This is a genomic window from Saccharothrix tamanrassetensis, assembly GCF_014203665.1.
Taxonomy (GTDB): domain Bacteria; phylum Actinomycetota; class Actinomycetes; order Mycobacteriales; family Pseudonocardiaceae; genus Actinosynnema; species Actinosynnema tamanrassetense.
This window is the reverse complement of the sequence record NZ_JACHJN010000014.1, coordinates 1-55,957: the sequence shown is the minus strand read 5'-3', so window position 1 is coordinate 55,957 and position 55,957 is coordinate 1. Positions and strand designations below refer to the sequence as shown.

At 72.0% G+C, this 55,957-nt stretch carries 55 protein-coding genes and 1 pseudogene (1 of these 56 cut by a window edge); 33 read left to right on the top strand and 23 right to left on the bottom strand.

Annotated elements, in window-relative coordinates:
* Together FHS29_RS33130 and FHS29_RS33125 are read left to right on the top strand one after the other, a co-directional pair.
* Positions 1-233 carry the 3' portion of an NAD-dependent protein deacetylase gene (locus FHS29_RS33130; protein WP_184698000.1) on the top strand. 706 nt of this gene lie to the left of the window's left edge, so the window shows 233 of its 939 coding nt (coding positions 707-939); its start codon lies beyond the left edge, outside the window; the stop codon is at positions 231-233.
* A 207-nt stretch (positions 234-440) separates the two neighbouring features.
* On the top strand, positions 441-617 hold the full coding sequence (locus tag FHS29_RS33125) for a hypothetical protein (RefSeq protein ID WP_184697997.1): 177 nt from the start codon (positions 441-443) through the stop codon (positions 615-617).
* 1 nt (position 618) lies between these two features.
* Here FHS29_RS33125 and FHS29_RS33120 read toward each other — a convergent pair whose 3' ends face one another.
* Positions 619-1,200, bottom strand: a complete 582-nt coding sequence (locus FHS29_RS33120) for a TetR/AcrR family transcriptional regulator (protein ID WP_312865207.1) — start codon at positions 1,198-1,200, stop codon at positions 619-621.
* 94 nt (positions 1,201-1,294) lie between these two features.
* On the opposite strand from FHS29_RS33120, the gene FHS29_RS33115 reads away from it, so the two are divergent.
* Positions 1,295-2,269: a glycoside hydrolase family 113 protein gene (locus tag FHS29_RS33115; protein ID WP_184697991.1), complete on the top strand. Its 975-nt coding sequence runs from the start codon at positions 1,295-1,297 to the stop codon at positions 2,267-2,269.
* Here FHS29_RS33115 and FHS29_RS33110 read toward each other — a convergent pair.
* On the bottom strand, positions 2,241-2,630 hold the full coding sequence (locus FHS29_RS33110) for a MerR family transcriptional regulator (protein WP_184697988.1): 390 nt from the start codon (positions 2,628-2,630) through the stop codon (positions 2,241-2,243). The two genes, FHS29_RS33115 and FHS29_RS33110, sit on opposite strands and share 29 nt — an antisense overlap.
* 65 nt (positions 2,631-2,695) lie before the next feature.
* Here FHS29_RS33110 and FHS29_RS33105 point away from each other — a divergent pair, with 65 nt between their 5' ends.
* On the top strand, positions 2,696-3,874 hold the full coding sequence (locus tag FHS29_RS33105; protein ID WP_184697983.1) for an MFS transporter: 1,179 nt from the start codon (positions 2,696-2,698) through the stop codon (positions 3,872-3,874).
* Positions 3,875-3,916: 42 nt separating this feature from the next.
* Here the strand turns inward: FHS29_RS33105 and FHS29_RS33100 are convergent, their stop codons facing one another.
* A complete protein-coding gene (locus tag FHS29_RS33100) occupies positions 3,917-5,131 on the bottom strand; it encodes a M23 family metallopeptidase (RefSeq protein WP_221457058.1) in 1,215 nt (404 codons plus the stop codon).
* Positions 5,132-5,361: 230 nt separating this feature from the next.
* Between FHS29_RS33100 and FHS29_RS33095 the strand changes: the two genes are divergently transcribed.
* Positions 5,362-6,303 carry a hypothetical protein gene (locus FHS29_RS33095; RefSeq protein WP_184697980.1) on the top strand — a complete coding sequence of 314 codons (942 nt, stop codon included), beginning with the start codon at positions 5,362-5,364 and terminating at the stop codon, positions 6,301-6,303.
* Here FHS29_RS33095 and FHS29_RS33090 read toward each other — a convergent pair.
* Complete coding sequence (locus tag FHS29_RS33090) at positions 6,300-7,526, bottom strand: RNA polymerase sigma factor (RefSeq protein ID WP_184697977.1); 1,227 nt, start codon at positions 7,524-7,526, stop codon at positions 6,300-6,302. The genes FHS29_RS33095 and FHS29_RS33090 overlap by 4 nt on opposite strands.
* 4 nt (positions 7,527-7,530) lie before the next feature.
* Positions 7,531-7,851, bottom strand: coding sequence for a YciI family protein (locus tag FHS29_RS33085; RefSeq protein WP_184697974.1), 321 nt, complete (start codon positions 7,849-7,851; stop codon positions 7,531-7,533).
* A 210-nt stretch (positions 7,852-8,061) separates the two neighbouring features.
* On the opposite strand from FHS29_RS33085, the gene FHS29_RS33080 reads away from it, so the two are divergent.
* From FHS29_RS33080 to FHS29_RS33065, 4 genes are all read left to right on the top strand, one after another.
* On the top strand, positions 8,062-8,835 hold the full coding sequence (locus tag FHS29_RS33080) for a MerR family transcriptional regulator (RefSeq protein WP_184697971.1): 774 nt from the start codon (positions 8,062-8,064) through the stop codon (positions 8,833-8,835).
* Between the two features lie 93 nt (positions 8,836-8,928).
* Complete coding sequence (locus FHS29_RS33075; RefSeq protein ID WP_184697968.1) at positions 8,929-10,095, top strand: alpha/beta hydrolase family protein; 1,167 nt, start codon at positions 8,929-8,931, stop codon at positions 10,093-10,095.
* A gap of 207 nt (positions 10,096-10,302) precedes the next feature.
* On the top strand, positions 10,303-11,598 hold the full coding sequence (locus tag FHS29_RS33070; RefSeq protein WP_184697965.1) for an alpha/beta hydrolase: 1,296 nt from the start codon (positions 10,303-10,305) through the stop codon (positions 11,596-11,598).
* Positions 11,595-14,033 carry an MprF family protein gene (locus tag FHS29_RS33065; RefSeq protein ID WP_184697962.1) on the top strand — a complete coding sequence of 813 codons (2,439 nt, stop codon included), beginning with the start codon at positions 11,595-11,597 and terminating at the stop codon, positions 14,031-14,033. The genes FHS29_RS33070 and FHS29_RS33065 overlap by 4 nt, the downstream gene beginning before the upstream one ends.
* A 7-nt stretch (positions 14,034-14,040) precedes the next feature.
* Here FHS29_RS33065 and FHS29_RS33060 read toward each other — a convergent pair whose 3' ends face one another.
* Entirely contained in the window at positions 14,041-14,739 is a 699-nt protein-coding gene (locus FHS29_RS33060) for a TetR/AcrR family transcriptional regulator (protein ID WP_184697959.1), read from the bottom strand.
* 93 nt (positions 14,740-14,832) lie between these two features.
* Here FHS29_RS33060 and FHS29_RS33055 point away from each other — a divergent pair, with 93 nt between their 5' ends.
* Positions 14,833-15,840 (top strand): aldo/keto reductase, encoded by a 1,008-nt coding sequence (locus FHS29_RS33055; protein WP_184697957.1) that lies wholly within the window; start codon positions 14,833-14,835, stop codon positions 15,838-15,840.
* A gap of 517 nt (positions 15,841-16,357) precedes the next feature.
* Here FHS29_RS33055 and FHS29_RS33050 read toward each other — a convergent pair.
* The 6 genes from FHS29_RS33050 to FHS29_RS33025 all read right to left on the bottom strand — a co-directional run bounded on the left by FHS29_RS33050 (position 16,358) and on the right by FHS29_RS33025 (position 22,163).
* Positions 16,358-17,176: an IclR family transcriptional regulator gene (locus tag FHS29_RS33050; RefSeq protein ID WP_184697954.1), complete on the bottom strand. Its 819-nt coding sequence runs from the start codon at positions 17,174-17,176 to the stop codon at positions 16,358-16,360.
* Between the two features lie 97 nt (positions 17,177-17,273).
* Entirely contained in the window at positions 17,274-18,449 is a 1,176-nt protein-coding gene (locus tag FHS29_RS33045) for a thiolase family protein (protein WP_184697952.1), read from the bottom strand.
* The gene (locus FHS29_RS33040; RefSeq protein WP_184697950.1) at positions 18,446-19,198 is read right to left on the bottom strand and encodes a CoA-transferase subunit beta; all 753 of its coding nucleotides are present in this window, start codon (positions 19,196-19,198) and stop codon (positions 18,446-18,448) included. The genes FHS29_RS33045 and FHS29_RS33040 overlap by 4 nt, the downstream gene beginning before the upstream one ends.
* Positions 19,195-20,007, bottom strand: a complete 813-nt coding sequence (locus FHS29_RS33035) for a CoA transferase subunit A (RefSeq protein ID WP_184697948.1) — start codon at positions 20,005-20,007, stop codon at positions 19,195-19,197. Before FHS29_RS33035 ends, FHS29_RS33040 begins: the two co-directional genes overlap by 4 nt.
* Positions 20,008-20,364: 357 nt before the next feature.
* Positions 20,365-20,691: a helix-turn-helix domain-containing protein gene (locus FHS29_RS33030; protein ID WP_184697945.1), complete on the bottom strand. Its 327-nt coding sequence runs from the start codon at positions 20,689-20,691 to the stop codon at positions 20,365-20,367.
* A gap of 179 nt (positions 20,692-20,870) precedes the next feature.
* Entirely contained in the window at positions 20,871-22,163 is a 1,293-nt protein-coding gene (locus FHS29_RS33025; protein ID WP_184697942.1) for a cysteine desulfurase-like protein, read from the bottom strand.
* Between the two features lie 225 nt (positions 22,164-22,388).
* On the opposite strand from FHS29_RS33025, the gene FHS29_RS33020 reads away from it, so the two are divergent.
* The 4 genes from FHS29_RS33020 (at position 22,389) to FHS29_RS33005 (ending at position 26,282) form a co-directional block, all read left to right on the top strand.
* A complete protein-coding gene (locus tag FHS29_RS33020; protein ID WP_184697939.1) occupies positions 22,389-22,670 on the top strand; it encodes a metal-sensitive transcriptional regulator in 282 nt (93 codons plus the stop codon).
* A 23-nt stretch (positions 22,671-22,693) separates the two neighbouring features.
* On the top strand, positions 22,694-22,900 hold the full coding sequence (locus FHS29_RS33015) for a heavy-metal-associated domain-containing protein (RefSeq protein ID WP_184697937.1): 207 nt from the start codon (positions 22,694-22,696) through the stop codon (positions 22,898-22,900).
* Positions 22,901-23,116: 216 nt separating this feature from the next.
* Positions 23,117-24,019: a DUF8832 domain-containing protein gene (locus FHS29_RS33010; protein ID WP_184697934.1), complete on the top strand. Its 903-nt coding sequence runs from the start codon at positions 23,117-23,119 to the stop codon at positions 24,017-24,019.
* The gene (locus FHS29_RS33005; RefSeq protein ID WP_184697931.1) at positions 24,009-26,282 is read left to right on the top strand and encodes a heavy metal translocating P-type ATPase; all 2,274 of its coding nucleotides are present in this window, start codon (positions 24,009-24,011) and stop codon (positions 26,280-26,282) included. The genes FHS29_RS33010 and FHS29_RS33005 overlap by 11 nt, the downstream gene beginning before the upstream one ends.
* A gap of 106 nt (positions 26,283-26,388) precedes the next feature.
* On the opposite strand, the gene FHS29_RS33000 is transcribed toward FHS29_RS33005, so the two are convergent.
* Positions 26,389-27,246, bottom strand: coding sequence for an alpha/beta fold hydrolase (locus FHS29_RS33000; protein ID WP_184697927.1), 858 nt, complete (start codon positions 27,244-27,246; stop codon positions 26,389-26,391).
* 113 nt (positions 27,247-27,359) lie between these two features.
* On the opposite strand from FHS29_RS33000, the gene FHS29_RS32995 reads away from it, so the two are divergent.
* The 3 genes from FHS29_RS32995 (at position 27,360) to FHS29_RS32985 (ending at position 29,730) form a co-directional block, all read left to right on the top strand.
* A complete protein-coding gene (locus tag FHS29_RS32995; RefSeq protein WP_184697924.1) occupies positions 27,360-27,923 on the top strand; it encodes a CGNR zinc finger domain-containing protein in 564 nt (187 codons plus the stop codon).
* A gap of 130 nt (positions 27,924-28,053) precedes the next feature.
* A complete protein-coding gene (locus FHS29_RS32990) occupies positions 28,054-28,302 on the top strand; it encodes a heavy-metal-associated domain-containing protein (RefSeq protein ID WP_246441121.1) in 249 nt (82 codons plus the stop codon).
* Between the two features lie 48 nt (positions 28,303-28,350).
* Positions 28,351-29,730, top strand: coding sequence for an MFS transporter (locus tag FHS29_RS32985; RefSeq protein WP_184697921.1), 1,380 nt, complete (start codon positions 28,351-28,353; stop codon positions 29,728-29,730).
* Between the two features lie 50 nt (positions 29,731-29,780).
* On the opposite strand, the gene FHS29_RS32980 is transcribed toward FHS29_RS32985, so the two are convergent.
* Complete coding sequence (locus FHS29_RS32980) at positions 29,781-30,719, bottom strand: GlxA family transcriptional regulator (RefSeq protein WP_184697918.1); 939 nt, start codon at positions 30,717-30,719, stop codon at positions 29,781-29,783.
* A gap of 159 nt (positions 30,720-30,878) precedes the next feature.
* Between FHS29_RS32980 and FHS29_RS32975 the strand changes: the two genes are divergently transcribed.
* Complete coding sequence (locus FHS29_RS32975) at positions 30,879-31,370, top strand: hypothetical protein (protein ID WP_184697915.1); 492 nt, start codon at positions 30,879-30,881, stop codon at positions 31,368-31,370.
* 65 nt (positions 31,371-31,435) lie between these two features.
* Here FHS29_RS32975 and FHS29_RS32970 read toward each other — a convergent pair whose 3' ends face one another.
* Positions 31,436-32,299 (bottom strand): alpha/beta fold hydrolase, encoded by an 864-nt coding sequence (locus FHS29_RS32970; protein ID WP_184697912.1) that lies wholly within the window; start codon positions 32,297-32,299, stop codon positions 31,436-31,438.
* A gap of 106 nt (positions 32,300-32,405) precedes the next feature.
* Here FHS29_RS32970 and FHS29_RS32965 point away from each other — a divergent pair, with 106 nt between their 5' ends.
* The gene (locus tag FHS29_RS32965) at positions 32,406-35,603 is read left to right on the top strand and encodes an ATP-binding protein (RefSeq protein WP_312865206.1); all 3,198 of its coding nucleotides are present in this window, start codon (positions 32,406-32,408) and stop codon (positions 35,601-35,603) included.
* On the opposite strand, the gene FHS29_RS32960 is transcribed toward FHS29_RS32965, so the two are convergent.
* A complete protein-coding gene (locus FHS29_RS32960) occupies positions 35,588-35,890 on the bottom strand; it encodes a DUF1540 domain-containing protein (protein WP_184697909.1) in 303 nt (100 codons plus the stop codon). The genes FHS29_RS32965 and FHS29_RS32960 overlap by 16 nt on opposite strands.
* A 294-nt stretch (positions 35,891-36,184) precedes the next feature.
* Between FHS29_RS32960 and FHS29_RS37330 the strand changes: the two genes are divergently transcribed.
* The 3 genes from FHS29_RS37330 to FHS29_RS32945 all read left to right on the top strand — a co-directional run bounded on the left by FHS29_RS37330 (position 36,185) and on the right by FHS29_RS32945 (position 41,233).
* Positions 36,185-38,077, top strand: a complete 1,893-nt coding sequence (locus FHS29_RS37330) for a serine/threonine-protein kinase (RefSeq protein ID WP_312865205.1) — start codon at positions 36,185-36,187, stop codon at positions 38,075-38,077.
* Between the two features lie 148 nt (positions 38,078-38,225).
* A complete protein-coding gene (gene pcaB / locus FHS29_RS32950; protein ID WP_184697906.1) occupies positions 38,226-39,587 on the top strand; it encodes a 3-carboxy-cis,cis-muconate cycloisomerase in 1,362 nt (453 codons plus the stop codon).
* A gap of 311 nt (positions 39,588-39,898) precedes the next feature.
* The gene (locus FHS29_RS32945) at positions 39,899-41,233 is read left to right on the top strand and encodes a DUF2252 domain-containing protein (RefSeq protein WP_184697904.1); all 1,335 of its coding nucleotides are present in this window, start codon (positions 39,899-39,901) and stop codon (positions 41,231-41,233) included.
* Here FHS29_RS32945 and FHS29_RS32940 read toward each other — a convergent pair.
* Positions 41,187-42,398 carry an MFS transporter gene (locus FHS29_RS32940; RefSeq protein ID WP_184697901.1) on the bottom strand — a complete coding sequence of 404 codons (1,212 nt, stop codon included), beginning with the start codon at positions 42,396-42,398 and terminating at the stop codon, positions 41,187-41,189. The genes FHS29_RS32945 and FHS29_RS32940 overlap by 47 nt on opposite strands.
* 128 nt (positions 42,399-42,526) lie before the next feature.
* On the opposite strand from FHS29_RS32940, the gene FHS29_RS37325 reads away from it, so the two are divergent.
* The 3 genes from FHS29_RS37325 to FHS29_RS32925 all read left to right on the top strand — a co-directional run bounded on the left by FHS29_RS37325 (position 42,527) and on the right by FHS29_RS32925 (position 44,351).
* Entirely contained in the window at positions 42,527-42,859 is a 333-nt protein-coding gene (locus FHS29_RS37325; protein ID WP_246441120.1) for a hypothetical protein, read from the top strand.
* Positions 42,856-43,083 (top strand): thioredoxin family protein, encoded by a 228-nt coding sequence (locus FHS29_RS37320; protein WP_184698336.1) that lies wholly within the window; start codon positions 42,856-42,858, stop codon positions 43,081-43,083. The genes FHS29_RS37325 and FHS29_RS37320 overlap by 4 nt, the downstream gene beginning before the upstream one ends.
* Positions 43,084-43,247: 164 nt before the next feature.
* Positions 43,248-44,351 (top strand): hypothetical protein, encoded by a 1,104-nt coding sequence (locus tag FHS29_RS32925; RefSeq protein WP_184697899.1) that lies wholly within the window; start codon positions 43,248-43,250, stop codon positions 44,349-44,351.
* 50 nt (positions 44,352-44,401) lie between these two features.
* On the opposite strand, the gene FHS29_RS32920 is transcribed toward FHS29_RS32925, so the two are convergent.
* The 4 genes from FHS29_RS32920 to FHS29_RS32905 all read right to left on the bottom strand — a co-directional run bounded on the left by FHS29_RS32920 (position 44,402) and on the right by FHS29_RS32905 (position 47,945).
* Complete coding sequence (locus FHS29_RS32920; protein WP_184697896.1) at positions 44,402-45,946, bottom strand: vanadium-dependent haloperoxidase; 1,545 nt, start codon at positions 45,944-45,946, stop codon at positions 44,402-44,404.
* A 270-nt stretch (positions 45,947-46,216) separates the two neighbouring features.
* On the bottom strand, positions 46,217-46,798 hold the full coding sequence (locus FHS29_RS32915; protein WP_184697893.1) for a helix-turn-helix domain-containing protein: 582 nt from the start codon (positions 46,796-46,798) through the stop codon (positions 46,217-46,219).
* A gap of 233 nt (positions 46,799-47,031) precedes the next feature.
* Complete coding sequence (locus FHS29_RS32910) at positions 47,032-47,244, bottom strand: hypothetical protein (RefSeq protein WP_184697890.1); 213 nt, start codon at positions 47,242-47,244, stop codon at positions 47,032-47,034.
* On the bottom strand, positions 47,241-47,945 hold the full coding sequence (locus FHS29_RS32905; RefSeq protein WP_184697887.1) for an AfsR/SARP family transcriptional regulator: 705 nt from the start codon (positions 47,943-47,945) through the stop codon (positions 47,241-47,243). Before FHS29_RS32905 ends, FHS29_RS32910 begins: the two co-directional genes overlap by 4 nt.
* A 187-nt stretch (positions 47,946-48,132) precedes the next feature.
* Here FHS29_RS32905 and FHS29_RS32900 point away from each other — a divergent pair, with 187 nt between their 5' ends.
* The 5 genes and pseudogenes from FHS29_RS32900 to FHS29_RS32880 all read left to right on the top strand — a co-directional run bounded on the left by FHS29_RS32900 (position 48,133) and on the right by FHS29_RS32880 (position 51,809).
* A complete protein-coding gene (locus FHS29_RS32900; RefSeq protein ID WP_184697885.1) occupies positions 48,133-48,996 on the top strand; it encodes a manganese catalase in 864 nt (287 codons plus the stop codon).
* 67 nt (positions 48,997-49,063) lie between these two features.
* The gene (locus FHS29_RS32895) at positions 49,064-50,302 is read left to right on the top strand and encodes an Nramp family divalent metal transporter (RefSeq protein WP_184697882.1); all 1,239 of its coding nucleotides are present in this window, start codon (positions 49,064-49,066) and stop codon (positions 50,300-50,302) included.
* A 148-nt stretch (positions 50,303-50,450) separates the two neighbouring features.
* Positions 50,451-50,837: a DUF4383 domain-containing protein gene (locus FHS29_RS32890; RefSeq protein WP_376774497.1), complete on the top strand. Its 387-nt coding sequence runs from the start codon at positions 50,451-50,453 to the stop codon at positions 50,835-50,837.
* 233 nt (positions 50,838-51,070) lie between these two features.
* Positions 51,071-51,157, top strand: a pseudogene (locus FHS29_RS32885) (ABC transporter ATP-binding protein); the annotation flags it as partial.
* Between the two features lie 181 nt (positions 51,158-51,338).
* The gene (locus FHS29_RS32880) at positions 51,339-51,809 is read left to right on the top strand and encodes a hypothetical protein (protein ID WP_184697876.1); all 471 of its coding nucleotides are present in this window, start codon (positions 51,339-51,341) and stop codon (positions 51,807-51,809) included.
* 4 nt (positions 51,810-51,813) lie between these two features.
* Here FHS29_RS32880 and FHS29_RS37920 read toward each other — a convergent pair whose 3' ends face one another.
* Entirely contained in the window at positions 51,814-52,266 is a 453-nt protein-coding gene (locus FHS29_RS37920; protein WP_184697873.1) for a PaaI family thioesterase, read from the bottom strand.
* Between the two features lie 39 nt (positions 52,267-52,305).
* The gene (locus FHS29_RS32870; RefSeq protein WP_184697870.1) at positions 52,306-53,700 is read right to left on the bottom strand and encodes an alpha/beta fold hydrolase; all 1,395 of its coding nucleotides are present in this window, start codon (positions 53,698-53,700) and stop codon (positions 52,306-52,308) included.
* A 136-nt stretch (positions 53,701-53,836) separates the two neighbouring features.
* Here FHS29_RS32870 and FHS29_RS32865 point away from each other — a divergent pair, with 136 nt between their 5' ends.
* The 3 genes from FHS29_RS32865 to surE are packed head-to-tail and all read left to right on the top strand — an operon-like array spanning position 53,837 to position 55,767.
* A complete protein-coding gene (locus FHS29_RS32865) occupies positions 53,837-54,058 on the top strand; it encodes a DUF6343 family protein (RefSeq protein WP_184697867.1) in 222 nt (73 codons plus the stop codon).
* Between the two features lie 48 nt (positions 54,059-54,106).
* Positions 54,107-55,033: a PfkB family carbohydrate kinase gene (locus FHS29_RS32860; RefSeq protein WP_184697864.1), complete on the top strand. Its 927-nt coding sequence runs from the start codon at positions 54,107-54,109 to the stop codon at positions 55,031-55,033.
* Positions 55,030-55,767, top strand: a complete 738-nt coding sequence (surE, locus tag FHS29_RS32855) for a 5'/3'-nucleotidase SurE (RefSeq protein ID WP_184697861.1) — start codon at positions 55,030-55,032, stop codon at positions 55,765-55,767. The genes FHS29_RS32860 and surE overlap by 4 nt, the downstream gene beginning before the upstream one ends.
* The last annotated feature ends 190 nt before the right edge of the window (positions 55,768-55,957 follow it).

The following is a 55,957-nucleotide window of genomic DNA, read 5'->3' as shown; positions in this document are numbered from 1 at the left end:
CGCTGACCGTGATGTCGGGCCTGCGGTTCGTCCGGCACGCGGCGAAGGCGGGCAAGCCGGTGGTGATCGTGAACCAGGGCGAGACCAGGGGCGATGCGCACGCGACGGCACGCGTCGAACTGCCGTTGGGACAGGCGCTCACCGACGTGTGCGGGATCCTGCGAGCCACTTTCCGTGACGGGGCGGGGTTTCGGCCGAGGTCACCGGAACCGTCGGCGAACGCCGGGACGTGATCGCGGCAGTTGCTCCACAGTGGACTCGTGCGTCGGTCTGGTGGCGCTTCGGGACATCACCGGCCGCACGACTCCGGACGTGGGTTGCCGTAGTGAGTTCACCCTGATGTCGCAGCATGTGTTTGCGGTGTAACGGGTATTTAACCGGCACACCGTCAACGGCCCCGTCCTCCCCGGCAGGGCCCCTTCTCCCGCAAGGAGGTCGTGATGGCACATGTCCGGAACTTGATCGACATCCGCAGCGGCGACGAATTCGACCAGCCCGTCCCGTTCGGTCTGGTGTACCCGATGCGCACCGCGGACGGCGACGCGCCGCCCAGCCAGCGCGGCCGCACCTGGGAGCACCTCGCCGCGTCCGGTCGCGAACTGGTACCGCAGCGGTAGTTCACCGTCCGCGCACCAGCGGCAGGTAGACCTCGTCGACGATCTCGACCAGCACGCGGTCGGGCACGTTCGGCCTGCCACTGGTGAGGAACTCGTTGCGCAGCAACGCGACGGCGACCGTGGCCACCCGCGGGTGCAGCGCCTCCGGCCGCGCTTCACCCCGCGCCACGGCCCGTCCCAGCACGGTCAGCCACATCGCACTGCCCGCATCGCCCGCCTCGTCCCGGATCTGCGCCAGCAGGTCCGGGACGCCGATGCCGCCCATCAGCTCGCGCAGGATCGCGCCGTGCGGTGACGCCCAGTACCGGTTGGCGCGCCGCAGCAGTTCCAGGACGTCGGCGCGCAGCTCCCCGGTGTCGGGCAGCGCCGTTTCGCGGCCCACCACGTGCTTGTACGCGGCGATGCCCAGCGCGGCCCGGTTGGGCCAGCGGCGGTAGATGGCGTTCTTGTTGGTGCCGGCCCGCTTCGCCACCCGGTCCATGGTCAGGCCCGCGTACCCGGACTCGGTGAGTTCCGCGACGGCTGCGTCCAGGATCGCGCCCTCCAGCGCGGCGCCGCGCCGACGGGTCTCGGACATCTCCACCTCCTGGTACCGGCCGTACCCTAACAGTCGCGCACTGGACCGTGCTAACTTCGCCGTTAGGGTACTCCAAGTACCGTAAACGGAGGGTTTGGACATGCGCGGCAAGGGCATCAACTACGACACCGGCTACATCAACGAGTTCGGGGTGACCACCCACGAGCCGTGGGATCCGGGAACCGTGGCACGCGATCTGCGGGTGATCCGCGACGAACTGCACTGCACGGCGGTCCGGGTGACCGGAGGAGACCCGGACCGGCTGGAGACCGCCGCACGGCTCGCCGCGGACCTCGGTCTGGAGGTGTGGTTCTCGCCGTTCACGGGCGAGCTGACCACCACGGAACTGTTGGCGTTCCTCGCCGATTGCGCGGAACGTGCCGAAGGGCTGCGGCTCGCCGGGGCGGACGTCGTGCTGGTCACCGGGGCCGAGCTGAGCCTGTTCACGGTCGGCTTCCTGCCGGGCCGCAACGGCTTCGAGCGAACCGCCGTGCTGCTCGACACGCCACGCGAGCGGCTGGGGGCGTTGCTGGCGCAGGTTCCCGCGCGGATCAACGACTTCCTGGCCGACGCGGTGGAGGTGGTGCGCGAGCGGTTCGGCGGCAAGATCGCGTACGCGTCCGTTCCGTTCGAGGGCGTGGACTGGACGCCGTTCGACTTCGTGGCGGTGGACGCCTATCGGGCGGCCGAGATCGCCGACCGCTACCCGGCGATGGTCCGTGGCCTCGTGGCGTCGGGGAAACCGGTCGCGATCACGGAGTTCGGCGCGGCCACGTACCGGGGCGCGGCGGACCGGGGCGCGCGCAGCGCGATGATGGTCGAGTACGAGAACGGCCACCCGACCCGGCTGGACGGCGAGTACGTGCGGGACGAGCAGGAGCAGGCCGGATACCTGCGTGAGCTGCTGGACATCTTCGAAGCCGAGGGTGTGGACACGGCGTTCGCCTTCACGTACGCCAACTTCCACCTGCGCGACCAGTTCGACGTCGCGAGCTACGGCCTGGTGAAGGTCTCCGGTGGCGGGACGCGGGAGCGCAAGGCGGCGTTCACGGTGCTGGCGGAGCACTACCGGTGAGGTTGTACTCCTTGACGGCGGCCAGGTACTCGGAGATCGCGTCCCGGTTGCGGGTGAGGAAGCGGACCCGTTCGGTCATCCGGTCGCGCTCCTCCTCCAGGGTGGCGATCATCTCCGGGGTCGCGTCGGGGAAGTAGATGACCCTGGGCTTGTCCAGGCACGGCAGGATCTGCTTGATGAGCCGGGTGGGCAGACCGGCGTCGAGCAGGCCCCGGATCTGCAACACCCGGTCCACCAGGTTCCCGGCGTAGTCGCGGTAACCGTTGGCGCAGCGGGTGGAGACGATCAGGCCGCGCTCCTCGTAGTAGCGCAGCAGCCGGCGGGACGTGTCCGTCCGCGCGGAGAGCTCTCCGATCCGCATGTGCGCCACCTCACGGCCGTCGGGTTGGACCTTCACACCTGTGTGAGGGTTCGAGCATACTTCGCATGGCTTCGCGTACCGATATCCCGCCCGCGCCGACCCGACTGCCGTTGGGCGCGCTGCTCGCGCTCACCACGGCCGCGTTCATCACCGTCCTGACCGAGGCGCTGCCGGCCGGCGTGCTGCCCGCGATGAGCGCCGGTCTCGGCGTGAGCGAGTCGGCGACCGGCCAGTTGGTGACGGTGTACGCCGTCGGCACGGCGGTCTCCGCCATCCCGCTGGTCGCGGCCACCGCCGCGTGGCGGCGCAAACACCTGCTGCTGGTCGGGGTGGCGGGCTTCGCCGCGGCGAACACCGTCACCGCGATCTCGGCGGACTACCCGCTCACCCTGGTGGCGCGATTCGTCGCGGGTGTGGCGGCGGGCGTGGTGTGGGCGCTGCTCGCCGGCTACGCCCGCCGCCTCGCCCCGGCGCACCTGGCGGGCAAGGCGATCGCGATCGTGATGGCGGGTATCCCGGCCGCGCTGTCGTTGGGCATCCCGGCCGGGACGTTCCTCGGCGGTGCTCTCGGGTGGCGGCTCACGTTCTGGGTGATGACCGGGGTCGCCGTGGTGCTCGTCGGCTGGATCGTCGCGGCGGTCCCGGACCAGCCCGGTCAGCGGGCGGGCCGTCCGCGACTCCTGGCGGTGCTCAAGGTGCCCGGTGTGGCGGCCGTGCTGTTCGTGACGCTGGTGTTCGTGCTGGCGCACACCGTCCTCTACACCTACATCGCCGCTTTCCTGGCCGGGATCGGGATGGGCGGGTCGGTGGACCTGGTGCTGCTCGTGTTCGGCGTCGCGTCGATGCTCGGGATCTGGGTCGTCGGCGCGCTGATCGACCGGCGGCTGCGGGCGCTCATGGTGGCGACCGCGGTGCTGGTGGCGCTCGCGGCCGGTGCGTTGGCGGTGTCGACCGACAGCCACCTACTGGTCTACGCGGCCGTGGCGGTGTGGGGGCTGGGGTGGGGTGGCGTGCCGACGCTGCTCCAGACCGCCGTCGCCCACGCGGGCGGCGAGGCGGCCGACACCGCCCAAGCCATGCTGGTCACGTTGTGGAACGCGGCGATGGCGGGCGGTGGGATGGTCGGCGGTGTGCTGCTGGACGCGGTGGGTTCGACATCGTTCCCGTGGACGGTCCTGGTGTTGCTGGTGCCGGTGTTGATCGTGGTCCCGATGGCCCGCGGGTTCCGGCCGGCGGTGCGTTGAACGCGGGTGGGACCGGTGTGCTGCCGGTCCCACCCACGCGCTCTAGCAGGCCACCGCGACCGGTTCGTTGGAGCCGGTGTCCACGAAACCGTCGCTGATCCACTTGCCGTCCTGGAGCCGGTTCCACAGGTCGGTCCGGCCCCACACGCCCTCCACCGCCTCACCGCGCGCGGTGCACGCGATCGACACCACCGCGCCGTCGGCGACCGTGCCCACGGAGTCGTAGCTCAGGCCGGGGCCGGAACGGAGGTTCACGGTGCTGTTCGGACCGGCGTCCACCGTGCCGGTGGGCAGCGTGGTGCCGCCACCGCCGTAGTTGGTGACCCGGCCGCCGACGTTCACGCGCGCCGAACCGCGCTGCGCGTAACCGCCGTACGCCTGCGAGCCCTCGTAGAACGTCCAGCCACCGATGGTCATGCCGTTGACACTGATGTGGGCGTTGCCGCGCAGCAACGAGAAGTGCACGTGCGCGCCGGTGCTGGAACCACCGCACGGCAGCTCGTTGCCGATGTGCCCGAGGTACGTGCCGGTGCGCACGGCACTGCCGTCGGCCAGCGTCGTCAGGTCGTACATGTGGTAGTACGTGGTGCTGTAACCGTTGTCGTGCACCACCTTCACCAGCGCACTACGACCCACGATGCAGCTCTTGTAGACGCGGCCGTTCCCGGCGGACAGCACGCGCCCGTCGCCGCCGTTGAAGTCGATCGAGCTGAACGGCCGGGCGTTGCCGCTGTTGCCGTGCGGCCCGCCGCCCATCCACCACGCCACGCCCTGCGGCCACGGCAGGCCGAGCCCGGTGTCCGCGAGCGCTCCGGCGCGGTTGTCATGGTGGCTCGCGAACGTCCGCTTCTCGCCCTCGCTGAGAACGGCGGTCGGAGCCTGGGCGGCGAGTTCGGCGAACCCGGCCGTGCCGTCGAGCTCGACCCGCCAGGCGAGCCGGTCGCGACGGGCCAGGAACAGCGCCATCAGCGGCGCGCCGTGCTCCTGGCCGTAGACCATCGGCACGGTCGTGCTGCCGAACACCCACGACCCGGCGGTCCGGGTCGGCTCGAACAGCGGCTCGCGCAGGGACTGCGTGCCCCACTGCCGCTTCAGCGCCTCGCCGTGCTGCTGGAGCACGGTGGCGCGGACGGCGGCGGCGAGATCGGCTTCGGTGGGTCCGGCGGCGGCGGTCGGCGGTGCGATCAGCACCGCGAGACCGGCGGCAGCCGCCGCGAACAGCGCGGCGAACCGCCGCGCGGACTTCGGGTGGAACATGTGCCCTCCAGGGGAAGTCGGCACACGGGCAGGGAGTGGCAGCCGTTGCAGGAGGCCGCCGCGCCGATGACATAACGGCGGTCGGACCGGGTCAAGGTCGCGTCCGGGCAGCGCGGCACGACTGTGGAACGGAACCACAAAACTGTGGAGGACTACCCACGTTCGTCGGGCATACCGGGCGCAATCCGGCTCCTAGACTGTTTTGTTCCACAGTCGAGGGGGTTTGTTCGATGACAGGCAGACCGCCCGACGCGGACCACGAGGTCGACGTGCTGCTGCGCACCGGCCCGTTCCACGAGGCACTGCGCGCCGCCGTCGGACGCAGCGGTCTGACCCTGGAACGCCTCCGCGACCGCCTGGACCGCCGGGGCATCCACGTCAGCCTTTCGACGCTCAGCTACTGGCGGCTGGGTCGCAGCCGCCCGGAACGCCCCGACTCGCTGCGTGCCGTGCAGGCCATCGAAGCCATCGTCGGCGTGCCCCGCCACTCCCTGGAAGCCCTGCTCGGCCCACCGCGTCCCCGTGGCCGGTGGGTGAACCGGCAGCGGCAGACCCGGCGGTACGGCCGCTTGCTGGAGCCCGCGCAGTCGCTGGCGGAGACCGTGGAGGCCCTCGTCGGCCCGTCCGACGGCGATCTGCGGCTGTGGTCCCAGGACGACGCGGCCGCCGTGGACGCGCACGGCGTGATCCGCGAGGTCCGCACCAGGCAGGTGCTGCGCGCCGTCGACGGCCACCCCGACCGGCACGTAGCGGTCTACTGCGGCGATCCCGGCACCCCGCCCGACGCGCTGACGGCGGAGGCCCTGCGGAACTGCCGCCTGGGACGGGTCCGCCGCCACCCCCGTGCTCCGGTCATCGCGGTGGAACTCCTGTTCGACCACACCCTGCGGGTCGGCCAGACCCACCTGCTGGAGTACCGCTTCACCATCGCCGAGGGCGCCGAGGCGGTGGACTACCGCCGCGCTTTCCGCTACCCGGTAGGCACTTTCGTGCTCAGCGTCCACTTCACCGAGCCCAAGCTGCCGGTGCGCTGCTTCGAACTCTCCCAGGTCGGTGCGGAAGCGCCCCTGCTGCACGGCGACGACGTGAACCTCACGCCGGGTCGCATGGTGCACCTGACGGCGAGGGACGTGCAGCCCGGCGTGCTCGGGATCGGTTGGGAGTGGACCTAGCCGGCTCGCGCCGGCTCCGCCGCCTTCCTCGCCAGGTAACGGCGTTCGGCGTCGGTCGGTGCCAGGGACGCCGCCTCCCGGTACGCGACCGCCGCCTCGGCGGTCCGGCCCAGCCGCCGCAGCAGGTCGGCCCGCGTGGCGTGCAGCAGGTGGTGGCCGGCCAGTTCGTCCGCCAACGCGTCGACCAGGTACAGGCCGGCCCGCGGCCCGTCCGCCATCGACACCGCCACCGCCCGGTTCAGCTCGACCGTGGGTGACGGCACCAGCTTCGCCAACTGCCCGTACAGCAAGGCGATCTGTGGCCAGTCCGTCGACTCCGCGTCGACGGCCATCGCGTGGCACGCCGCGATCGCCGCCTGTACCTGGTACGGACCGGCCTGGCCCCGACGCAGCGCGGAGTCCAACAGCGCCACGCCTTCCCCGGTCCGTCCGGCGTCCCACCGCGAACGGTCCTGGTCGGGCAACGCCACGAGTTCGCCGGACGCGTCGGTGCGCGCTTCGCGGCGTGAGTCGTGCAGCAGCATCAACGCCAGCAGCCCCACCGCCTCCGGCTCGTCCGGCATCAGTGCCACGAGGGTGCGGGCCAGTCGGATCGCCTCCGCGCACAGCCGCCGCCGCACGGGTGCCGCACCCGCCGTGGCCGAGTAGCCCTCGTTGAACAGCAGGTACAGCACACCGAGCACGGAACCGGTGCGCTCGGGCAGCAGGTGGGCGGGTGGCACCCGGTACGGGATGCGGGCGTGCCGGATCTTCCGCCTGGCCCGCACCAGGCGCTTGTCCATGGTCGGCTCCGCCACCAGGAACGCCCGCGCGATTTCGGCGGTGGTCAGGCCCGCCACGGTGCGCAGGGTCAGCGCGACCCGTGCCTCCAGGGTGAGCGCCGGGTGGCAGCAGGTGAAGATCAGCCGCAGCAGGTCGTCGTCGATGCCGCCGTCGTCCCGGTCGTCCTCGTAGCCGGTCGACTCCGCCACCTCCCGCAGTTTCGTCGCCTCCACCGCCGAACGGCGCAGCCGGTCCAGTGCGCGCCTGCGCGCCGCCGTGGTGAGCCACCCGCCGGGGCGGCGCGGGACGCCTTCGCGCGGCCAGGTCTCCAAGGCCTGGGCGAAGGCGTCCTGCACGCACTCCTCGGCGAGGTCCCAGTCACCGGTCGCCCGGATCAGCGTCGCCACGATCCGGGCGCGTTCGGCGCGGAAGACCGCCGCGATGCCGTCCCGGACGATCACCGGCTCACACCTCCACGAACGGCCGGACCTCCACCGCGCCGTACCGGGCCACCGGGTGCCGTGACGCGATGAGGACGGCCTCGTCCAGGTCGGCGCACTCGATCACGTCGTAGCCGACGATGTGCTCCTTGGTCTCGGCGAACGGCCCGTCGGACAGCAGCACGTCGTCGCCGCGGGTCCGGACGGTGGTCGCGTCGGACCGGGACCGCAACTGCGAGCCGTCCAGCCGCTTGCCCTCGACCTCGTCCAGCCACTGCTCGATGGTCGGGTTGCCCTCGGTGGCGTCCAGGCTCGGGTCGGCGCAGATCAGCAGCATGTACTTCATGGGGTGACTCCTGTCGTCAGTGGTATTCCACCACTACGTCGAACGGGACCGCGTGGAAAGGACACTCACCCTCGGTACGCCTTCACGATGTCCGTCACGGCCGGCGGGATGGTGGTCTCCACCGGGAAGTCGAAGCCGGCCCGGCGTTCTCGACATGTCGCCCGATCCGGTGTTGAACCTCACCCGACGTGAGGTTTTAGAGTCGATGGCATGACCGGGACCGAGCACCTGAAGCAGCCGCGCTGGAGCGTCGGCGCGCTGGCGAAGGTCACCGGCCTGACCGTGCGCACCCTGCACCACTACGACGAACTGGGCCTGCTGCGGCCGAGCGAGCGCACCCACTCGGGGCACCGCCGCTACACCGAGCCCGATCTCCGGCGGCTCTACCAGATCCGCCTGCTGAGGCGGCTGGGCATGTCGCTGGAGGAGATCGGCGAGGTGCTGGCCGACCCGTCGCACGGCCCGCTGCGCGAGGTGCTCTCCGGGCACCTGGAGCAGCTGGACGACCAGATGTGGCGGCTGGAAGCGTTGCGCCGGCAGACCAGGGGCCTGCTCGACCAGCTCGACGGCCCGCCGCAGCAGGACTCCGGCAGCCTGCTGTCCCTGCTGGGCTGCACCGGCATCTTCGACGAGTACCTGAGCGAGGAGCAGCGCGAGTTCCTGGACCGGCAGGCGGAGGGCCTCGGCGAGGTCGGCCGCAAGGAGCTGGACGCGGAGTGGCCGCAGGTGCTCGCCGGGATCATCGCGCACTACCGGGCGGACACCCCGGTGGACGACCGGGAAGTGCAGGAGCTGGGCCGCCGGCTGGCCGGCGTCGGGCGTGACTTCGCGGGCGGCGATCCCGCGATCCTCAGGTCGATGAGCACGTTCTTCCGCGAGCACGGGCACGGCGTGCTGCGGGACGTGCTGCCCGACCAGCCGCTCGCCGACCTGGGCGACGGCCTCTGGGACTACGTGAGCCGGGTGCACTCGGCCGCGCGCTAGGCGGTGACCGGCGGACGGGGGGTGCCCGCCGGCCACCTCGGATCCCGACCACGAACCGTGGTCGGTGCTGCCCGAAGAACGAAGGGGGATCTCGTGTTGCGCACAACAGCCGTCGTGACGGCCGCGCTGCTGATCGCAGGGGGAGGGGTCGCGCAGGCCGCGGACACCGTCCGGCTGCCCGCGCCGACCGGGCCGCACCGGGTCGGCGTCACCACCTTGCACCTCGTCGACCGTGATCGGCTCGACCCGTGGCCGGACGCCGTGGGCCGGAACCGCGAGCTGATGGCCACGGTGTTCTACCCCGCGCACGACGTGCGGTCGTACCCGGTCGCGCCGCAGATGACACCGGGCGCGGCGGAGAAGTTCGCGTGGCTCGACGTGAACCACGCGCACCCGGAGCTGCCCAAGTCCGGTGTGGACTGGGCGGCCACCAGGACGCACTCCCACATCGGTGCGCCGGCGTTGCCGGTCCGCCGGCCCGTGCTGCTGTACAGCCCTGGTGCGGCCGACCCGCGCACGGTCAACACCGCGTTGGCGGAGGACCTGGCCAGTCGCGGGTACGTCGTGGTGTCGTTCGACCACCCCGGCGAGACCAGCGAGGTCGAGTTCCCCGGCGGACGGGTCCGCATCATCGCCCTGCCGGCCGACCCGCGCACCAACCCGGACGTGTTCCGGGCGATGATCGACACCCGGCTCGCGGACACCGGGTTCGTGCTCGACCGGCTGGAGGTGCTGGCCCGGGGCGGAAACCCGGACGCCGACGGGAAGGCGTTGCCGAAGCACCTCGGACGCGCGTTGGACCTGCGGCGGATCGGCATGTACGGGCACTCGGCGGGCGGCACCACGGCGGCCGAGGGTATGTACGAGGACCGGCGGATCGACGCGGCCGTGAACCTGGAGGGCTATCTCGACCACGGGACGGCACAACCCGGCCAACCCGGTGAACTGCTGCCCATCGCGCGCAACGGCGTGGACCGGCCCCTGCTCCTGCTGGGCACGGACGGCTACCGCGACGCGCGGTACGACAGCTCGTGGGCGGCGATGCTCGCTCACGGCGGACGGACCACCCACCGCGAAGTCACCGACGCGACGCACTGGGTGTTCACCGACTTCGCCGCGATGGCCCCGCAGTTCCAGGCCGCCGGCCTGATGACCGAGGCGGACCGCGTGAAGCTGGTCGGGGCGATCGCCCCGACGCGGTCCGTGCCCCTCGTGCGCGGCATCGTCGGATCGTTCTTCGACCGGCACCTGCGCCGCTAGCCACTGTGGCCCGTCCGCCCGCCCGCACCGGCGTGCGGGCGGGCCGCAGTGGACAGAGCTGCGGTAACCACCGGCCGACCGGGTTGTACGACCTCGGTCTGATGGTTCTTCACTCCTCGGGCGGACGGCCGCGAGCCGTTGGTCCGATGTGGCGGACCCCGGTCACGGGGTGGACTGGGCGCATCGCACCGATGTGACAGGAACCCGATGACCAGCCCGCTCGACCTCTCGCTGATCAGCGGACCCGTTCCGGTGGCTGCCACGGTGGCGGGTGTCGCCGCACTGGTGTGCCTCGGGGTGGGCGTCCGCCGCTTCCGCGTGGTCTCGATCGCCGTGGTGGCCTGCGCCGGGCTCGCAGCCGCCGTGGGTTTCGTGGTCAACGTCGTGTGGCGACCGTTCCCGGAACCGCTGCCGACCTCCGTGCCGACGGGCCTGGGCGCGGTGTCGCTCGCGGTCGTGCTGGTCGTGGCGCAGTGGCGGCGCGCGCAGTGGCGGGCGCGGTCGTTGAGTGTGTTCGCAGTGGCATTGGTGCTGCTCAGCGGCCTGTCGTGGGTGAACGGGCACTACGGCCAGTACCCGAACGTGCGGGCGGCGCTGGGACCGCTGGTGGCCGACACCGTCGATCTGGACCTGGCGGCGCGGCCGGCGTCGACCGAGGTCGCGGTGCCCGAGGGCAAGGTGCTGGCCGATGTGTGGCAGCCGCCCGTCGGGCCGCCCGCGAAGGGCACCGTCTCCGAGGCACCGATCCCGTCGAGCACCGACTACCGGCCGCGGCCGGCCTGGGTGTACCTGCCGCCCGCCTACGCCGCGACCCCGAGGCCGCGCCTGCCGGTGCTGGTCCTGCTCGCCGGACAACCCGGCACGCCGCGGGACTGGCTCGACGCCGGTCAACTCGTGCAACGGCTGGACGCGTTCGCCGCCCGGCACCGCGGGCTCGCGCCGATCGTCGTCATGCCCGACCAGCTCGGCTCGATGCTCGCCAACCCGGCCTGCCTGGACAGCCGCAACGGCAAGGTGGAGACCTACCTGGCGCGGGACGTGCCCAGGTGGATCCGGAAGCGGCTCCAGGTCGACGAGCGGCGCACCGCGTGGACCATCGCGGGCTTCTCGCAGGGCGGCACCTGCGCCCTGCAACTCGCCGTGCGGGCACCCGACGTGTACGCGGCGTTCATCGACATCTCGGGCCAGGGCGAGCCGACCCTGGGTTCCCGCGCGGACACCGTGCGGGAGCTGTTCGGCGGCGACGCCGGGGCGTTCCGGCGGGTCAACCCGGTGGACATCATGGCGACCACCCGTTTCCCGGCCACGGCGGGCGTCGTCGTGGCCGGACAACAGGATCCGTACTACCGCGATGCGGACAGGAAGGTGTTCGAGGCGTGCCAACGGGCGGGGATGGACGTGCGCTGGGTCGAATTGCCCGGTGGGCACGACTGGAACGTGTGGCGGCCGGGGCTCTACGACTCGCTGCCCTGGCTCGCCGGGCGAACGGGCTTGGCGCGGTGAACCGGCTCGGTGCGGTGGTCGGCCGCGCGCCCGGCACCGCCGGCGCGCTGTTGGTGCTGTGGACGCTCGGCGCGGCCACCGGGAGCCTGTGGTCCGGGCCGTCCGAGCAGCTGCTGGACACCGTGGGATTCGGCGTGTCCTCACCGCTGTGGACGGCGGTCACCTCGGCCCTGTGGTGCGCCAACCTGGCCGGGTACCTGGCCACGACGGTGTTGCTGCTGCTGTTCGGACCGGTCGCGGAACGGGAGTTCGGCGCCGTCCGCACGCTCGGGCTGGTCGTCGTGTCGCACGTGCTCGGGGCGTTCGCGGGCGCGGGCCTGGTGCAGGCGGGCGCGGCCTGGAGCTGGCTGTCGTACCTGAACTACGACCTCGCGGTCGGGCCTTCGCCGGGTGTGGTCGGGCTGGCGCTGGCGTTGAGCTTCCGGCTGTCGCCGTTGTGGCGTCGGCGGGTGCGGCTGCTCGTCGTGCTCGGCCTGCTCGTGCTGGCGCTGTACTCGGGATACCTGGAGGACGTGCTCCGGCTGTGCGGCGGGATCGTCGGGCTGGTGATCGGTGTGGTCGCGGTGCGCGGACGTCCCGCGCCCGTGCCGCCGTCGCGTGAGGAGACCCGCGTACTCGTCGCGCTGCTGCTTGCCGCGTCCGCGTTGGGGCCTGTGGTGGTGCTGCTGTCGCCTTACGCGGACGGGCCGTTGTCGTGGTTCGCGGACGTGCTCGCGGTGCCGCAGCCGGATACCGCCACCATCGCCTCCTACTGCGCCGACCCGGAACTCGTGGAACTGTGCCGCGCGCTGGAGACGCAGGCCGTGTACGACCGACTGCCCGCGCTGCTGATGTCCGTCATGCCCGCGCTGCTGCTTCTGGTGCTGGCCGAAGGACTGCGGCGGGGGCGGCGGTTCGCGTGGTGGTCCGCGCTGGTGCTCAACATGGCCATGGCAGGGCTGATCGGCTGGTACGTGTGGGAAGCCGTGCTGCTCGGGGACGCCCTGGTCACGCCGGGGGTGCTGGTCGAGTACTGCATCCCGTTCCTGCTGCCGCTCGGCATCGTGGTCGTGCTGCTGGCCACCCGACGGCACTTCCCGCTGTCCACGCCCGTGCGCCGGTTCTGGACGGTGTCCGTCGGCGGGTTCGTGGGGCTGGGCACGGTGTACGTGCTCGGGGGATGGTTGGCGCGCGAGCAGTTCCTGCCGCAACCCGGCCTCGGCGACCTGCTCGCGGATCTGCCCGCGCGGTTCCTGCCGCCCGGCTACCTCGGGCTCGTGCCCATGCCGTTCCGGCCGGACGACCTGATCGCTTTGGTGCTGTTCCAGTACACGGGCGTGGTGTTCTGGCTGGTGGTTCTGTACGCGCTGCTCCGGGCCACGTGGAGCGCAAGGGTCGTGGAGGACGCGGACGCCGCACTGCGGGCGCGTGAACTGATGTTGCGGCACGGCGGGACGTCGCTGTCGTACATGACGACCTGGCGCGGCAACCGGTACTGGTTCACCCCCGACGGCCGGGCCGTCGTCGCCTACCGGGTGGTGGCGACGATCGCGCTGACCGTGGGCGATCCGATCGGTCCGCCCGACGCGTGCCGGGAGGCCGTGCGCGGGTTCGCCGAGTTCTGCGCGCACGAAGGCTGGACACCGTGCCTGTACAGCATCAGCGAGGAGCTGCGCGACGACGTGGCGCCGTTGGGCTGGCACGCGGTGCAGGTCGCCGAGGACACCGTGATCCCGTTGGCGGACCTGCGGTTCACCGGCAAGAAGTGGCAGGACGTGCGCACGGCGTTGAACAAGGCGGCCAAGCAGGGCATCACGGCCGAGTGGTGGCACTACGCAGAAGCGCCGCCCGCACTCACCGACCAGATCCGGTCGATCTCGGCGGAATGGGTGGCTGACAAGGGACTGCCCGAGATGGGCTTCACCCTCGGCGGGCTGGACGAGCTGTCCGGCGAGGGCGTGCGGTGCCTGATCGCGGTGGACGCGGACCGGACCGTGCACGGGGTGACCAGCTGGCTGCCGGTGTACGTGGACGGGCACGTCGTGGGGTGGACGCTGGACTTCATGCGGCGGCGGGGGAGCGCGTTCACCGGATCGATGGAGTTCCTCATCGCGTCGGCCGCCACGGCGTTGAAGGAGGAGGGCGCGGGGTTCCTGAGCCTGTCCGGCGCGCCTCTGGCCAGGCTCGACCGAGGGGTGCAGCCGCGCGGACTGCAGCGGTTGCTGGACTTCGCCGGGCACGTCCTGGAGCCGGTGTACGGCTTCCGCTCGCTGTTCGCGTTCAAGGCGAAGTTCCAGCCCGTGTACCGCCCGATGTTCATGGCCTACCCGGATCCCGCCGCACTGCCCCGGATCGCGAACGCGGTGGGCCGCGCCTACCTGCCGGGCATGAGCGTGCGGCAGGGGATGCGACTGGCCCGGATGCTCGCCACCGGACGGTTCTCCCGCGCGCGGTGACCGGTGCTCAGCCGGTGGCCAGCCGGCGCAGCCAGTCCCGGAGGAGGGCGGCCTCGGCCGGGGTCAGCGGGTGGGTCTGGCGGTTCAGCGTCATGTCCAGCGCGAGCGCGCGGGCGGACAGCGAAGCGTCCTGATCGGACCGCTCGCCGGTGGTGACCGCGGCCAGCACCAGCTCCCTGGTGTGCGCCGACAGGTCGGGGTCGCCGTCGCCCGACGGATCGGCGATGAGGCTCAACGTGACGCCGGTGGCGGCGGCGTGCACGATGCTCGCCGCCGCCTCGGCGGGCATCCGCAACCGGCCTGCCTCGGCCGCCCGTTCCAGGATGCCGAGGAGGATCCGGTGGGCCTCCCGCGCCGCGGCCCGCCGCCGCCCGGGCTGGGGGACGCCGTACATCAGCACGTAGAACGCGGGGTGCGTCGACCCGAACTCGACGTGGCTGTCCCACCCCCGCCGCAGGTCGTCCACCGGATCGGCACCGGCCGGCGCCTCCCGCTTGGTCGCCAGGTACCGCTCGAACCCGTGCGCGGCCACCGCGTCCAACAGTCCCTGCTTGTCCCCGAACAACCGGTAGAGCGCGGGCGCCTGCACCCCGGCCGCCGTCGCCACCGCCCGAGTGGACACGGCGTCGATCCCACCCTCGGCGAGCAGCTCGGCAGCGGCGGCGATGATCCGCGCCCGAGTGGTACCGGTCTTCACCTCGGCCATGAGAACAACGTTAACACGATAGGGGATAGCACCGATAACGATCCAGTGCTAACGTGGCCTCGTTACCACCGCTACCAACCCGAGGATCACGCCATGACCAAGCCATTCCCCACCCGCACCCTGGGCAGGTCCGGCCCGGAAGTCTCCGCCCTGGGCCTCGGCCTGATGGGCATGTCCGACCTGTACGGCCCGGCCGACGAGGCCGAAGGCATCGCCACCGTCCACGCCGCCCTGGACGCGGGCGTCACCCTGCTGGACACCGGCGACTTCTACGGCATGGGCCACAACGAACTGCTGCTCCGCGAAGCCCTGAAGGGCCGCACCCGCGACAACGCGGTGGTCAGCGTGAAGTTCGGCGCCCTCCGAGACCCGGACGGCGGCTGGTCGGGCCACGACAACAGGCCGGCCGCCGTGAAGAACTTCGCCGCCTACAGCCTGAAGAGGCTGGGCACGGACCACATCGACATCTACCGCCCGGCCCGCCTGGACCCGGCCGTGCCGATCGAGGACACCGTGGGCGCCATCGCGGAGTTGGTGCAGGCGGGCCACGTCCGCCACATCGGACTGTCCGAGGTGGGTGCGGGAACCCTGCGCAGGGCACAGGCCGTCCACCCCATCGCCGACCTCCAGATCGAGTACTCGCTGATCTCCCGGGGGATCGAAGCGGAGATCCTGCCCACCGCACGGGAACTGGGCATCGGCATCACGGCCTACGGCGTCCTGTCCCGAGGCCTCATCTCCGGCCACTGGAGCCAGGACCGAGTACTGCAAGGCCAGGACTTCCGCACCATGAGCCCCAGGTTCCAAGGCGACAACCTGCACCGGAACCTGTCCCTGGTAGAGGCCCTGCGAACAGTGGCGACAACCAAGAACGCCACCGTCGCCCAAACCGCCATCGCCTGGGTGGCAGCCCAAGGCGACGACATCGTGCCCCTGGTAGGAGCCCGAACCCGTCCCCGCCTGACCGAGGCCCTGGCCGCAGCCACCCTCACCCTGACACCGGCCGACCTGGCCGCGATCGAACAAGCCGTCCCAGCCACAGCCGCCGCCGGCAGCCGCTACGCCACACCACTGATGAACGACCTGGACAGCGAGCGCTAACCCCGAGGCACGTCCCCCGACACCGCTCCCCAACCCAACCCAACCCGCCGCCTTGACCCAACCCAACCTGCCACCGCGTCCCGCCAGCCACCGCACCCCTGCCGTCCTCGGGTTTCTACGCCAGGAGACCACCGCAGAGGAACCACGAAGCAAGGTGCCCAGCCCTAAGCAGGTCTTGGACGGTCGTCGGGAACGCTACGCAAGACGACCACCCCTTCGAGAAAACCTCGACGCGGTCGCATTCACCCCGGCAACCCCCGGCTCAAAGCGACCCAGCCCACCGTCGCCGCCCCTCGCCTCACGCACAACCCTGACCCGCCGCCGGACTCCAGACCCGACGGACTCCCGAACCCCGCCTCGCGGCCCTCGGACTCGGCCCCTCGGCCCTGGACCCCGCCCCCTCTGATCCCACGCCTCAGACCCCGAGCACTGTCCCGACCCCGGACTTCCCGCCCAGGCCCAAACCCCAGGCCCAAACCCAGGCCCAGGTCCACGCCTGCACCCTGACCCGCCGACATCACTTCGACCAACCGCCGGAGGCCGCGCCACCACCGTCCGCAGCCAAGTCCTTCTCAATCCCGCCACAAGCCGCCAACAACGGCGGCACGATCTCCCGCCGAATCCGCTCCACCGTGGTGCGACTGGCGTGCGTGGAAACGTTGACCGCCGCAACGACCCGTCCCGCCCGATCACGGACAGGAGCCGCCACCGACCGCAACCCCTCCTCCAGCTCCTGGTCCACCAGCGCCCACCCCTGAGCACGCACCTCGTCCAACTCGGCGCGCAGCAGGGTCACCGACGTGATGGTGTGCGACGTCAACGGCTCCAACCGCACGCTGTCCAAATACCGGTCCAACTCCGAGGCGGACAACCCGGCCAGCAACACATGTCCCATCGACGTCGCATAAGCCGGGAACCGCGTACCGACGGTGATCGACACAGCCATGATCCGCGACACCGCGAACCGAGCCACATAGACCACATCCGAACCGTCCAGCACCGATGCGGAGGTCGACTCGTGAACCTCGCCGGACAGCCGTTCCAGGTGCGGCTGGGCGACCTCCGGCAACGACATGCTGGACAGGAAGGCGTACCCGAGTTCCAACACCCGAGCAGTCAACGAGAAGTACTTCCCGTCCGTGCGCACGTAGCCGAGGTCGGCCAGCGTCAACAGGAACCGCCGTGCCCCCGCCCGGGTAAGCCCGGTCGACTTGGCCACATCGGTCAGCGTCAAGGCAGGCGTAGCAGCGTTGAACGCACGGATCACCGCCAAGCCCCGCTCCAACGACTGCACGTAGTGGGCACCGCGCTCAGGTGATCCGTCCTGCTCAACCATGGTGCCCTTCACCCTATCCGCCCCCACCGAACCCATGGGACACAACGCACCACTGCCCGGAGCGATCCCCGATCCGACCGAACACGTCCCAGCCGACCTATGCCTCCAACACCACAGCCAATCCCTGCCCAACCCCGATGCACAACGCAGCCAAACCCCAGCCGCCACCCCGACGACGCAACTCGTGAGCCAACTGCAGGATCACCCGCCCGCCCGACGCGCCGAGCGGATGCCCCAGAGCGATCGCACCGCCGTTGACGTTGACGATCTCCGGATCCAATTCGCCCCACTCCGCCAGACAAGCCAACGACTGCGCGGCGAAGGCCTCGTTCAGCTCCACCGCCGCCAGGTCCGACCACCCGATGCCGGCCCGCCGCAAGGCGATCTCCGCGGCCTGCACCGGTCCGATGCCGAACACCTGCGGGTCGACGCCGGCCGCACCCCGTCCCGCGATCCGCGCCAGCGGGGCAACCCCGAGCCGGTCGGCGGCTGCCCGGTCACCCAGCAGCAGAGCAGAAGCGCCGTCGTTCAACGGCGAAGCGTTGCCGGCGGTCACCGTCCCCTGCGGACGGAACGCGGGCTTGAGCGCCGCGAGCTTGTCCAGGCTGCTGTCCGCACGAATTCCTTCGTCCCGCTTCAGCTCAACCCCAGGAGGCGATACGACATGACTGTCGTAGAACCCGTTGTCCCAGGCCTTCGCAGCAAGCTGGTGGCTGCGCAACGCAAAGGCGTCCTGCTGCTCACGCGTCACGCCGTAGCGCTCGGCAAGCAGCTCCGTCGCCTCGCCAAGCGATACGGTCCACTCCGCCGGCATCTCCGGGTTCGTCATCCGCCACCCGAGAGTGGTGGAGTGCAACGTCTCGTGCCCGGCCGGGAAACCCTTGCCCGGCTTGAGCATCACCCACGGGGCGCGGCTCATCGACTCGACGCCGCCGGCGACGACCAGCGACGCGTCGCCCACCGTGATGGTGCGCGAAGCCTGCATGACCGCGTCCATACCGGACCCGCACAGGCGGTTCACGGTGGTGCCCGGCACGGACGTCGGCCAGCCCGCCAGAAGCGCGGCCATCCGGGCCACGTTGCGGTTGTCCTCGCCGGCCTGGTTGGCGTCGCCGAGCACGACCTCGTCCACAGTCGCCGGATCGAGCCCCGAGCGTTCGGCCAGCGTCCGCAGGACGTGCGCGGCGAGGTTGTCCGGACGCACGCCGGACAGCGCGCCGCCGTAGCGGCCGAACGGGGTGCGCACACCGTCGAGCACGAACACGTCGGTCACTTCGAAGCCTCCTTGAGCGCCCGCAGCGCGGACAACTCCTCGGCGGTGGGTGGGGGAGTGCGGCCGAGCTCGGGCGCGACCTTCACGTCCCAGCCGGTCGCGGCGCGCACGTCGTCCAGTGCCACACCCTCGTGCAGGTCGGTGAGCACCAGTTCGGACGTGTCCGGGTCGGGCCGGAACACGCCGAGGTCGGTGATGACCAGCGTCGGGCCGGCGCCTCGAAGACCCAGCCGCTCCCGGTCGCCCTTGCCGGTGCCGTGCCCGAACGAGGTGACGAAGTCGACCCGCTCCACGAAGCTGCGGCTGGTCTGCCGCACCACGACGTACACCTCGCGGCAGGACGCGGCGATCTCCGGGGCGCCGCCCGCGCCGGGCAGCCGCACCTTCGGGTGGTGGTAGTCGCCGCCGATCACCGTGGTGTTGATGTTGCCGAACCGGTCGAGCTGGGCCGCGCCGAGGAACCCGACGTCGATCCGGCCGGGCTGGAGCCAGTAGTTGAACACCTCGGGGACGCTGATCACCGCGTCGGCGGTCTCGGCCAGGATGCCGTCGCCGATGGACGCGGGCAGCCGGTCGGGTTTGGAGCCGAGCGTGCCCGACTCGTAGACCAGTACCAGGTCGGGGGCGTGGGTGCGGCGGGCCAGGTTGGCGGCGGTGGACGGCAGACCGATGCCCACGAACACCCGTTGCCTGCCGGACAGCGCGCGGGCGGCGGCGACGGCCATCATCTCGTCGGACGTGTAGGTCATGCCGGCACCTCTTCCCGAACCTCGCGCAGCCAGTTGGCGAACTCCTCGCGGTCACGGCTGATCGGATCCCACGCCGCGTAGTAGGCGTTGTCCCGCTCCGAATAGCCCTGGGCGTACGACGGGTGCGCGCCGCCGGGCACCTCGGCGACCTTCGTGACCGCCCACGACGGCAGCACGATCGCCCCCGGCACGGGCGTCAGCTCGTCCACGACCTCCTCCACGGTGACCAGGCTCCGCCGTGCGGCCAGCACCGCCTCCTTCTGCACACCGAGCAGGCCCCACAGCTGCACGTTGCCGTCGCGGTCGGCGCGCTGGGCGTGGATGACCGTGACGTCCGGGTTGAGCGCGGGCACGGCGGTCAGCTCCTCCCCGGTGAACGGGCAGGTGATCGGCTTGATGGTGGCCGTCACGGACGGCAGGTCGGTGCCGACGTACCCGCGCAGCACCGCGAACGGCAACCCGGACGCCCCCGCGACGTACCGGTTGGCCATCCCGGCGTGGCTGTGCTCCTCGATCTCCAACGGCACGGGCCACGAGTTCTGCACCGCGTCCCGGAACCTGTGCAGCGACCCGACACCGGGGTTGCCGCCCCAGGAGAACACCAGCTTCCGCGCGCATCCCGCGCCGATGAGCTGGTCGTACACGATGTCGGGCGTCATCCGCACGAGCGTCAGGTCGCGCCGGCCCTGCCTGATGATCTCGTGCCCGGCGGCCGTCGGTATCAGGTGGGTGAAGCCTTCGAGTGCCACCACGTCCCCGTCGGCGATCAACTCGCCGACCGCGTCCGCCAACGTTCCGATCTCCGCCACAGGACATCCTCACGTGTTCGCATACCGAACAGAAGTTCTACATACGAACATACGAGGGTAGGGCTCATCGGTCAAGGTGACGTGGGGCTCTGCCAGGAGAGCTACTGATCAATAGATTCGCGGCGTGGGCAAGCTTGACGTGAGTGCCTGCATCGATGCCGCCGCGCCGGCGGAGCGGGTGTACGACCTGGCCGGCGACCTGATGGGAATGGTCGGCGTGAACCCCGGTCCCGGCCCCGGCGGCAAGCGCCGAGCCCTGCTCAGCGCTTGCCGCCCTGGATCACCGCTCCGACCACTCCGGGGCCTCGGACCGTCCGCCTCGGGTGGTCGCCACCTCCGGCCATTCCCGCCTACGCCCTACTTGCGCTTGAGGCGACGCCGCAGCTCGGCGACCAGCTCCTCGTCGCTCAACGCGGCCGGGTCGGGGCGGGTGTGTCGCAGCTGTGCCTCTTCCGCCGTGATCAGCTCGGCGGCGACCAGCACCTCCAGCGGACTCACCTCGAACAGGTTCGCGATGGCCCGTGCGGTCTCGATGCTGATGGACTTGCCGCGTCGCCAGTCGGTGAACCGGCTCCGGTGGACGCCGGTGGCGCGGGCCAGGTCACCGGTGGTGAGGCCGCGGTTGTCCAGGTTGGTCTCGATGTAGGTCCACAGGGACGACGGTGTGTTCTGGTCTGCGCTCACCCGCCCATCGTAGTTGCGTGCACGCAACGCCCGTCACGTGCATACCCTCAATGCAGCCACAAGGGTGACAACGTCACGTTGCGTACACGCATCCGGCGATCAGCGGCGGTGCAACCGAGCGTCGAACGGCCTGCCAAGCCCGTATCCGGCTATATCTTCTGTGGCCGTCCCGATCGAGGTCATGACAGGAAGCGGTTGAGGCCGTCCAGCAGCCGGTCGACCTCGCTGTCGGTGGTGTACGCGGCCAGTCCGATGCGCAGGCCGCCCGTGTCGCCCAGTCCCAGGTGGCGCGAGGTTTCGATGGCGTAGAAGGACCCCGCCGGGGCGTTGACGTCCAACGTCGCCAGGAACCGGTACGCGTCCGCCGGATCGTGGTCGGCGAACGTGGCCAGCAGAGTCGGTGTGCGCAGTTTCGCCCGTGACCAGACGGTGACGCCGGGCAGTTCCAGCAATCCGGCTTCGACCCGGGTCCGGAGCCGCTCCTCATGCTCCGCGACAGCCTCCAACGACGCCACGAGTCGCTCCCGCCGACCCGCGCCGACCGGAGCGCCGTTCGGGACGCTCTCCCGAGCGTCACCCCGAGCGTCACCCCGAGCGTCACCCCGAGCGCTGTCCCGAGCGCCGTGCGGAGCGCTGTCCGGGGCGATGCCCGCGATGAAGTCGACCGTCGCCGTGCACCCGGCCAGCAGTTCGTAGGGCAGCGTGCCCGCCTCGAACCGCTCGGGTACGGCGTCGGAGGACGGCAGCAGCTTGTCCGGGCGCAGGTCCGCCAACACCTCCGGTCGGGCGGCCAGCACACCACAGTGCGGTCCGAAGAACTTGTAGGGCGAGCAGACGAAGAAGTCGGCACCGAACGCCGTGATGTCGACCGGACGGTGTGCGGCCAGGTGCACCCCGTCCACGAAGAACAGCGCGCCGCGCTCGTGGACCAGTCGGGCGATCTCGGGCAGCGCGGGCCTCGTGCCGATCAGGTTGGACGCGCCCGTCACGGCCACCAGCCGGGTCCGGTCGGAGAGGACTTCGGCCACGTGGTCCGGCGTGAGTTCACCGGTTTCCGGGTCGAACCCGGCCCACCGCACGGTCGCGCCCGCAGCCGCGGCGACCTGCACCCAGGGGCGCACGTTGGCGTCGTGGTCCAGCCGGGTGACCACCACCTCGTCGCCGGGCTGCCAGGTCTTCGCCAGCGTCCGGGCGAAGTCGTAGGTCAGCTGCGTCATGCTCCGCCCGAACACGACGCCGGACGGCTCGGCGGCCAGCAGGTCGGCCATCGCCTGACGGCTCTCGGTGACGATCCGATCCGCGGCGCGCTCCGCCTCGGTGACCCGGCCCCGGTTGGCCAGCGACGAGGTCATCGCGTCCCTGATGGCGTCGGCGACCGCGGCGGGCACCTGGGAGCCGCCGGGTCCGTCGAAGTGCGCGGTGGCGCCAAGAGACGGAAAGCGGGCACGAAGTGCGTCGACGTCGTAGGTCATGACCACCACTGTGACATCCGGGGGCGGTGCCGGGCACTGCCGCCGGCGGTGCCCGGCACTGTTCACCTCCGTCAACGGGGCACGCTTGCCGTCCTTCTTCCCCTGTCCCGAGTTGGTGGGGCCACAGCTTCACTGATACCCCCATGGGGTGTAAGTCAGGTCTCACCGCATTGACACTCTTATACCCCCTAGGGGTATAAAGGCAGTAGCCGAAGGGAGCGGGACATGCGTGGTTACAGCACCGACAAGGACGGCTACCTGGCGCGGTTGCGTCGCGTCGAGGGGCAGGTCCGGGGTTTGCAGCGGATGGTGGAGGGCGACGAGTACTGCATCGACGTGCTCACCCAGATCGCGGCGGCCACCAAGGCGCTCCAGGCGGTCTCGCTCGGGCTGCTCGACGAGCACCTCAAGCACTGCGTGGCCGAGGCGTTGGCGCAGGGCGGCGAGAGCGCCGACGAGAAGGTGCGCGAGGCGAGCGAGGCGATCGCCCGCCTGGTGCGGTCCTGAACGAACGAGGAGGAGTCAGCGCGATGAACGAGTCCACTTTCACCGTCACCGGCATGACCTGCGGCCACTGCGTGGCCTCGGTCACGGAGGAGGTCACGATGATCGCCGGTGTCACCGACGTCGCCGTCGACCTGCCCACCGGCGCGGTCAAGGTGACCAGTGCCGCGCCGGTCGCCGAGGCGGACGTGCGCGCGGCGGTCGAGGAAGCGGGCTACGCGCTCGCAGGCTGAGCCACACCCGCCGGAGTCGGACCGCCGACGCCACACCCGACCGAGCCGGATCACCGGCGTCACACCCAGCAGAGCCGGGCCACCGGCGCCACAAGCGGCAGCGCCGGATCATCGGCGTCGGATCCACCGAATGAGATCCACCGAGTCAGCGCCACCGAATCAGATCCAACGGAGTCCGCCCCGTGCGGGGTGGGCTCCCCGGTCCGAGGACTACCAATGAACACAGCAGCGAAGCTCTCCGCCTACGGTGCGGCGCTCGTCCTGGTCGCGGGTGCGGCCTGGGCGATCGGGAGCGCTGTCGGTCCCTTCTCCGCCGAGGCCGGGCACGGTCACGGCGGCACCGCCGGCACGGAGGACGCCGGCCACGGGGACGACCACGGCGCCACCGTCGCGGAAGCCGCGCAGGACCAGCCCGCCGGGCTGGCGTCGTCCAGGGGCGGCTACACCCTCACGCCCACCGACCCGACGCTGACCGCGGGAACACCGTTCGCCTTCCGCATCCTGGACGCCGAAGGCGCGGCGGTCACCGCGTTCGACGTCGAGCACGACAAGCGGATGCACCTCATCGTCGTGCGCAGGGACACCGCGAACTTCCGGCACGTGCACCCCGAGATGGCCGCCGACGGCACCTGGTCGGTGCCGCTGGACGTCACCGAAGCCGGGTCGTACCGGGTGTTCGCCGACTTCAAGCCGACCGGCGCGGCGGCCACCACGCTGGGCACGGACGTCTCGGTCGCGGGGCTGTTCGAGCCGCGCGCGTTCGCCCCGTCACGGGTCGCCGAGGTCGACGGCTACCAGGTCCGCCTGGACGGCGAGCTGGTGCCCGGCAAGGCTTCCCCGATCCGGTTGACGGTCACCAAGGACGGCAAGGCGGTCGCCGACCTCCAGCCCTACCTCGCGGCCTACGGGCACCTGGTGGCGTTGCGGCAGAGCGACCTCGCCTACCTGCACGTGCACCCGGAGGGCGCGCCCGGTGACGGGAAGACCGCGCCCGGACCCGTCATCTCGTTCGTGGCCCAGGTGCCCACGGCCGGCACGTACCGGCTGTTCCTGGACTTCCAGCACAACGGTGTGGTGCGCACCGCCGAGTTCACCGTGGAGGCGGGTCATGGCCACTGACCTGGAACTGTCGATCAAGGGCATGACGTGCGCCTCGTGCGCGGCCCGGATCGAGCGGAAGCTGAACAAGCTGGACGGCGTGACCGCGACGGTCAACTACGCCACCGAGAAGGCGAAGGTCTCGTTCCCGGAAGGGCTCGACCCGCAGGCCCTGGTCGACCAGGTCGAAGCCGCCGGGTACGGGGCGGCCCTGCCGACTGCCGAGCCGGCGACGACCGCGGCGGACGAGGACCCCACGAAGTCGTTGCGGCAGCGGCTGATCGTGTCCGCGGTGCTGGCGGTGCCGGTGATCGCGCTGGCGATGGTGCCCGCGTTGCAGTTCACCTACTGGCAGTGGATCTCGCTGACGTTGGCGGCTCCGGTGCTGGTGTGGGGTGCGCTGCCGTTCCACCGGGCGGCGTGGACGAACCTGCGGCACGGCGCGGCCACCATGGACACGCTGATCTCGATGGGCACGCTCGCCGCGTTCGCCTGGTCGCTGTACGCGCTGCTGTTCGGCACGGCCGGGACGCCGGGCATGACGCACCCGTTCGAGCTGACCATCGCCCGGACGGACGGCGCGGGCTCGATCTACCTGGAGGTCGCGGCCGGGGTGACCACGTTCATCCTGGCGGGCCGGTACTTCGAGGCACGGTCGAAGCGACGGGCGGGAGCGGCGCTGCGAGCGCTGTTGGAACTGGGCGCGAAGGACGTCGCCGTGCTGCGGGACGGCCGCGAAGTCCGGATCCCGGTCGACGCGCTGGCCGTGGGTGACCGGTTCGTGGTGCGGCCGGGTGAGAAGGTCGCGAGCGACGGCGTGGTGGAGGAAGGCAGCTCGGCGGTCGACGCGAGCATGTTGACCGGTGAGTCCGTGCCCGTCGAAGTCGGTCCCGGTGACGCGGTGGTCGGCGCGACCGTCAACGCCGGCGGGCGGCTGGTGGTGCGTGCGACGAGGGTCGGCGCGGACACCCAGCTGGCGCAGATGGCCAAGCTGGTGGAGGACGCGCAGAACGGCAAGGCGCAGGTGCAGCGGCTGGCCGACCGGGTGTCGGCGGTGTTCGTGCCGATCGTGATCGCGCTGTCCGTCGGGACGCTGGCGTTCTGGCTGGGCGCGGGCGGCGGGGTGTCGGCGGCGTTCACGGCGGCCGTCGCGGTGCTGATCATCGCCTGCCCGTGCGCCCTCGGCCTGGCCACGCCCACCGCGTTGCTCGTGGGCACCGGGCGCGGAGCCCAACTGGGTATCCTGATCAAGGGACCGGAGGTGCTGGAGTCGACGCGGCGGGTGGACACCGTCGTGCTGGACAAGACCGGCACCGTCACCACCGGTCGGATGAGCCTGATTTCCGTGCACGCCGCCACCGACACCGCGGACGACGAGGTGTTGCGGCTGGCCGGGGCGTTGGAGAACGCCTCGGAGCACCCGATCGCGAAGGCCGTCGCGGCGGGCGCGGTCGAACGGGTCGGCGAGTTGCTGCCCGTGGAGGGCTTCCAGAACCTGGAGGGCCTGGGTGTGCAGGGCGTGGTCGACGGCCACGCGGTGATCGTGGGCCGGGAACGCCTGCTCGCCGAGTGGGGCGTGCACCTGGACGACGGGTTGACGCGGGCCAGGCGGGACGCCGAGGAGCAGGGTCGCACGGCGGTGCTGGTCGCCTGGGACGGCGAGGCGCGGGCGGTGCTCGTGGTCGCCGACACGGTGAAGCCGACATCGGCGGAAGCCATCCGGAGGCTGCGCGACCTGGGCCTGACCCCGGTGCTGCTGACCGGCGACAACGAGGCCGCCGCACGGGCGGTCGCGGCCGAGGTCGGCATCGACGAGGTGATCGCCGAGGTGCTGCCGAAGGACAAGGTGGACGTGGTGGCCCGGCTCCAGGCAGCGGGCAGGGTCGTCGCGATGGTCGGCGACGGGGTGAACGACGCGGCGGCGCTGGCCAAGGCCGACCTCGGGCTCGCCATGGGCACCGGGACCGACGCGGCGATCGAGGCGAGCGACCTGACCCTGGTGCGGGGTGACCTGCTCGCGGCGGTGGACGCGATCCGGTTGTCGCGGCGGACGCTGGCGACCATCAAGGGCAACCTGTTCTGGGCGTTCGCCTACAACGTGGCCGCCCTGCCGCTCGCGGCGGCCGGACTGCTCAACCCGATGATCGCGGGCGCGGCGATGGCGTTCTCGTCGGTGTTCGTGGTGACCAACAGCCTGCGGCTGCGTGGTTTCCGGAGCATCAGCCCGACGGACCGCCCGGTCACCACGGCCGCCCGGCCGCAGGTTCCCGCGCCGGTCGCGTGACCTGACCGTCCACAGTGGCCCGGATCGCTTCCGGGCCACTGTGGTGTCGTGCCGCGGGTTCCCATGCCGACTACCCGGTCACCGCTTGGATAGTCGAACCTGATGGCTAGTCGACCACGCGCCCCAGGAAGCCCCGGATGTAGCCGGTGACCGTGTCCAGCGAGTCCTCCAGCGCGAAGTGGCCGGTGTCGAGCAGGTGGATCTCGGCGTCGGGGAGGTCGCGTCGGAACGCGAGCGCGCCCTCCGGGCCGAAGATCTCGTCGTGTCGGCCCCACACCGCGAGCAGCGGCACCTGTGAGTCGCGGAAGTACTGCTGGAACGCGGGGTACGCGTGGAGGTTGTTCCGGTAGTCGCGGAACAGGGCGAGCTGCACCTCGGCGTTGCCGGGACGGTCCAGCAGGTGCTGGTCGTGGGTCCACGTGTCCGGGCTGATCCGGCTGGTGTCCTTCACGCCGTGCGTGTACTGCCAGCGCGTGGCGTCGGCGGTGAGCAGGGCGCGCACGGCCGGTTCGGTGTCCGGGCCCGGGTCGGTCGCGTAGGCGAACAGCTGTTCCCAGAACGGGGTGAAGCCCTCGGTGTAGGCGTTGCCGGACTGGGTGATGATCGCGCTGACGCGCTCCGGATGGCGGGAGGCGATCTTGAGGCCGATCGGCGCGCCGTAGTCCTGGATGTAGAGCGCGTGCCGCCGGATGCCGAGGTGGTCCAGCAGGGCGAGTGTGACCTCGGTGAGCCGGTCGAACGTGTAGTCGAACCCGTCCACCGCCGGCGCGGAGCTGAGGCCGAAGCCGATGTGGTCCGGCGCGATCACGTGGTAGCGGTCGGCCAGTGCCGGGATCAGCTCGCGGAACATGTGCGAGCTGGTGGGGAAACCGTGCAGCAGCACCAGTTTCGGCGCGTCCGGGTGACCGGCCTCGCGGTAGAAGACGCGTTGGCCGTCGATCTCGGCGTAGCGGTGGTGCGTCATCACGGACTCCTGTGGTCTAACCTCTATAGCGGCTTTGAAGGGTTAGGTCGGATCGAGCGTAGGGAACCACGGCGCGTGTTAACCTGTCAAGCAATCTTGAAGGGTTAGGTGCGATGCTGGGAGCGGACGACGCGGTGGCCGGGGCGCTGCGTGCGCGGGGCTGGCCGGAGCGGCCGCTGGTCGACCAGCCGTTGGCGTTGGACCTGCTCAACACCCGGTGGGTGGTCGGGGGCACCCCGTACGACCTGCTGGACCACGACGAACTCACCGCGGCTTGGCTGATCGACCGTGAACTCGACCGGAAGCCGTTGCCCCGCGAACAACTCCGGGAGGCGCGGGATGCGCTGGCCGCCGTGATCGCCGATCCGGCGGACTGCTCGCGACTCAACGCGCTGCTCTGGCACGGGCGGCTGCGGCTGGAGGTCGGCGAACACGGCGAGGTCGAGCACTACGACGTCGCGGACCCGGTGTGGCGCGCCGCCTGGGCTTGCCTGCGCGACTACCTGCGGTTGCGGGCAGAGGCGCTCGATCGGCTGCGCAAGTGCGCCAACCCGGACTGCGTCCTGCACTTCCTGGACACCTCGCGCACCGGCCGCCGTCAGTGGTGCTCGATGACGGCGTGCGGCAACCGCCTCAAGGCGCGCCGTCACCACGACCGCAGCCGCGGCCGGGCCTGACCGTCCGGCGAAGCCGCATTCTGTCCACTGCAGACCCTGTGCTTCACGTCACCGACATATACCCCCTAGGGGTATGTTATGTTCGCTTCGAGCTTACCCCGTGGGGGTAACCAGGCCGAAGGGTTCCACGATGTGCAGCTGTTCCGCGGACACCGGTCCCGCCACCGGGAAGTCGTTGGCCGGGCGTGACTTCCTGGTCGCCGGCATGACCTGCGGGTCGTGCGCGGCGAAGGTGACCACAGCGGTGCGCGAGGTCCCCGGCGTCACGGACGTCGAGATCGACCTCGCCACCGGCCGGCTCACCGTCGCGGGCACCGCCGGCGACACCGACATCACCGCCGCCGTCACCGGCGCCGGCTACTCCACTTCACCAGCCTGACCGCGTGGCCCGGCGCGTCCCCTCGCGCCGGGCCCGGAAGGACCTGTCATGAACCCCGATCCCCGCCGCTGGTGGGCACTCGCCGTGCTCGCCGCAGCGCAGTTCATGGTCATCATGGACACCTCGATCATCGCCGTGGCGCTGCCGGACATGCAGCGCGAACTCGGCTTCACCTCCAGCGGCCTCCAGTGGGTGTTCAACGCCTACGCCGTGGCGCTGGGAGGCCTGCTGCTGCTCGGCGGCCGGCTGTCGGACCTGTGGGGCGCACGCCGCGTGTTCGCCGCCGGCTGGGCCACGCTGATCGCGGGCTCCGTGCTCGCCGCCGCCGCGACCGACGCGGGCACCGAGGTCGCCGGCCGGGCCGTGCAGGGCGTCGGTGCGGCCCTCATCGCACCCGCCGCCATGACCCTGCTGATGGTGCTGTTCGCCGGGCAACCCGCCGAGCTGCCCCGGGCGATGGCGTTCTACGGTGCGGCGGCCCCCGCCGGCGGTACGGCGGGCGTGTTCCTCGGCGGCGTGATCACCGAATGGCTGAGCTGGCCGTGGGTCTTCATCGTGTACGTCCCGATCGGACTGCTCACCCTCGCTTTGACGCCCCGCCTGCTGCCCGCCGTGCCCGGTCGACGGGGTGGCCTGGACCTCGGGGGAGCGGTCGCCGTCACCGGCGGTCTGGCGCTCGCCGTCTACGCCATCGTGCTCGCGCCCGAACGCGGGTGGACGTCGGCGGCCACGCTCGCGCAGCTCGCCGCCGCCGTGGTCCTGCTGGCGGCGTTCCTGCTGGTGCAACGCGCGGCGCGGAACCCGTTGATGCCGTTGCAGGTCTGGCGCACACCCGACCTCGCGGCGGCCAACGTCGCGATGGCGCTGCTGGGTGCCGCGTGGATCCCGATGTGGTACTTCCTCAACCTCTACGTCCAGCACGTGCTCGGCTTCGACGCGTTCGCCAGTGGCGCGGCCCTGCTGCCGATGACGGCGCTGATGACCGTGCTGATGACGACCGTCACCGGCCGGCTGATCGGCCGGTTCGGCACCAAGCCGCTGATCGTCACCGGCCTGGTGGTGCTCGCCGTCGGACTGGGTCTGCTGGCCACCGCCGACGCGGACGGCTCGTTCGTCGCGGACGTGCTGCCCGGTTCGCTGGTCGCGGCGGTCGGTATGGCGCTGGTGTTCATCCCGGCCACGATCGGCGCGATCACCGGGGTGGCCCCGGAGCAGGGCGGGCTGGCGTCGGGCATCGTGAACACCACCTACCAGGTCGGTTCGGCGCTGGGACTGGCCGCGATGACGGCCCTGGCCACCTCGCGGGGCGCGGAAGGCTCGGCGGACGGCTACTCCGCCGCGTTCACGGGTGCCGCGCTGGTCGCCCTGGTGGGTGCGGGACTGGCTGCCGTCACCCTCGGTCGGGTGAAGTCCGTCGAGCACGTCTGACGGTATTCGCGGGCCCGTCGTATACCCCCCATGGGTATAGGCGGGCCCGTTCACCGTTGGAAGGCGGCCCGATAGGCGTTCGGGCTGGTGCCGACCACCCGCTTGAAGCGGTCGCGGAACGCGGTCGGCGAGCCGAAGCCGACCTGGCCCGCGATCCGTTCCACCGGCTGGGTGGTGGCTTCGAGCAGTTGCTGAGCCCGGCGGACCCTGGCACGCAGCAGCCATTGCAGCGGCGTGGTGCCGGTCTGTTCGCGGAAGCGGCGGTTGAGGGTGCGGGTGCTCATGCCCGCGTGGGCGGCGATGTCCTCCAGCGTCAGGTCGCGCGCGGAGTTGTCCGCCAGCCAGCGCAGCACGGGCTCCAGCTCCGAGCCGCTGGGGGTGGGCGGCTGGTCGTGCACGATGAACTGGGCCTGGCCGCCTTCCCGCTCCAACGGCATGACGGACAGCCGCGCGGCGTCGGCGGCGACCGCCGAGCCGTGGTCGCGGCGGATCAGGTGCAGGCACAGGTCCAGCCCGGCCGCCGCACCCGCACTGGTGAGCAGGCGGCCGTTGTCGACGTAGAGCACGTCGGGGTCCACGTCGATGTCGGGGTGGCGGGCGGCGAGGGTGGGCGCTGCGGCCCAGTGCGTGGTCGCGCGGAGCCCGTCGAGCAGGCCGGTCGCGGCGAGGACGAACGCGCCGGAACAGATCGACGCGATCCGTGCGCCACGGGCAGCTGCGTGCCGCAGGGCGTCGAGTGCTTCGGGCGGGACCGGCCCGGTGAGGTCGGCGCACCCCGGCAGGATGATCGTGTCGGCGTCGTCCAGTGCATCCAGGCCGTGCGCGAGGCGGAGCGTGAACGCCCCGGCGTCGACGGTGGGCGTGGTGCCGCAGACCAGGACGCGGTAGGCGGGGCCGTCGGCCAGTCGGATACGGGTGAACACCTCGATCGGGGTGGCCAGGTCGAACGGGATGACCTGGTCCAGGGCGAGGACGGCCACGGTGTGCATGGCGCCACGGTAGGCGTCCGGGGATTGGCGAGAACCCGTGGATATCTGGCATTCCAGCCCGTTCCGCTCGCCGGCGGAGCACGGTCCGGCCCGCCACTGGAACCGCGCCGGCCTGAAAAGCCGTCGCCGGCGGGGGTGTCCGCGTCGCACGATGGAGCCGTGTTGGACAACCTCGGCGGGGGCTCGACCCCGTCTCCGGCGTTCGCCGCGTTGTTGTGGGCCCTCGGCCGGTGCTATGAGGAACGCGTGCCGTGGTGGGCTGCCGAATGGCTGGCGCAGGGGTGGGACGGGGACGCGCTGCGGACCCTTGCCGGGTTGAACGGCAAGGATTCCGCAGCGGTGCGCGATTTGATGCCCGCGGTGTTCGCCGAACTGGCGGTCACCGTGCCGGGGCCGGACGTCGCGGTCGCGGCCGGGATGTTCACGCACATCGCGCGCATGTGGGCCGATGGACGGGCCGGTGAACAGTGGGTGGCGCAGAAAGTCGAAGAGGTCCTGTGCGACCTGGGGTATCCGCGGGAGGTCATGGACCTTCCCCTGGGCGCGCTGTACCGCGTCGCCGACGAATGGCAGGAGGTCTGGGGGCGGTCGGAGGTCGAGCTGAGGGCGGCGGTCGGTGAGGCTTGCCGCGCCCAACTCCGCGCGGACTGACCGCCTCACCTCGCCGTCAGGCCCGTGCACCACGGACCGGCCCGCCGCCCCTCCGCCGCGAGCGACTACCTCGCCAACAGGTCCCGCAGCGCCTTCACCACCTCGGCCGGCGCCTCCTCGGCCATGAAGTGCCCGCACGTCACGGTCCGGTGCACCAGGTCGTCGGCCCAGGCGCGCCACAAGCCCTCGGCGTCGAAGCCCAGCGCCGAACCCCAGTCCTGTTGCAGCACGGTCACCGGCATCCGCAGCCGGTTGCCCGCCGCCCGGTCCGCCTCGTCGTGCTCGACGTCGACCGAAGCCGACGCCCGGTAGTCGGCCACGATGGACGGCACGGCCGCCCGTGACGCGGCCAGGTACCTGGCGCGGACATCGGCGGGGATGGCGTCCGGATCCCTGGTCCAGATGTCCAGGAAGTGGCCGAAGAACGCGTCCGGCGCTCCCGCGATGAGCGTTTCCGGCAGGTCCGGGGCCTGTGCCATCAGGTACAGGTGGAAGCCCACGGCGGCGCTGCGGCCGCGCATGACCTCCCACATGTCCAACGTCGGCAGCACGTCCAGGGACGCCAGGTGGGTGACCGCGTCCGGGTGGTCCAGCCCCGCGCGGACGGCGACCAGCGCGCCCCGGTCGTGCCCCGCGAGGGCGAAGCGGTCGAAGCCGAACGCGCGGGCGACGGCCACGGTGTCGGCGGCCATGGTCCGCTTGTCGTACGGGCCGTCGGCGGGCTTGTCGCTGTCGCCGTAGCCGCGCAGGTCGGGGCAGATGACGGTGTGGTCGGCGGCCAGGTCGGCGGCCACGTGCCGCCACATCAGGTGGGTCTGCGGGAAGCCGTGCAGCAGCACCACGGGGCTGCCGGAGCCGCCGACCGCCACGTCGAGCTGCACGCCCTCGGCCACGGTGACGCGCTGCTGGTCGAATCCGGTGATGGTCACGAGTGTTTCCTTTCGGGTGATCTGCGGACGAGCCTGACCGGCCCCGATCAGCAACCGGTCAGCGTCCGCCGGCACCGGCTCTGACCAGCGGGTTAGGCTGGTGGTCGTGGCGGTGGTCTTCGGGGTGCTCGGTCCGCTGGTGGCCGAGGGCGGTCGGGGGCCGGTCGACCTCAAGGGGCCCAGGCACCGGGCGGTGCTGGCTCGGCTGCTGGTCGCCAAGGGCCGGGTGGTGCCGGTGTCGTGGCTGGTGGACGACCTGTGGGAGGACCCGCCGGTGGGCGCGGTGGGCGCCATCCAGAGCTTCGTGTTCACGTTGCGCCGCGCGCTGGAACCCGACCGGCCGCCCCGCACCCCCTCCGGCCTGCTGGTGACGGCCGCGCCGGGCTACGCGCTGCACGCCGGGGACGCGGTGGACGCGGTGCGGTTCGAGGCGGCCGTCGAGTCGGCCCGTGACCTGCTCGCGGCGGGTGACGCCGGGTCCGCGCTGTCCGTGCTGGACGACGCGCTGGCGCTGTGGCGGGGACCGGCGTACTCGGAGTTCGCCGAGGAGGCTTGGGCGCGGGGCGAGGTGGCGCGGCTGGACGAGCTGCGCCTGCTCGCCGTGGAACGCCGGGCGGAGGCGGTGCTCGCGCTGGGCCGGCCCGCCGAGGCGGCGGCCGGGCTGGAGGCCCACGTCGCCGGCCGGCCGTGGCGGGAGGACGCGTGGCGGCTGCTGGCGCTCGCGCTCTACCGCTCGGGACGGCAGGCCGACGCGCTCGGTGCGCTGCGCCGCGCGAAGCGGGCCTTGGCCGACGAACTGGGCGTCGACCCCGGGCCGGAGCTGCGACGGCTGGAGGCCGACATCCTCGGCCACGCCCCGCACCTGTCGGGCGAGCCGGTGCGGGCGCCCGTGCCGCAGGTCGGGTTCGATCACCCGTTCGTGGGACGTGCGGCGGAGGTGGCCCGGCTGGAGGACGCGGCGGCGGACGTCCTCGCCCGCGGGCGGCTGGGGCTGGTGCTGGCCGCGGGTGACGCCGGCGCGGGCAAGACGGCGCTGACCGAGGTCGTGGCGCGGCGGCTGGCGGACCGGGGCTGGACCACGCTGTGGAACCGCAACCAGGAGCACGACGGCGGACGGTTGCTGCCCGACGCCGTGGCCCCGCCGGGCGATCCGGCCACCCGGCGGCACCGGGCCGTGGTCGACCACCTGTCCACGGTGGATGGACCGGTGCTGCTCGTGGTGGACGACCTGCACTGGGCGGGCGACGAGACGTTGACGCTGCTGGCGTCCCTGGTCGCGGAACGGCTCGCCGCACGGGTGCTCGTCGTCGGCACCTACCGGACCACGGAGATCTCCGCCGGCCTGGGCGAAGCGCTCGCCCGGTTCGCCCGCGCCGAACCGACCCGGATCCACCTCGGCGGCCTGGACGGGCCGGCTGTGGCGGAACTGGTCCGCGCCACCGCCTACCGGGACGTGGACGACGCCACCGCGCGGGTGGTCCACCGCCGCAGCGGCGGCAACCCGTTCTTCGTGCGGGAACTGGCGCGGCTGCTGGACGACGAGGGCGCGCAGGTGCTGTCCGCCGTGCCCGAGGGCGTCCGGGACGTGATCCGCCGGCGCGTCGCCCACCTGCCCGAACCCGCCCGGCAGGTCCTGCGCCGAGCTGCCGTCATCGGCCGTGAGGTCGACCTGGACCAGCTGATCACGCTGTGCGGTGACGAGGGCGCGGTGCTCGACGCGGTGGAATCCGCGCAGCTCATGGGTTTCGTGACCGAACGCGGCCCGGACGAGGTGCGGTTCGCGCACGACCTGGTCCGCGACACCCTGTACGCCGACATCCCACGGTCACGCCGCGCCCGGTGGCACGCCGGCGTCGCGGAAGCCGTCGAACGCGTCCGGCCCGACGACGTGGACACGCTCGCGCACCACTTCCTGCGAGCCGAGAGCCGTGCGACGGCCGCCCGAGCCGCCTACTACGCCCGTGCGGCGGCCGAACGCGCCGAACAGCGCTTCGCCCCGCACGAGGCGGCCCGGCTGTGGCGGGACGCGATCGCCGCGCACGACCGTTCGGGGTCGGACGACGTGCGGACCCGGCTGCGTTCGACGATGGGCATGGTCCGGGCGTTGGCCGTCACGGGTGACCTGGCCGCTGCCCGCCGGCACCGTGCCGAGGCGCTGACCGCTGCCGGGGAACTGGGCGATCCGGAGCTGACGGCCGCCGTCATCGGTTCGTACGACGTGCCCGCGATCTGGACCGGCAACGACGACCAGGCCATGTCGGACCACCTGGTGGAGGTCGCCGAACGCACCCTGGCCGCGCTCGACCCCGGCAACCTCGCCGCGCGGTGCCGGCTGCTGGGCACGTTGGCGCTGGAACTGCGGGGCACGACGGGGGGACGCGGGCGGGAGGCGGCGTGCGAGGCCGAGGCGATCGCCCGCCGGCTGGACGACCCCGCACTGCTGGCGTTCGCGCTCAACGGTCGGTTCATGCAGTCCTTCGAACGCGCGGGTCTCGCGCCGCGGCGTGCCGCCATCGGGCACGAACTGCTGGCGGTGGCCGGTCGGCACCGCCTGGTGTCGTTCGAGGTGCTGGCCCACCTGATCCTCATCCAGGCGCACGCGGCGCTCGGCGAGTTCGCGGTCGCCGACGGGCACGCCGCGACCGTGGACCGCATCGCCGAACGCCACGAGTTGCCGCTGGTCGGCGTGTTCACCGAGTGGTACGCCGCGCTGCGCCTGGCCGTGACCGGTCGTGACGACGAGGCGCGTGCCGCCTACCGCACGGCCGGTGCCCGGCTCGGCGGCACCGGGATGGCCGGCCTGGAGGCGGGCATCCTGCCGTTCGCCCTGCTGTGCGTGGACGTCCGCGCCGGTCGCACGCCGGAGGAAGGCGACTGGGGCCCGTACCGGCCCTGGGCGGACGCGCTGAGGCTGCTCGCGGACGGGCGGCGGGAGGAGGCCCGTGCCGCCGTGCGGGACTCACCGCGCGATCTGCTCTACGAGGCGCGGACGTGCCTGACCGCGATCGTGGCCATCGGGGTCGACGACCACGCGCTGATGCGGCAGGCGTACGACGGGTTGCTGCCGGCGGCCGGCGAACTGGCCGGGGCCGGCAGCGGTCTGCTGACCCTCGGCCCGGTCGCGTCATATCTGGCCGACCTCGCGGTTGCGCTCGGTCTTCCGCAAGACGCCGAACTGCACCGCCGGCAGGCGCGGGAGCTCACCGACAAATGTGCGCGGCGGTTATGCCCGCACGAAATCGCGAGGGCCTGGCGAGCCCCCGCGATCCGCTCCGGCCGCATGTCCGGTCAGGCGGGTGTGTAGGTCAGGCAGTTCGCGGCGTGGCCGCCGGTACCCGGTCCGACCCGCACGTCGGCCGCCGAGCACTCCAGGCTGGAGTTGAACACGCAATCGGTGCGCGAGCACGCGCCCACCTGCGTGACGACCTTCGGCAGGCCGCCCTTGCGGGACAGCGGGATGAAGGTGCCGCAATCGGCGGCCCCGTTGACGCCGCTGACCGTGATGGCGTACGCGTGACAGCCGTCGTGGGTGTTGTACGAGCAGCCCGCAACGGTGCACTCGGTGACCGCGGGCATTTCGGTGGTGGTCATGGCCGTCCTCCTGGATCGGCTGGTTCGGGCATTTCGAAGATTGCCACCGGCAATCCATGGTCGCAACACGGGAGCAATTAGGTAAGGCTAACCACTGCGGTTTTCCGGAAATGTTTTCCGGGGTTCTCCCGGAGGTTTGCGGGCGGTTCGGGCCGGTGTCCGGGCGCGACACACCGCGGGCGCTCGCCGTCCGAGTGGCGGTTGGCCGGCAGGGTGAGCGGGTACACACTTTCGACGGTCGCTGGATCGGGTGCTCGGATACCCGGCGCGCGCGGTGGGGGAGTAGGAGCAGTGGTGGAGGAGCGCACCGTCGCGAGCCGTTACCGGCTGACGGACCGGATCGGCGCGGGCGGCATGGGCGTGGTCTGGCGCGCCGAGGACACCCGGCTGCGCCGGATCGTCGCGGTCAAGGAGGTGTTGAACCCCAACGGTTTCGACGCGGACTCGGCCCGGCGCGCGGTGCGCGAGGGGCGGATCGCCGCCCGGCTCCAGCACCCGAACGTCATCGCGCTCTACGACGTGGTGGAGGACGAGGGCCGGCCGTGGCTGGTCATGGAGTACCTGCCGTCGCGCAGCCTGGCGTCCATCCTGGCCGACCGGGGCACGCTGCCACCCGACGAGGTCGCCCGCATCGGCCGACAGCTCGCGGCGGGCTTGGCGGCCGCGCACGAGGCAGGCGTCGTGCACCGGGACGTCAAGCCGGGCAACGTGCTGGTCACCGAGTTCGGCACGGTGAAGGTCACCGACTTCGGCACCTCCCGGGTGGCCGGCGAGGGCACGCTCACCGGGTCCGGCCTGCTCGTCGGCACGCCCGCGTACCTCGCGCCCGAAGTCGCCAGGGGTGGCGAGGTCGGGTTCCCGGCCGACGTCTACGGGGTCGGCGCGTCGCTGTACGCCGCGCTGGAGGGAACGCCGCCGTTCGGGCTGGACGGCAACCCCATCGTGCTGCTGCACCGCGCGGCGGAGGGCAAGTACCCGCCGCCGAAGAACGCCGGCTCGCTGGAACCCGTGCTCACCCTCCTGCTGGACCCGGAACCGGACAACCGGCCGAGCATGGCCGAAGCCGTCCGGATGCTGACCGAGGACTCCACCGACCCGGCCACCGTGTTCGCGTCGGCCCTGCCCGTCGCCGCCGCCACCCGCATCGTCGTGCCGCCGGCACCTCCGGCCGACCCGCCGGAGCCGGCGCAGTCCGACCCCCAACCCGATCCCCGATCCGACCCGCAGGCCGACCCGCAGGCCGACCCACCGCCCGAGCCGCCCGTCGAGGCCCCACCGGGCCAGGCTCCCGTCGCCGACGCGCCACCGGCCCCGGCGGCGGACGTGCCACCGGCTCAGGCGCCCGCACCGGACCACCCCTCGGCTGACGGCCCGTCCGGAGCCGACCGCACGACTGCCGTGGTGCCACCCGTAGCCGACGAGGCCGACAGCCAGACCAGGGCGGACCGCACGACGGCCGTCGTCCCGCCCGTGGACGGCCGGCCCCATCGCCCCACCGCGGCCACGCTGCCGGCCGCCCCTCCGGTGTCCCCGTCGCCCACCGACACGTCGGCGGCGGACACGCCGGCCCACACGCCACCCCCGCCCGCCGACGACCCGTCGGACTCGCCCGAGGCGAAGCGGAAGCGGCTGGTGCTGCTCGGAGTAGCCATGGTGGCGGTAGTCGGCGTGGTGGTGCTGGTGCTGGTGCTCAACCGCGACAACGGCCGGTCACCGTCGGACCAGGCGTCCGACACCGGCACGCTCCAGACCACCACGACGGCCGAGCAGACCGCCGGTGAGAACCCGCCGACCGCACCGTCGCCGACCACCGGCGAGCAGGCGACGACCGCTACGACGACTCCGCCCACCACCACGCCCGTCACGACCTCCGCCCCACCCCAGCCGGTCGGCCCCGACCAGGCGCTGATCGCCTACTACTCCCTGCTGCCCGGCGACACGAGAGCCGGCTACGCCCGCCTCACCGACGCGTTCAAGGCCGCGAAGGCCGGGAGCCTGGCTGACTACCAGCAGTTCTGGAGCGACAAGACCGCGCGGGTCTCCAACGTCCAGGCGAACGGCGAGCAGGTGACCGCCACGGTGACGTACACGTTCACCAACGGCGGAGTCCAACAAGAACAGCACCGTTACACGCTGGTCCGGGTGGGTGACGGCTGGGCGATCGACACGCAGGTGACCATCGGCTGACGCCCCGCAGGGGAGTGCCGCTGGTCGCAGTCCGCGCCGGACGCTGCCGCACGCGACCATGCACAGACCCGTCGACCCGCGGGCCGACGAAACGCGGACTCACCCCCCGGGTGTGTGCGCGGCCGTCGACTGGGGAATCCTCGGCGACATGTTCGGCGACAGCGGCTTCCTCTCGCCCGGTTGGGCGGACACCGATCTGGACACCCTGCTGGACGACCGCGCGTGGCTCACCGCGATGATCGCGGTGGAAGCGGCGCTGGCCCGTGCCCAGGCGAGGATCGGGATGGTCCCGCCCGACGTCCCCGAGGCGATCGCCGCCGTCGACCCGGACCGGTTCGACTGGCCCGCGCTGGTGGCGGGCGTGCGGGCGAGCGGCAACCCGACCGTCGCCTTCGTCGGTCAGTTGACGTCCATCGTGGCGTCGCAGCACCCGCGGGCCGCCGAGTACGTGCACCGGGGCAGCACCAGCCAGGACATCCTGGACACCGCCACCATGCTGATCTGCCGCACGGTCCTCGACCGCGTGCGGCAGGACCTGCGCCGCGTCGCGTCCGCCCTGGCCGGCCTGGCGTCCACCCACCGCGACACCCTGATGGCCGGCCGCACGCTGACCCAGCACGCGGTGCCCATGACGTTCGGGCTGAAGGCGGCGGGTTGGCTGAACGCGGTGCTGGACTGCCTGGACCGCCTGCACGGCCACGTCCTGCCGGTGTCGCTGGGCGGGGCGGCGGGCACCCTGGCCGGGTACCAGGAGTTCACCGAGAACGCCCTGGACCTGGTCGAACCGTTCGCCGCCGAACTGGGCCTGGCCGCGCCCCCGCTGCCGTGGCACGGGGCCCGCGCGCCGGTCGCGGAGACCGGGAGCCTGCTGGCGCTGGTCACCGGCACTCTGGGCAAGCTGGCGTCGGACGTGGAAGTCCTGTCCCGCACCGAGATCGGCGAATTGACCGAGCCGTCCGCGCCGGGCCGCGGCGGGTCGTCCGCGATGCCCCAGAAGCGCAACCCCGTCTACACCACCGCGATCCTCACCTCGGCCCGTCAGGTGCCCGCCCTGGTGTCCGTGCTGCACCTGAGCATGGTGGTGCCCGACGAACGCTCGGCCGGCGGCTGGCACGCGGAATGGCAGCCGCTGCGCGAGTCCCTGCGGCTGACCGCCGGCGCGTGCCGCAACGCCGCCGACCTGACCGAAGGCCTGACCGCCCGCCCGGACCGGATGCTGGCCAACCTGCGCCTGACCGGCGGCGCGATCGTCTCGGAACGGCTGACCGCCGTGCTGACCCCGTTGCTGGGCAAGGCGAAGGCGAAGGCGGTCCTCACCGAGGCCACCACGGCGACCGCCGACCAGCCCGACCGGCTGCCCGACGCGCTGGCCGACCTGCTCGACGACGACCCGGAACGCTGGCGGGCCCTGTGCGACCCGGCCGGCTACCTCGGGGCGTCCCGCGAGCTGACCGACCGGGCGCTGGCCCGTCACCGCGAACACGACCGCTCGACCAGCCCTCGGCAGTGACCGCCCGCGCCTTCGACGACCCGCCGCCCGCCGCCGCGCCCGGACTGCTCCTCGGCCTCGGGCGGGGCATCACGGTCTCGGCGTGCCGCGCCGAGTGACGCGGATGAGCACGTCCCGGCCGGTGCGGGAGGGGATGTCGAGCCGGCCTCGGTGGTCGCTCCGGTCCGTCGGCCGGGCGGTTCCGCCGGAGCTGCGATCGACCGGGATCGAGGTCGACCGGTTCGCATCGGCAGGGCAAGTGGTCGATGATCGGTGCTCCGGAGGAGCCGCCACGCGTGGGCCGGCGTCCGGCCGACGAGAGGAGCACCGTCATGACCGACCGCGGCGACCGGATCGTGGCCGTCCTCCAGGACGCGTTCGAGGACCTGATGTCGGCGGATCCGGCGGCGTTCCGGCACAAGTTCCGGAAGATGGCGGCCGAGCCGTTCGCGTTCTACCGGGGTAGCGCCTGCCTGTTCTACGCGGACATGGCGGAGGAACCGGACGAGTGGGCCGACCGGCGGACCGGTCGGGTGTGGATCCAGGGGGACCTGCACGCGGAGAACTTCGGCACCTACATGGACGCCCAGGGCAAGCTGGTGTTCGACGTCAACGACTTCGACGAGGCCTACCTCGGGTCGTTCACCTGGGACGTCCGGCGGTTCGCGGCCAGCATGGCGCTGCTCGGCTGGCGCAAGGCGCTGCCCGACCACACCATCACGGACCTCGTGCGCACCTATGTCGCCGCGTACGTCGCCCAGGTGCGGTTGTTCGCGCGCCACTCCAGCGACGAGCTGTTCAGCCTGCGCCTGGACACCACGGAAGGCGTGCTGCGCCAGGTGCTGCTGCGTGCCCGGCTGGCCACCCGCGTCGGCCTGCTCGAGGAGAAGACCGTGATCGTGGACTACGAACGCCGGTTCCGCCGCGACCGTCCGGGCACGCGCGAGTTGGACGAGGGGGAACGGGCCGTGGTCGAGCGCGCGTTCGAGTGCTACCTGGACACCATCCCCAGCGGCAAGCGGGCCACCAGCAGCCTGAGCTACGCGGTGAAGGACGTGGTGGGGCGCAGCGGGTTCGGCATCGGGTCGGCCGGGTTGTCCGCTTACAACGTGCTGGTGGAGGGCCGGACCCAGGCGTTGGAGAACGACGTGGTGCTGTCCATGAAGCAGGCGAACGTGGCCGCACCCAGCCGGATCGTGCACGACGACCGGATCCGGGCGTACTTCACCGACCACGGCCACCGCACCGCCGTGTCCCAGCGGGCGTTGCAGGCCCACGCCGACCCGTGGCTCGGGCACACCCGGATCGACGGCGTCGGGTACGTCGTGGCCGAACTGTCCCCGTACGAGACGGACATGGACTGGTCGGACCTGACCGAACCCGCCGACATGCTGCCCGTGCTGGGTTACCTGGGCCGCGCCACCGCGAAGATGCACTGCGTGTCCGACTCGGACTCCGAGCAGACCCTGGTCGACTTCCAGAGCGAGGAGGCGATCGCCTCCGCGATCGGTGACCGGGAAGCGGAGTTCACCGACGACATGGTCGCCTTCGCCCTGCGCTACGCCGAACGCACCCGCGAGGACCACCGCCTGTTCGTCGAAGCGTTCCGCGACGGCCGCATCAGCGGCGTGGAGTCGACGGCACCGGCCACGCCACCCGTCGCGTGAAGTGCAGCGACACCGCGACCACCACGAGAACCGCAACGAGCCCGCCGACCACCATCACCTCCGACGGCGAGCCGCGGTCCACGACCACACCACCGGCCAACGCCCCGATACCGATCGTCGCCTGGAACGAAGCGGTGAACAGCACCGACGCCGCCTCGGGAGTGTCCGGCGCGGACTTCGTGAACCACGTCTGCGAGCACACCGGAACAGCCCCGTACGCCACTCCCCAGACGACGAGCAGGACCAACGCCCCGACTTCGTCGCGCCCGGCGACGGGTAGCAGCAGGGTCGACCCGGCGAGCAGCGCCGCGCTCGCCCCGAACGTGGCCCGGGGGTACCGCGCGACCCGTGCCCCCGCGAGGAAGTTGCCCGCGATGCCCGCCGCGCCGTAGACCAGCAGGAAGACCGTGACCACGCCCGAGCCCGCGTGCGTGACCTGCTCCAGGAACGGCGTCACGTAGGTGTAGGTGCCGAAGTGGGCCAGCACGATCAGGAACGTCACCAGCAGCCCGACCCTGGTGTTCGTGGCGCGGAGCACGGCGCGCAGCACGTCGAGCCGGGTGGCGTGCACGGCGGGCAGTGGCGGCACCACCGCCGGCAGCGCGGCGAGCACGCCACCGCTCAACACCGCGAGAACGACGAACGCGACCCGCCACCCGGCCAGGTCGCCGATGAACGTCCCCGCCGGCACACCGAGCACCGATCCCAGTGGCACGGCGGCGAAGATGACCGCCGTGGCACGGGCGGCCGACGCGGGCGGCACCAGCCGGCCGGCCAGGCTCGCGCCGATCGACCAGAAGCCGCCGATGGTGATACCCACCAGGACCCGTGACACCAGCAGGACCCAGTACGCCGACGCGATGGCCGCCAGGACGTTCGCCAGCGTCAGCAACAGCATGAACGCGCACAGCACCAGCCGCCGGTCCACCCGCGCGGTGGCGACGGTGAGCGCCGGTGCGGCCAACGCGGCGAGGAACCCGGGCAAGGTCATCATCAGGCCCGCCGTCCCGTCCGAGACGGCGAACTCGGCTCCGATCGACGTCAGCAGCCCGATCGGCAGGATCTCCGTGGTGACGATGGCGAAGATGCCCGTCGTCACGGACAGGACGGCAAGCCGTCCTTTCCCGGCTGACGGATCGGCGGCGGCGGTGGTGGCGGTGGACATGGCTCCACCCCACCAGCCCCGCCGTCGGGCGTCTGGCAAGTTCGAGACAGCAACGTGCGGCGACGTGCGAGGGAACCGCTGCGTCGACCTCGCCCTGGTGTTGATCTGCGGCCCGCGACGGCTGCCGCGTGGTGTTCCGGGAGATGTGCCTGGCCCACGGGTTCGACCCGAGGATCACGCACGACGCCGACGTGGACACCGCGCGGGAGCGGCTGGTGGTGGGCGGCTACGGCGTCGGTCTCGTGCAACCGACCCGACCGGCCCGGGAGGGGTTGACCATCCGGCCGCTGGTTGGCACGCCGATGTCGGTGCGGCACGTGCCGGCGTGGCGCGAGGACGGCCCGTGCGCGCTGCTGGTCCGGGAGATCGGCGACATCGCCGGCGCGGCGTACCGGCGGATGGCCGACAAGCTGGTGATCCTGGACTTCGGGGCCACCTGGTGCCGCGCTGCCGGCGGATGAAGCCGGTGGTCGAACGGCTGGCCGGCCAGTACGGCGGCCGGTTCCTGCTGGGCGAGGTCGACGCCGACCGCAGCCGGGACCTGATGACCCGGTACAACGTCCGCTACCTCCCGACGCTGGTCCCGGTGCGCGACTCGGCGGAGCTGCCGAACTCCCGCCTGATCGGCTACCCCGGCGAGGCGAAGCTCAAGGCGTGGATCGACGCCCGGCTCGCGAAGGGCTGACCCGCGGCGTGGGCGCGGGAACCCCGCGTCCACACCGTCGACCGGTCCGGTCGGCCGCCCGTTCGACGGGCTGCTTACAAGCCCCTTACGACTTCCCGCCGCCGTCTCCCGGTGGTAGCCGGTTCCGCCAGACTCGACCGCAGGGCGGTAACGGAGGTAGGCACTTGAACACGAAGTGGCAGGCGGCGGTCGTCTCGGTCGCGCTCGTGGCCGCGATGACCGGCACGGCCGGTGCGGAAGGCGGCGGCTGGCAGCGGGTGGCGGCTCCTCCGGTGGGTCTGGAGTACCTGCTGGACGACGTGTCGGCCGTGTCGTCGGACGTGGCCTACGCCGTCGGTTCGTCGGAGACCGGGGGCGGGCCGGTCCTGCTCCGGTGGGACGGCGCCCGGTGGTCTTCGGTGGGGGACCTTCCCGCGACGGCATCACCCACCCTGCGCGCGGTCCACGCACGGGGCGACCGGGTGTTCGCGGTCGGCCAGGACTACGTCGGAGGGCTCGCCAGGCCGTTGCTGCTGGCCCGTGACGGCAAGTGGGCCAAGGCGATCGGCACCGCGCCGGCCGGCGCGCAGGGCAGGCTCGCCGATGTCGCGGCGGTGTCCGACACCGTCGTGTGGGCGGTGGGGCGCGAAGGTTCGGGGCTGGTCGAACGCCCCGTCGCGCACCGGTGGAACGGCGTGGCGCTGGAACGCGTGGTGCTGCCCGCCGAGGGCGACTATGCCCGCGCGGAAGCCGTTTCGGGCGAGTCCGGCACGGACGTGTGGACCGTCGGCACGGAAGGCGGCCTGGCCGGCGCGCGGTCCCGGGGGCTGTCGTGGCGGTGGAACGGGAGCGGTTGGGCCTCCGTGCCGGTGCCGTCCGGTGGCGCCCACCAGGTCGAGTTGACCGACGTCGTCACGGCGGGCGGCCGGGTCTGGGCCGTCGGCCGGGCCGACGCGCGACCGCTGGTGCTGAGCTGGTCCGGCCGCGCCTGGGAACGGGTGGCCGTGCCGGCCGCTCCGGCAACGAGGATCAACGCCGCCACCGACGACGGCCGAGGCGGCCTGTGGGTGGCGGGGGAGACCGAGGACGGTCGGGACGCCAAGCCGTTCATCGCCCGCTACGGCGCGGGAGCGTGGACCACGGCGTCCACTTCGGACGACCTGTCCCACAGCGCCATGCGCGGCATCGCGGAGGTTCCCGGCACGACCACGGTGTGGGCCGCCGGAAGGCATTTCCGGACCGGCTCGTACTGCTCCGGTTGTCGGGCGACGATCGCCGTCACCGGGTGAAAAGGTGGCGGACCTCTCCGTGGGCGAGGTCCGCCACCCCTCCGGTGGTCCTACGCGATGAGCCGCACGCAGGCGCTGGAGATCCAGCCCTTGAGGCCCTTCAGGAAGCCGCTGTCGATGGTGGCGTACTGCGCGCTGCCGTCAGTGCTGCCGAAGTGCACTTTGAGCGCCGTGTCCCGGTTGGGAGACACGTGGTAGTCCTTCAACCGGCCGTTGTCGAACGTCTTGTAGACGTCGCCGAACGAGCAGCCGACCACCGCCGGCGCCGTCGCCCCGGCCGCCCGGACGACGCGGGCGCCGGCGCCCGCGGCCATCGCGGTGCCGGACGCCACGCCTTGGTCCCCGTCGAACTGGTAGTGCACGCCCAGGTAGACGCGGCTGCGCGCGTTCTCCGCGGCAGCCGCGCTGAAACTGCCGAACGTGCGGGTGACACCGGGTGCGAACGGGTCCTCGGTGGTGGCGGTGAAACCGATGTCGTCGGTGCCGAAGAACGACTTCATGGCACCGGCCCACGCGCCGCCGAACGTGGCGTGCCCGGAGGTGTAGGCGGGGAACGGAGGGGAGAACGGGGTGCCGTCGTCGAGCTTGGACAGCGGGCGCCAGTTGGGGTCCGGCACGGTCGCCGGGTTGCCGTCGGTGTCGGCCAGCCGGATGGCCGACTCCGGCCGCCACAAATCGATCTCGGTCTCGTACTTGCGGTCCCAGGACACGATTCCGGCGTCACCCATGGCGAGTCCGACGAGGGCGAACAGCCGCGCCTTGTCGGCGAGCCCCAGCCCGCGCTGGTCCGCCACGATCCGGGTGTGCGCGTAGAGCTGGCCCGGCGGCTTGTAGGTGCCGTCCAGGTCGTTGGCCCAGAAGTGCGCGATCCGGGTCTGCTCGGCGGTGCGCGTGCTCGACGTCGCGCTGCCGAGCGACTTCACCTCGTTGACCTGCGCGGCGTACTCCGGGCTGGCGAGCAGCGCCGACATGGTCGGGTGGCCGGCCGGGTGCGGTGGTCGGAACTGCGCGCCCGAGGTCGCCGTGAACGGCTTCACCTTGCCCCAGTTGGGCGTGGCCGCGTTGCCCGATCCGGTGGGCCGCCAGTGCCCGGGCTGCGGGACGGGCTGGTACGGGGTGTTGTCCGCCGAGCCGTCCCCGGTGCGGTCGGCGACGATCGCGGCCGCCGCCGCCTGGCCCAGACCGGTCCCGTTGCCGGTGTCCGCGCCGGCTCCGACGAGCGCTCCGGCGAGTTCGTCGGCGAAGTCCTGGCCGGGGAACGCCGCCGTCAGCGCGTCGTGCGCCGCGTAAGCGACCGCGTGCCGCACCGACGCGTTCGGTGCTTCCGCCTTGTACACATAGGGTTGGCCCACAGTGGTGATCGAGTTGACCGCGTCGTAGATCGCGGCGTGCATGATCGCCCCGCCCCTGGCCAGCGGACCGGGCGCTCCGCCGACGGTCCGGTAGGTCGCCAGCAGGACGTCGTTCCAGTACAGGACGGGGTCGCTCGCGGGTGCCGCAGCCGCCGGCTGTGCCAACGCGCCGAGAGTGCCCCCCAGAGTCAACGTCGTCACGGCCACCAGGCCGAGCCGCCGCCGTGCCGTCAACCGGCTCATCTCTCTCCTCGTGTCGCATCCCTCCTCCCCACCGGCCGGGCGCGCGCACGATCCCCCCGTGCGTCGAGGTACCAGCCGTGGAACGGGTGCCGGCATCGCCGGCCGAGGAGCGCGGAGAACCGCGTCAGTGATCATCACCACGGCGCGGGCGCGGCAGGGAGGGCAAAGCGGACAGCGACCGGAACCGGCCACCCGCTGAGAACCCCTTCCGGGCAACGACGAACGCCGTTCCGGGACGACCCCGCCGGGGCGTCCCGGAACGGCGCGGCGTCAGATCCAGCCCAGCCGCGCGGCGGCAGCGCCCAGGGTGAGCCGGTTGCTCGCGCCGGCGCGTGCCGCGAGCTTCTCCATGTGCCGCCGCACGGACCGCGAGCTGAGCCCGAGCACCCGGGCGATCGAGTCGTCCTTGAACCCCTCGGCGGCCAGTCGCAGGATCCGCCGCTGCACGGCGGTCAGCCCGCCGGCGGGCCGGACCCCGTCGTCCGCCAGCGGAACCGCCCTGTCCCACAAGTGTTCGAAGTAGTCCGCCAGCAGCGACGACAGCACCGGTGTCCGCACCACCAGCGCTCCGGTCGCCAGCCGGACCACGGCCACGTCGTCCACGATCAGCAGTTCCGCCGGCGGCCGGCCGGCGAGCACCCGCACCTCGTCGTCGTGCGCGATGTCCTGTGCGGCAAGCGCGTCCGCCCCCTCGGTGGGCAGGGCGCAGATCGTCCGGCGCCGCACGCCGATGAGGGCACCGCGGTCGGCCTGGGCCGATGCGGCGACATCACCGGTCAACCGGCGGTATTCACGTCGCGCGCCGAGCACCAGATCGCGCTCTAAAGCCGCGATCTCGCCATCGTCGTGCACGGCCGCCACCGCGCCCGTGTGCCCGACCCGCGTGCAAGATCTTCTCGCGTATGGCAAAACCAGCTCGGTAGACATCTCGAACCCCCCGTGCGCTCATCCCCGACACGCCGCTGCCCCCAGTGGTGCGTGTGATCACGAGACTATGCGCGCCGGAGGGCAACGTCCACGAGTACAACGAAACCCGTCCGTCAACCATGGTCGTGAACACCCGGAAGGTTCTGTCCACAGTGGATTCAGATGGTGGACAGCAGCACTAAGCCGACTGTGACGACCGCGACGCCGACGGCCGTGGCCCAAGGACAGCCGCGTTGCCAGGCGGCGATGCGGCGCGTGTCGCGCGGGCCGCGCGGTTCCGCCGCGGAAAGCCGGCAGGCCAGGGCGAACACACCGAGACCGGCCAGCCACACCAGTCCGGTGCCCGCGAGGGCGGCCCCGAAGCCGGTCACGGCCGGCGCCCCAGCAGCGGGCCGACCAGGCGGCGGATCTCCGGCGACGGGTCGAGCCCCAGTTCGGCGCGCAGCCGGTGCCGGTACCCGGTGTACTGCCGCACGGCCTGGGCCGGGTTGCCGTCGGCCAGGTGCAGCTCGATCAGCACCCGGTGGGCGCTCTCCCGCAGCGGGTCGCTCTGCACGGCCGCCGTCGCCGCGTGGTGGGCCCGGTGGTGGTCGCCGGCGCACCGGAAGCGGTCGCTGAGGGTCTCCAGGGCGCGCAGCCGCGCCTCCCGCCACCAGTCCTGCTCGGCGGTCAGCCACGGCTGGTCCCAGTCGGGCAGCAGGTCGGCTTTGAGCAGGGCGAGCGCGTGCGCGTCCGGGAGCTGGTCGGAGGCCGCCGTGGCGAGCCGGCGTGCCAGGTGGAAGTCGACCAGGACGCCGGGGCGCAGGCGCAGGGTGTCGTCCGCGGTCTCCACCAGCGGCCCGGTCGGCTTGGCCAGTCGCCACAGGGTGGACCGCAGCGAGGCCGCCGCGCGACGGGCGGTCGCCTCCGGCCACAGCAGCGCGGCCGCCGTCGTCCGGTTCACCGCCTTCTCCCGGATGGCCAGCAGCGCCAGCAGCCTGCGCGCCGCCGGTATGACGTGCAGCCGACCGTCGTCCAGCCCGAATCCGTCGAGCAGGCGCAGGGTGAGGGTCGGGGTGCAAGTGTCGGTCATCTGGCGACCCATCGCTTTCTCAAGTGCATGTCGAACGCATCGGATGCCCACCCGGCGGCCGGACACACCACGATCCGGTGTTTTTCGCCCGGCCCTACCAGCGGTGGTGACGCGGCGGTGACGCGGACGCGCCGGGACCGTCACGAGCGCTTCCTAACGTCTGGGCTCCCCGAAGCGAGGAGGCGACATGTTCCTGCACACGAGCAAACTCCAGTTCGAGGCGAAGCCCACCGCGCCGGACGCGCACTACGCGCGCAAGCTGCAAGAACTCATCGGCGGCGCGTTCGGCGAGATGACCGTGACCATGCAGTACCTGTTCCAGGGGTGGAACTGCCGGATGGAGGGCAAGTACAAGGACCTCATCATGGACGTGGCCACCGAGGAGATCGGCCACGTCGAGATGATCGCGACCATGGTCGCCCGGCTGCTGGAGGGAGCGCCCTCCGACGTGACGGCGAAGGCGGTGGCCGACGACCCGGTGGTGGCCGCCGTGATCGGCGGCATGGACCCGCAGCAGGCGATCGTCAGCGGCGGCGGCCCCACGCTGTCCGACAGCAACGGCGTGCCGTGGAACGGGCGGTTCATCGTCGCCAGCGGCAACCTGATGGCGGACTTCCGGGCCAACGTCGCGGCCGAGGCGCAGGGCAGGTTGCAGACCGCCCGGCTGTACAACATGACCGACGACCCCGGCGTGCGCGACATGCTGAAGTTCAACCTGGCCCGCGACACCGCCCACCAGAACATGTGGCTGGCGGCGATCGAGGAGCTCCAGGAGGACGGCCTGGAGGGGCCGATCTCGCCGAGCGCGCTGTTCGACGAGGAGCACCAGGAGCACGCGGGCACCATCTGGCACAACTCCGACGGCCCGGCCGGGCAGGAGGGCCGCTGGGCGTCCGGACCCGCGCCGGACGGCACGCACGAGTTCTCCTACGTCACCGACCCCCAGCCGCTGGGGGACAAGGCGTCCGCACCGAAGCCCGACCCCCTGCTGTACTCGACCAGCCCGGCCAACCTCGGGCTGATCGAGAAGGCCATCCGCAAGCTCACCTGACCACCGGTCGGCGCGTGTCGCCCCCGACCGGGGCGGCACGCGCCCGTGCAGCGAGAGGAACGCTCGAATGACCGGTGTGCCGGTGGAGGTCCGGCCGCGGCTGGTGACCCGGCTGCGCTCGGCGGCCGTCGTGATGGGGCCGGCGTTCGTGGTGGCGGTCGCCTACGTCGACCCGGGGAACTTCGCCACCAACATGGCGGGCGGTGCGAAGCACGGCTACCTGCTGCTGTGGGTGATCGTCGGCGCGAGCCTGCTGGCGATGTTCATCCAGTACCAGTCGGCGAAGCTCGGCGTGGTGACCGGCCGCAGCCTGCCGGAGCTGTGCCGGGAGCACTACCCGCGCCCGGTGACCGGGCTGCTCTGGGTGCAGGCCGAGCTGGTCGCCATGGCCACCGACCTGGCCGAGTTCGTCGGCGCGGCGGTGGCGCTGAACCTGCTGTTCGGGGTGCCGCTGCTGCCCGCCGCGCTGATCACCGCCGTGGTGTCGGCGGGCATCCTGGCGCTCGCGCCGCTGCGCCGCCGCAGGTTCGAGTCGGTGATCATCGGTCTGCTCGCGATCGTGCTCGGCGGGTTCCTGTACCAGGCGCTGCGGCTGGGTCCGCCGACCGGCGCGGCGGCCGGCCTGGTGCCCGGCTTCGCGGGCGCGGACAGCGTGCTGCTGGCCACCGGAATGCTCGGTGCGACGGTCATGCCGCACGTCATCTACCTGCACTCGGCGCTCACCCGGCACCACCACGTCAGCGACCCGGGGGCGCGGGCCAGCGCGCTGCGGGCCGGCCGAGCCGACATCGTGGTGGCCCTGGGGGTCGCCGGGCTGGTCAACGTGAGCATGCTGGTGGTGGCGGCCGGGGCGTTCCACGCGACCGGGTCGCCGGGGGAGTCGCTGGAGGACATGCACGCCGGGCTGGGCGACCTGCTCGGGCCCGGCGCGGCGCTGGCGTTCGCCCTGGCGCTGCTGGCGTCCGGCCTGGCCGCGTCCAGTGTGGGCACCTACTCCGGCCAGATCGTGATGGAGGGCTTCCTGCGCCGGCGCATCCCGCTGGCGCTGCGCCGACTGCTCACCATGGCTCCCGCACTGGCGGTGCTGGCGTCCGGGGTGGACCCTACGAAGGCGTTGGTGCTCAGTCAGGTCGTGCTGTCGTTCGGCATCCCGTTCGCCCTGGTGCCGCTGGTGCTGCTGGGTCGGCGGGCGGACGTCATGGGCGACGCGGCCGACCGGCGGGCCACGACGTGGATCGGCGCGGCGGGTGCGGCGGTGATCTCCGCGCTGAACCTGTTCCTGCTCGTACGGACCCTCACCGGGTGACAGTCCGATATCGGTCCTCCCCGCAGAAAGTGTGCGAATCGGAAAGACGGGTAGCCACCCACCGGGTCCGACTAGGAAGAAGGAGACGGTCATGACTAACGCAAACACCGGGTCGGTCCGGAATTCGCACCCGGTGAGAATAGCTGCGATGGCGGTTGCCGCGGTGTTCCTGCTGGTCGGAATCCTGGGCTTCATCCCCGGTGTGACCACCGACTACGACGGCATGACGTTCGGCGGTCACCATTCCACCGCGATGCTGCTGGGCGTGTTCCACGTGTCGGTCCTGCACAACATCGTGCACCTGCTGTTCGGTGTGGTCGGCTTCGTGATGGCACGCACGGTCGCGGGCGCGACCGCGTTCCTGATCGGCGGCGGCGCGGTCTACCTGGTGCTGTGGCTCTACGGGCTGATCATCGACTTCGACAGCGCCGCCAACTTCGTCCCGCTGAACACCGCGGACAACTGGCTGCACCTGTTCCTGGCCGTGGGCATGATCGGGCTCGGTCTGGCCCTGCGCCGGAAGCGGACCGTCTGACCGAACCGACCACCACAGGGCCTCGTCCGTCAGCGGACGAGGCCCTACGTGTTCACGGCAGTGACGGCGGCGTGCGCGAGTCGACGCTGATGTCCTGGTTGGACGGCCCACGTAGGACCAGGGTGGGGACTTCGGTCTCTTGTCCGGTCAGCGAGGTGGGCGCATCCGGCGCACGATGCGGGCGGCGTTCGATGGTGTCCGCCGTGGACGGAGTCGCCGCAGTCGGAGACGCCGCGGTCGGCCTCGCCGACCAGGCGGACCGCCGCCCACACCAGCTCTCCGGCCTCCGCCGCCAACGCGTCGACATCGCCCGTGCCCTGCCCACGCCGGCCCGGTGACCGCCTCGGTCGCCGGGCCGGCCTGCGCTTCAGCAGAACCTTCACCGCATCGGGGACAAGTGTGATCCGCCCGATCGGGGAAGCGTCGTGTCCGCAATTTTGCGGGTTCACCACGTAGGGTCTGTTGTCACCGCAAGCATCGTGAGGCAGGAGCACCCGGACCGTGGCGAAGACCGTCGACCCCGCGCGCGTCGAGCAGGAAGCGCGCACCCGTTTCGCCGAGATGGGAGCCGCCGGCCCGGCGGCACGCGACCAGCGCGGCGTCGACCACGAGCCCCCGGCACGGTACGTCGAGATCCTGCGCCGCGCCCGGTTGATCGCGATCAGCGACGGGCTCGCCGAGGCCGTCATCGCCCGGCTCGCGGAGAAGGGGGTCCGGGTCGCGGTCGACCAGGTCAGGGTCGATCCCGCCGAGAACGACGAGCAGGTCATCGCCATCGCGGGCACGGTCGGCGGAGTCGCGGCGGTGATCCCGATCCGTCCCGGAGCGTCGGTCCTGCGCGCCTACCCGGCGGGCCCGGACCTCGTGCTCGCGGGTGAGCCGCTGGCGACCGTCGAGTTGTCCCCGAAGGAGTCCGACCGCTGGGTGGGCGCCGCCGCGATCGCCGACGCCCTGGCCGACCACCTCCGGTGACCGCTCACGGGCGGGGTCGCCAGCGCTTCCACAGCGCCGTCGCCCCCGCCCGCGTCTTGCCGTCCCACACCAGTTCCACGTCCACGGTCATCCGCGCCTCGGACGCCTCCCGCACCGACGCCCGCAGTTCCACCGGGTCGCCCAGCGGCGACGGCCGCAGGTAGCGCACGTCCAGACCCGCTGTCACGTACGACAGCGCGGCGTCACCGAGGGGCTTCCAGCCCTGCCGGTCGGCCTCCAGCATCACGGCGGCGGCACTGTGGCAGTCCAGCACCGTGCAGATGATGCCGCCGTTCAGGAACCCCAACCCGTTGTCGTGCTCCGGCCACGGTGTGAACGTCGCGGTCACCACGCCGTCGTCACCGGGATAGCTGCGCAACCGCAGGCCCTTGGCGTTCGCGTGACCGCAGCCGAAGCACGGCAGCTTGGGGTAGAGGCGTTCCTGAATGCTGTTCACGAGCGTTCACATTAGGCGGATGCGGCGGTCGATTCGCGGTCAGGCGGCATCGACGAGGTGCGCCACCTCCTGCCGCCTGACGTCCGGGTCGTTGAAGTAGGCGGTGTGGCCGACGGCGGTGGAGGTGAGCAGCCGTGAGCCCTGGATCTGACAGGTCAGGCCGACCGCCCACGCGTGCGGGGTGGCCGGGTCGTGCTCGCCGCCCACCACGAGCACGTTCGCCGCGCCGCGCACCAGGACAGGTCCCCACGGGTTCGCCGGTCGGATGGGCCAGCCGGCGCACCCGGCCTGGATGTCCCACGCCTCGACGTGGCCACGGGTGACCGGGGCGAGTCGCCGGGCCTCCCGCTGCCGGGCGGCCAGGTCGGCGAAGCCGCGGACGTCGCTGGGGAAGTCGTGGCACGCGATGACCCGGTAGGCGGCCTGCGAGGACGACGGTCGGCCCACGAACATCGCCGCGTCCGGCTCGGCGGCGGTCGCGTCGCGGAGGCCTTCGGCCAGGTGCGGCCACGTCTCGGTCATGTACAACAGCTCGTACACGCCGTACCCGATCCGCTCGGCCGTGACGCCGTCCGGTGCGCCTTCGGCGGGGATGTTCTGCCGTTCCGCGCGGTCCTGGAGGGCGCGGTACTCGGCGAGCACGTCGCGCCCGTGCAGTGCGCAGGACTGCTCGGCGGCGCACCACTCGGCGAACCTGGTGAACACGTCCTCGGTGCTCCTGGCCTCGTCGGAGGCCATCCGGCGCGACCCGATCGTGTGGTCCACAGCCCCGTCGAACACCGCCGCACGTACCCGGTTCGGGAACATCTTGGCGTAGGTCGCGCCCAGCAGCGTGCCGTAGGACAGGCCCAGCCAGCTCACCTCGTCGGCGCCCAACGCCGCACGCACCGCGTCGAAGTCACGGGCCGCGCTGACGGTGTCGACGTGGTCGATCAACGGCCCGGTGGCCTGCCGGCAGGCGTTCGCGACCTCCCGGTTGTACGAGACCAGCCGCTGGTACTGCTCCGGCGTGCGGGGGAACTGAGTGGTCTTCGGGTCCGTCGGCGGCTTCGGGCACGTGATGGCCGGCACGCTCTCCCCGACTCCGCGCGGGTCGACGCCGACGATGTCGAACCGGTCGCGCAGGTCCGGTGGGAACACCTCGGCCAGGTAGTCCCGCACCAGCGGCACCGCCGGTCCGCCCGGTCCGCCGGGGTTGACGAACAACACCCCGATCCGCCGCGCCGGATCGGCCGCCTTCACCCTGGACACCGCCACGGTGATCCGTTCACCACCCGGCCGGGCCCAGTCCAACGGCACCGCGACCGAGGCGCACTCGGCCCCTCGCTCGCCGCACGCCCGCCAGTCCGGCCGGCTCCGCTCCGCCTGCGCGACGGCGGGCACGGCCGCCACGGCCACCCCCACCACCACGGCCAACACCACTGCTCTGCTCATACCGTCCCCTCGGTCGTCCGAATCGTGGCGATCATGGTTCGCGGTCGGGTCACCCGGCGTCGGACTTCGGGATGAAGGCGGGCTCATCCCGACGGCCTACCGGTGTGCACGCCGCGGATCGGGGAATCCCGCGTACATGGACGAGGATGGACTGCCACCACGTGCCCCGCCGCGCAGCGCGTTGACGCTTCGGCTGTGGCTGGCCGGTTTCGGCATCGTGCTCAACGGCGGGGCGGCCCTCCTGCTCGCGCGGGCCGGGTTCACGTTCCTCGCGGTGGTGCTCGCCTTGATCGCCGTCGGGCTGGTGGTGGACCTGTTCTGGGTGGTCCACCGCAAGCGGCGCGGTGATCCGGGCTGAGGACGCGGGTTCGGGGTGTGAATCGGGCAAAACGGGTAAAGGGGGTTCATGACGACAGGTCGAGTGGCAGTGTTCGCGCCGTCCCCGCAGTTGACGGTGACGGTGGAGGAGTTGGACGGCGAGCCTGACATCCACATCCACGCGGGAGGTCAGGGGGTGTGGCAGTCCCGGATGATCCGATCCCTGGGCGTCGAGGTGGTGCTCTGCGCGGCCCTCGGCGGCGAGACGGGTCAGGTGCTGCGGCAACTCATCGGGGTGGACCTGAAGGCCCGGGACGTCGTCGCCCGCAACGGGGCGTACGTGCACGACCGCCGCGACGGCGTGCGGGATCCCATGGTGGTGATGCCGGCGGACTCGCTGTCCCGGCACGAGTTGGACGACCTGTACGAGATGACCCTGGTCGAAGCGCTGCACGCGGGCGTGGCGGTGCTCAGCGGACCCGCCGAGAACGACGAGCCGGTGCCGGACTCGGTCTACGAACGGCTGACCAGGGACCTCGGCGGCAACGGCTGCCAGGTCGTGGTGGACCTGTCCGGCGGGCGGCTGGCCGCCGCGCTCGCGGGCGGTCCGGCGGTGGTGAAGGTCAGCCACGAGGAACTGGTGTCCGACGGGTTGGCCGAGTCCGACTCGCTGCCGGACCTGGTGAAGGCGTGCGAGCAGGTCGCCTCCTCGGGCGTCGGTTCGGTCGTGGTGTCGCGGGCGGCGGAGGAGACCCTGGCGATGATCGACGGCGGGTTCTTCCTGGTGGAATCGCCGCGCCTGTCTACAGTGGACACGCGTGGCGGCGGTGACTCGATGACCGCCGGGCTGGCGGCCGGGCTGGCGCAGGGCTTGTCCGTCGAGGAGTCGCTCAAGCTCGGCGCGGCGGCGGGCGCGGTGAACGTCATGCGGCACGGGCTCGGGTCGGGCAGCGGGGACGTGGTGCGGGAACTGGTCGGACGGGTGCGGCTCAAGCGGTGGGAGGACGACAGGTGAGGGTGCTCATCACCAACGACGACGGCATCGACTCGCCCGGGTTGGCCGCCCTGGCGCGCGGTGCGGTGGAGCACGGGTGGACGACGGTGGTCGCCGCGCCCGCGCGGGAGTCCAGCGGTACCAGCGCGGGCCTGACCGCCGCCGAGGACGAGCGGCGGGTGAAGGTGGAACGCCGGGAACTGGCCGGACTGCCCGACGTGCCCGCATACGCGGTCGCCGCGCACCCCGCCTTCATCGCCCTGGTGGCTTCTCAAGGCGCGTTCGGCGGCGCCCCGGACATCGTGCTGTCCGGCGTCAACCGAGGCGCGAACGTCGGCCGTGCGGTCCTGCACTCCGGAACCGTCGGCGCGGCGCTGACCGCCGCCATCAACGGTGCGCGCTCGATGGCCGTGTCGCTGGACGTCGGCCTGGAACCGGAGGCGGAGCACTGGGCCACCGCCGTCGCGGTGGCCACTGGCCTGTTCGACCGGCTGGCCGCCCTGCCGCCCGGCGCGACGCTGAATCTCAACGTGCCCAACCTCCCGGAGGCCGGTGCGCCGCGCCGGGCTTCGCTGGCCGAGTTCGGCGCGGTCCGCAGCCGGGTCAAGGAGACCGACGACGGCTCGATCACGCTCGCCTCGATCGTCGTCGAAGGCGACCTCCCGCCGGGCAGCGACGCCGCCCTGCTCGCCGAGGGCCACTCGACCCTCACCCCGTTGCGGTCGGTGGCCGAGGATCCGGGCCTGGAGTTCTAGGGCGGTCGCGGGTCTCGGGAAACCGCCGACTCCCTGGAGCGTTCGCGCCGGCTCGCACACGGCGCCTCTGGCGCTCCGGCTGCGCTTCTGCGCAGACGTGTGCTTCGTGTTCTCCCCGTACGGCCTGGGCGAAGCCCGACCGCGCTTGGGTTGGTGGTGCAAGCACGCTTCACCGCTTGCACCACCAACC

Coding starts and splice junctions, on each gene's coding strand:
- FHS29_RS33125 (WP_184697997.1), top strand. CDS start 441: ATGGCACATGTCCGGAACTTGATCGACATCCGCAGCGGCGACGAATTC.
- FHS29_RS33115 (WP_184697991.1), top strand. CDS start 1,295: ATGCGCGGCAAGGGCATCAACTACGACACCGGCTACATCAACGAGTTC.
- FHS29_RS33110 (WP_184697988.1), bottom strand. CDS start 2,630: ATGCGGATCGGAGAGCTCTCCGCGCGGACGGACACGTCCCGCCGGCTG.
- FHS29_RS33105 (WP_184697983.1), top strand. CDS start 2,696: ATGGCTTCGCGTACCGATATCCCGCCCGCGCCGACCCGACTGCCGTTG.
- FHS29_RS33100 (WP_221457058.1), bottom strand. CDS start 5,131: ATGTTCCACCCGAAGTCCGCGCGGCGGTTCGCCGCGCTGTTCGCGGCG.
- FHS29_RS33095 (WP_184697980.1), top strand. CDS start 5,362: ATGACAGGCAGACCGCCCGACGCGGACCACGAGGTCGACGTGCTGCTG.
- FHS29_RS33085 (WP_184697974.1), bottom strand. CDS start 7,851: ATGAAGTACATGCTGCTGATCTGCGCCGACCCGAGCCTGGACGCCACC.
- FHS29_RS33080 (WP_184697971.1), top strand. CDS start 8,062: ATGACCGGGACCGAGCACCTGAAGCAGCCGCGCTGGAGCGTCGGCGCG.
- FHS29_RS33070 (WP_184697965.1), top strand. CDS start 10,303: ATGACCAGCCCGCTCGACCTCTCGCTGATCAGCGGACCCGTTCCGGTG.
- FHS29_RS33060 (WP_184697959.1), bottom strand. CDS start 14,739: ATGGCCGAGGTGAAGACCGGTACCACTCGGGCGCGGATCATCGCCGCC.
- FHS29_RS33055 (WP_184697957.1), top strand. CDS start 14,833: ATGACCAAGCCATTCCCCACCCGCACCCTGGGCAGGTCCGGCCCGGAA.
- FHS29_RS33050 (WP_184697954.1), bottom strand. CDS start 17,176: ATGGTTGAGCAGGACGGATCACCTGAGCGCGGTGCCCACTACGTGCAG.
- FHS29_RS33040 (WP_184697950.1), bottom strand. CDS start 19,198: ATGACCTACACGTCCGACGAGATGATGGCCGTCGCCGCCGCCCGCGCG.
- FHS29_RS33025 (WP_184697942.1), bottom strand. CDS start 22,163: ATGACCTACGACGTCGACGCACTTCGTGCCCGCTTTCCGTCTCTTGGC.
- FHS29_RS33020 (WP_184697939.1), top strand. CDS start 22,389: ATGCGTGGTTACAGCACCGACAAGGACGGCTACCTGGCGCGGTTGCGT.
- FHS29_RS33015 (WP_184697937.1), top strand. CDS start 22,694: ATGAACGAGTCCACTTTCACCGTCACCGGCATGACCTGCGGCCACTGC.
- FHS29_RS33010 (WP_184697934.1), top strand. CDS start 23,117: ATGAACACAGCAGCGAAGCTCTCCGCCTACGGTGCGGCGCTCGTCCTG.
- FHS29_RS33005 (WP_184697931.1), top strand. CDS start 24,009: ATGGCCACTGACCTGGAACTGTCGATCAAGGGCATGACGTGCGCCTCG.
- FHS29_RS33000 (WP_184697927.1), bottom strand. CDS start 27,246: ATGACGCACCACCGCTACGCCGAGATCGACGGCCAACGCGTCTTCTAC.
- FHS29_RS32995 (WP_184697924.1), top strand. CDS start 27,360: ATGCTGGGAGCGGACGACGCGGTGGCCGGGGCGCTGCGTGCGCGGGGC.
- FHS29_RS32990 (WP_246441121.1), top strand. CDS start 28,054: ATGTGCAGCTGTTCCGCGGACACCGGTCCCGCCACCGGGAAGTCGTTG.
- FHS29_RS32985 (WP_184697921.1), top strand. CDS start 28,351: ATGAACCCCGATCCCCGCCGCTGGTGGGCACTCGCCGTGCTCGCCGCA.
- FHS29_RS32980 (WP_184697918.1), bottom strand. CDS start 30,719: ATGCACACCGTGGCCGTCCTCGCCCTGGACCAGGTCATCCCGTTCGAC.
- FHS29_RS32960 (WP_184697909.1), bottom strand. CDS start 35,890: ATGACCACCACCGAAATGCCCGCGGTCACCGAGTGCACCGTTGCGGGC.
- pcaB (WP_184697906.1), top strand. CDS start 38,226: ATGTTCGGCGACAGCGGCTTCCTCTCGCCCGGTTGGGCGGACACCGAT.
- FHS29_RS32945 (WP_184697904.1), top strand. CDS start 39,899: ATGACCGACCGCGGCGACCGGATCGTGGCCGTCCTCCAGGACGCGTTC.
- FHS29_RS32940 (WP_184697901.1), bottom strand. CDS start 42,398: ATGTCCACCGCCACCACCGCCGCCGCCGATCCGTCAGCCGGGAAAGGA.
- FHS29_RS37320 (WP_184698336.1), top strand. CDS start 42,856: ATGAAGCCGGTGGTCGAACGGCTGGCCGGCCAGTACGGCGGCCGGTTC.
- FHS29_RS32920 (WP_184697896.1), bottom strand. CDS start 45,946: ATGAGCCGGTTGACGGCACGGCGGCGGCTCGGCCTGGTGGCCGTGACG.
- FHS29_RS32905 (WP_184697887.1), bottom strand. CDS start 47,945: ATGACCGACACTTGCACCCCGACCCTCACCCTGCGCCTGCTCGACGGA.
- FHS29_RS32900 (WP_184697885.1), top strand. CDS start 48,133: ATGTTCCTGCACACGAGCAAACTCCAGTTCGAGGCGAAGCCCACCGCG.
- FHS29_RS32895 (WP_184697882.1), top strand. CDS start 49,064: ATGACCGGTGTGCCGGTGGAGGTCCGGCCGCGGCTGGTGACCCGGCTG.
- FHS29_RS32890 (WP_376774497.1), top strand. CDS start 50,451: ATGGCGGTTGCCGCGGTGTTCCTGCTGGTCGGAATCCTGGGCTTCATC.
- FHS29_RS32870 (WP_184697870.1), bottom strand. CDS start 53,700: ATGAGCAGAGCAGTGGTGTTGGCCGTGGTGGTGGGGGTGGCCGTGGCG.
- FHS29_RS32865 (WP_184697867.1), top strand. CDS start 53,837: ATGGACGAGGATGGACTGCCACCACGTGCCCCGCCGCGCAGCGCGTTG.
- FHS29_RS32860 (WP_184697864.1), top strand. CDS start 54,107: ATGACGACAGGTCGAGTGGCAGTGTTCGCGCCGTCCCCGCAGTTGACG.